49 protein-coding genes and 1 other RNA gene (2 of these 50 running past the window's edge) are annotated in these 57,671 nt (G+C 65.3%); 20 read left to right on the top strand and 30 right to left on the bottom strand.

All coding sequences use genetic code 11. The annotated features are described in order from the left end of the window. The 8 genes from ACD584_RS06265 to trpB form a co-directional block, all read right to left on the bottom strand. Positions 1–1,284: the 5' portion of a bifunctional diguanylate cyclase/phosphodiesterase gene (locus ACD584_RS06265; RefSeq protein ID WP_076036747.1), read on the bottom strand. It extends 1,080 nt beyond the left edge of the window; 1,284 of the gene's 2,364 nt are visible here — the first part of the coding sequence; it begins with the start codon at positions 1,282–1,284; its stop codon lies off the left edge, out of view. After that, a complete protein-coding gene (locus ACD584_RS06260) occupies positions 1,281–1,910 on the bottom strand; it encodes a methylamine utilization protein (RefSeq protein WP_175611840.1) in 630 nt (209 codons plus the stop codon). The genes ACD584_RS06265 and ACD584_RS06260 overlap by 4 nt, the downstream gene beginning before the upstream one ends. 264 nt (positions 1,911–2,174) lie before the next feature. Continuing rightward, positions 2,175–3,113, bottom strand: a complete 939-nt coding sequence (locus ACD584_RS06255; RefSeq protein WP_076036745.1) for an isopenicillin N synthase family oxygenase — start codon at positions 3,111–3,113, stop codon at positions 2,175–2,177. Positions 3,114–3,227: 114 nt separating this feature from the next. Further along, positions 3,228–4,577, bottom strand: coding sequence for a phosphoglucosamine mutase (gene glmM, locus ACD584_RS06250; RefSeq protein ID WP_070690682.1), 1,350 nt, complete (start codon positions 4,575–4,577; stop codon positions 3,228–3,230). After that, the gene (gene accD, locus ACD584_RS06245) at positions 4,574–5,461 is read right to left on the bottom strand and encodes an acetyl-CoA carboxylase, carboxyltransferase subunit beta (RefSeq protein WP_042598394.1); all 888 of its coding nucleotides are present in this window, start codon (positions 5,459–5,461) and stop codon (positions 4,574–4,576) included. The genes glmM and accD overlap by 4 nt, the downstream gene beginning before the upstream one ends. Before the next feature lie 214 nt (positions 5,462–5,675). Beyond that, positions 5,676–6,494 carry a tryptophan synthase subunit alpha gene (gene trpA, locus ACD584_RS06240; protein WP_012437953.1) on the bottom strand — a complete coding sequence of 273 codons (819 nt, stop codon included), beginning with the start codon at positions 6,492–6,494 and terminating at the stop codon, positions 5,676–5,678. Beyond that, the gene (locus ACD584_RS06235) at positions 6,491–7,009 is read right to left on the bottom strand and encodes a hypothetical protein (protein ID WP_175611623.1); all 519 of its coding nucleotides are present in this window, start codon (positions 7,007–7,009) and stop codon (positions 6,491–6,493) included. The genes trpA and ACD584_RS06235 overlap by 4 nt, the downstream gene beginning before the upstream one ends. Continuing rightward, on the bottom strand, positions 7,006–8,223 hold the full coding sequence (gene trpB, locus ACD584_RS06230; RefSeq protein ID WP_076036743.1) for a tryptophan synthase subunit beta: 1,218 nt from the start codon (positions 8,221–8,223) through the stop codon (positions 7,006–7,008). Before trpB ends, ACD584_RS06235 begins: the two co-directional genes overlap by 4 nt. Before the next feature lie 111 nt (positions 8,224–8,334). Between trpB and ACD584_RS06225 the strand changes: the two genes are divergently transcribed. Continuing rightward, positions 8,335–9,231, top strand: a complete 897-nt coding sequence (locus ACD584_RS06225) for a LysR family transcriptional regulator (RefSeq protein ID WP_076036742.1) — start codon at positions 8,335–8,337, stop codon at positions 9,229–9,231. A gap of 250 nt (positions 9,232–9,481) precedes the next feature. Here the strand turns inward: ACD584_RS06225 and ACD584_RS06220 are convergent, their stop codons facing one another. The 9 genes from ACD584_RS06220 to prmB all read right to left on the bottom strand — a co-directional run bounded on the left by ACD584_RS06220 (position 9,482) and on the right by prmB (position 18,601). Beyond that, positions 9,482–10,150 carry a phosphoribosylanthranilate isomerase gene (locus ACD584_RS06220; RefSeq protein ID WP_011037675.1) on the bottom strand — a complete coding sequence of 223 codons (669 nt, stop codon included), beginning with the start codon at positions 10,148–10,150 and terminating at the stop codon, positions 9,482–9,484. Next, positions 10,147–10,920, bottom strand: a complete 774-nt coding sequence (truA, locus tag ACD584_RS06215; RefSeq protein WP_070690664.1) for a tRNA pseudouridine(38-40) synthase TruA — start codon at positions 10,918–10,920, stop codon at positions 10,147–10,149. Before truA ends, ACD584_RS06220 begins: the two co-directional genes overlap by 4 nt. A 39-nt stretch (positions 10,921–10,959) precedes the next feature. After that, positions 10,960–11,340: a VOC family protein gene (locus tag ACD584_RS06210; protein WP_076036741.1), complete on the bottom strand. Its 381-nt coding sequence runs from the start codon at positions 11,338–11,340 to the stop codon at positions 10,960–10,962. Then, positions 11,337–13,289: a FimV/HubP family polar landmark protein gene (locus tag ACD584_RS06205; protein WP_258872031.1), complete on the bottom strand. Its 1,953-nt coding sequence runs from the start codon at positions 13,287–13,289 to the stop codon at positions 11,337–11,339. Before ACD584_RS06205 ends, ACD584_RS06210 begins: the two co-directional genes overlap by 4 nt. 653 nt (positions 13,290–13,942) lie before the next feature. Further along, the gene (locus ACD584_RS06200; protein WP_011037679.1) at positions 13,943–14,968 is read right to left on the bottom strand and encodes an aspartate-semialdehyde dehydrogenase; all 1,026 of its coding nucleotides are present in this window, start codon (positions 14,966–14,968) and stop codon (positions 13,943–13,945) included. A gap of 84 nt (positions 14,969–15,052) precedes the next feature. Continuing rightward, on the bottom strand, positions 15,053–16,111 hold the full coding sequence (locus ACD584_RS06195) for a D-glycerate dehydrogenase (RefSeq protein WP_076036739.1): 1,059 nt from the start codon (positions 16,109–16,111) through the stop codon (positions 15,053–15,055). Further along, the gene (aroC, locus tag ACD584_RS06190; protein ID WP_012437947.1) at positions 16,104–17,207 is read right to left on the bottom strand and encodes a chorismate synthase; all 1,104 of its coding nucleotides are present in this window, start codon (positions 17,205–17,207) and stop codon (positions 16,104–16,106) included. The genes ACD584_RS06195 and aroC overlap by 8 nt, the downstream gene beginning before the upstream one ends. After that, positions 17,197–17,685: a hypothetical protein gene (locus ACD584_RS06185; RefSeq protein ID WP_175611621.1), complete on the bottom strand. Its 489-nt coding sequence runs from the start codon at positions 17,683–17,685 to the stop codon at positions 17,197–17,199. The genes aroC and ACD584_RS06185 overlap by 11 nt, the downstream gene beginning before the upstream one ends. Further along, a complete protein-coding gene (prmB, locus tag ACD584_RS06180; protein WP_076036738.1) occupies positions 17,675–18,601 on the bottom strand; it encodes a 50S ribosomal protein L3 N(5)-glutamine methyltransferase in 927 nt (308 codons plus the stop codon). The genes ACD584_RS06185 and prmB overlap by 11 nt, the downstream gene beginning before the upstream one ends. 80 nt (positions 18,602–18,681) lie before the next feature. Here prmB and ACD584_RS06175 point away from each other — a divergent pair, with 80 nt between their 5' ends. From ACD584_RS06175 to ACD584_RS06165, 3 genes are all read left to right on the top strand, one after another. Next, positions 18,682–19,332, top strand: a complete 651-nt coding sequence (locus tag ACD584_RS06175) for an SCO family protein (protein ID WP_011037684.1) — start codon at positions 18,682–18,684, stop codon at positions 19,330–19,332. Next, on the top strand, positions 19,329–20,177 hold the full coding sequence (asd, locus tag ACD584_RS06170; protein WP_076036737.1) for an archaetidylserine decarboxylase: 849 nt from the start codon (positions 19,329–19,331) through the stop codon (positions 20,175–20,177). Before ACD584_RS06175 ends, asd begins: the two co-directional genes overlap by 4 nt. Before the next feature lie 308 nt (positions 20,178–20,485). Next, positions 20,486–21,475, top strand: a complete 990-nt coding sequence (locus ACD584_RS06165; protein WP_076036736.1) for a hypothetical protein — start codon at positions 20,486–20,488, stop codon at positions 21,473–21,475. A 90-nt stretch (positions 21,476–21,565) separates the two neighbouring features. Here the strand turns inward: ACD584_RS06165 and ACD584_RS06160 are convergent, their stop codons facing one another. After that, a complete protein-coding gene (locus ACD584_RS06160) occupies positions 21,566–23,146 on the bottom strand; it encodes a transglycosylase SLT domain-containing protein (protein ID WP_175611620.1) in 1,581 nt (526 codons plus the stop codon). A gap of 235 nt (positions 23,147–23,381) precedes the next feature. Here ACD584_RS06160 and ACD584_RS06155 point away from each other — a divergent pair, with 235 nt between their 5' ends. Together ACD584_RS06155 and ACD584_RS06150 are read left to right on the top strand one after the other, a co-directional pair. After that, positions 23,382–24,887: a helicase HerA-like domain-containing protein gene (locus ACD584_RS06155; RefSeq protein WP_076036735.1), complete on the top strand. Its 1,506-nt coding sequence runs from the start codon at positions 23,382–23,384 to the stop codon at positions 24,885–24,887. Between the two features lie 25 nt (positions 24,888–24,912). Continuing rightward, positions 24,913–25,443, top strand: a complete 531-nt coding sequence (locus ACD584_RS06150) for a hypothetical protein (protein WP_076036734.1) — start codon at positions 24,913–24,915, stop codon at positions 25,441–25,443. A 197-nt stretch (positions 25,444–25,640) separates the two neighbouring features. Here ACD584_RS06150 and nudK read toward each other — a convergent pair whose 3' ends face one another. Next, the gene (gene nudK / locus ACD584_RS06145) at positions 25,641–26,240 is read right to left on the bottom strand and encodes a GDP-mannose pyrophosphatase NudK (protein WP_070690637.1); all 600 of its coding nucleotides are present in this window, start codon (positions 26,238–26,240) and stop codon (positions 25,641–25,643) included. Positions 26,241–26,798: 558 nt separating this feature from the next. On the opposite strand from nudK, the gene ACD584_RS06140 reads away from it, so the two are divergent. Continuing rightward, on the top strand, positions 26,799–28,073 hold the full coding sequence (locus tag ACD584_RS06140; protein WP_175611619.1) for a DUF4013 domain-containing protein: 1,275 nt from the start codon (positions 26,799–26,801) through the stop codon (positions 28,071–28,073). A gap of 33 nt (positions 28,074–28,106) precedes the next feature. Here ACD584_RS06140 and ACD584_RS06135 read toward each other — a convergent pair whose 3' ends face one another. After that, complete coding sequence (locus ACD584_RS06135) at positions 28,107–29,573, bottom strand: rhomboid family intramembrane serine protease (protein ID WP_175611618.1); 1,467 nt, start codon at positions 29,571–29,573, stop codon at positions 28,107–28,109. Between the two features lie 107 nt (positions 29,574–29,680). On the opposite strand from ACD584_RS06135, the gene greB reads away from it, so the two are divergent. After that, positions 29,681–30,187: a transcription elongation factor GreB gene (gene greB, locus ACD584_RS06130; protein WP_076036732.1), complete on the top strand. Its 507-nt coding sequence runs from the start codon at positions 29,681–29,683 to the stop codon at positions 30,185–30,187. Between the two features lie 323 nt (positions 30,188–30,510). On the opposite strand, the gene rimO is transcribed toward greB, so the two are convergent. After that, positions 30,511–31,884 (bottom strand): 30S ribosomal protein S12 methylthiotransferase RimO, encoded by a 1,374-nt coding sequence (rimO, locus tag ACD584_RS06125; protein WP_076036731.1) that lies wholly within the window; start codon positions 31,882–31,884, stop codon positions 30,511–30,513. A gap of 183 nt (positions 31,885–32,067) precedes the next feature. On the opposite strand from rimO, the gene ACD584_RS06120 reads away from it, so the two are divergent. From ACD584_RS06120 to ACD584_RS06105, 4 genes are all read left to right on the top strand, one after another. Next, complete coding sequence (locus tag ACD584_RS06120; protein ID WP_042598368.1) at positions 32,068–32,730, top strand: dienelactone hydrolase family protein; 663 nt, start codon at positions 32,068–32,070, stop codon at positions 32,728–32,730. Beyond that, the gene (locus ACD584_RS06115; protein WP_070690623.1) at positions 32,727–33,164 is read left to right on the top strand and encodes an HIT family protein; all 438 of its coding nucleotides are present in this window, start codon (positions 32,727–32,729) and stop codon (positions 33,162–33,164) included. The genes ACD584_RS06120 and ACD584_RS06115 overlap by 4 nt, the downstream gene beginning before the upstream one ends. A gap of 28 nt (positions 33,165–33,192) precedes the next feature. After that, positions 33,193–33,360 (top strand): LiaI-LiaF-like domain-containing protein, encoded by a 168-nt coding sequence (locus ACD584_RS06110; protein ID WP_011037698.1) that lies wholly within the window; start codon positions 33,193–33,195, stop codon positions 33,358–33,360. Between the two features lie 342 nt (positions 33,361–33,702). Further along, on the top strand, positions 33,703–33,888 hold the full coding sequence (locus ACD584_RS06105; protein ID WP_040941025.1) for a LiaI-LiaF-like domain-containing protein: 186 nt from the start codon (positions 33,703–33,705) through the stop codon (positions 33,886–33,888). Between the two features lie 26 nt (positions 33,889–33,914). Here ACD584_RS06105 and dcd read toward each other — a convergent pair whose 3' ends face one another. After that, a complete protein-coding gene (dcd, locus tag ACD584_RS06100) occupies positions 33,915–34,484 on the bottom strand; it encodes a dCTP deaminase (RefSeq protein WP_010366727.1) in 570 nt (189 codons plus the stop codon). 92 nt (positions 34,485–34,576) lie between these two features. Then, on the bottom strand, positions 34,577–35,428 hold the full coding sequence (gene apbC, locus ACD584_RS06095; RefSeq protein ID WP_014508267.1) for an iron-sulfur cluster carrier protein ApbC: 852 nt from the start codon (positions 35,426–35,428) through the stop codon (positions 34,577–34,579). A gap of 320 nt (positions 35,429–35,748) precedes the next feature. On the opposite strand from apbC, the gene ACD584_RS06090 reads away from it, so the two are divergent. Next, positions 35,749–38,739, top strand: a complete 2,991-nt coding sequence (locus ACD584_RS06090) for a TonB-dependent siderophore receptor (protein WP_076036730.1) — start codon at positions 35,749–35,751, stop codon at positions 38,737–38,739. A 363-nt stretch (positions 38,740–39,102) separates the two neighbouring features. Next, on the top strand, positions 39,103–42,150 hold the full coding sequence (locus ACD584_RS06085) for a TonB-dependent receptor (protein ID WP_040941022.1): 3,048 nt from the start codon (positions 39,103–39,105) through the stop codon (positions 42,148–42,150). Positions 42,151–42,154: 4 nt separating this feature from the next. Here ACD584_RS06085 and ACD584_RS06080 read toward each other — a convergent pair. Further along, a non-coding RNA gene (locus ACD584_RS06080) (sX9 sRNA) lies at positions 42,155–42,229 on the bottom strand. A 305-nt stretch (positions 42,230–42,534) separates the two neighbouring features. On the opposite strand from ACD584_RS06080, the gene ACD584_RS06075 reads away from it, so the two are divergent. The 3 genes from ACD584_RS06075 (at position 42,535) to ACD584_RS06065 (ending at position 49,299) form a co-directional block, all read left to right on the top strand. Further along, positions 42,535–44,634, top strand: coding sequence for a M13 family metallopeptidase (locus tag ACD584_RS06075; protein ID WP_175611839.1), 2,100 nt, complete (start codon positions 42,535–42,537; stop codon positions 44,632–44,634). A 362-nt stretch (positions 44,635–44,996) separates the two neighbouring features. Continuing rightward, positions 44,997–47,102: a M13 family metallopeptidase gene (locus tag ACD584_RS06070; protein WP_076037835.1), complete on the top strand. Its 2,106-nt coding sequence runs from the start codon at positions 44,997–44,999 to the stop codon at positions 47,100–47,102. Between the two features lie 184 nt (positions 47,103–47,286). Then, entirely contained in the window at positions 47,287–49,299 is a 2,013-nt protein-coding gene (locus tag ACD584_RS06065; protein WP_076036728.1) for a M13 family metallopeptidase, read from the top strand. 211 nt (positions 49,300–49,510) lie between these two features. Here ACD584_RS06065 and ACD584_RS06060 read toward each other — a convergent pair whose 3' ends face one another. The 6 genes from ACD584_RS06060 to ACD584_RS06035 form a co-directional block, all read right to left on the bottom strand. Then, positions 49,511–50,194, bottom strand: a complete 684-nt coding sequence (locus ACD584_RS06060) for a rhomboid family intramembrane serine protease (RefSeq protein ID WP_029216918.1) — start codon at positions 50,192–50,194, stop codon at positions 49,511–49,513. A 44-nt stretch (positions 50,195–50,238) separates the two neighbouring features. Further along, positions 50,239–50,637 (bottom strand): MGMT family protein, encoded by a 399-nt coding sequence (locus ACD584_RS06055; protein ID WP_076037834.1) that lies wholly within the window; start codon positions 50,635–50,637, stop codon positions 50,239–50,241. 202 nt (positions 50,638–50,839) lie between these two features. Beyond that, a complete protein-coding gene (gene gorA / locus ACD584_RS06050; protein ID WP_076036727.1) occupies positions 50,840–52,210 on the bottom strand; it encodes a glutathione-disulfide reductase in 1,371 nt (456 codons plus the stop codon). Further along, positions 52,207–53,457 (bottom strand): FAD-binding oxidoreductase, encoded by a 1,251-nt coding sequence (locus tag ACD584_RS06045; protein ID WP_076036726.1) that lies wholly within the window; start codon positions 53,455–53,457, stop codon positions 52,207–52,209. Before ACD584_RS06045 ends, gorA begins: the two co-directional genes overlap by 4 nt. Before the next feature lie 3 nt (positions 53,458–53,460). Next, entirely contained in the window at positions 53,461–54,705 is a 1,245-nt protein-coding gene (locus ACD584_RS06040; protein WP_076036725.1) for a DUF418 domain-containing protein, read from the bottom strand. Positions 54,706–54,795: 90 nt separating this feature from the next. Beyond that, on the bottom strand, positions 54,796–55,275 hold the full coding sequence (locus ACD584_RS06035; RefSeq protein WP_011037712.1) for a peptidylprolyl isomerase: 480 nt from the start codon (positions 55,273–55,275) through the stop codon (positions 54,796–54,798). A 74-nt stretch (positions 55,276–55,349) separates the two neighbouring features. On the opposite strand from ACD584_RS06035, the gene ACD584_RS06030 reads away from it, so the two are divergent. The 3 genes from ACD584_RS06030 to ACD584_RS06020 all read left to right on the top strand — a co-directional run. Next, complete coding sequence (locus ACD584_RS06030) at positions 55,350–55,925, top strand: C40 family peptidase (protein WP_011037713.1); 576 nt, start codon at positions 55,350–55,352, stop codon at positions 55,923–55,925. Positions 55,926–56,034: 109 nt separating this feature from the next. Beyond that, positions 56,035–56,784 carry a C40 family peptidase gene (locus ACD584_RS06025; RefSeq protein ID WP_070690606.1) on the top strand — a complete coding sequence of 250 codons (750 nt, stop codon included), beginning with the start codon at positions 56,035–56,037 and terminating at the stop codon, positions 56,782–56,784. A 780-nt stretch (positions 56,785–57,564) separates the two neighbouring features. Then, on the top strand, positions 57,565–57,671 hold the start of the coding sequence (locus tag ACD584_RS06020) for a DUF4956 domain-containing protein (protein WP_012437921.1). Its footprint extends 478 nt past the window's final position; only the first 107 of its 585 coding nucleotides appear in the window; the start codon lies at positions 57,565–57,567; the stop codon falls past the right edge of the window.

Here is a 57,671-nt window from a genome sequence, read left to right as displayed (position 1 = left end):
CCCGACGATGTTGGGCGCCTGCACCACGTCGGCAAGCCTGCGCCCGGCTTCGACCAACACCTGATCGGCGAAGTCGTGGCCCAGGCTGTCGTTGAGCTCCTTGAAGCGCTCCAGGTCCAGGATCAACACCGCTGCGGTGCCGCCCGAGGCCACGGTCTGATCCACCACCTGCTGCAGCTGCTCCAGCAGCCAGATGCGGTTGGGCAAGCCAGTGAGTGCGTCGTGGCGTGCCTGGTGCAGGATGTGCTGCTCGCGCGTGGCGATCTGTTGCTGCATGCGCCCGAAGCTGTCGGCCAGCTCCGCCAATTCGCGCCCGGGCGGCAGTTGCACGGTGGTGTGGTAATCACCGCGCTGGATGCGGCGTGCTGCCTGCACCAGCAGCGCCACCGGTTTGCTGACGCTGCGCGCGAGAAAAATCGAGACGCCCAGTGCGGCGGCGGTGGCCAGGCCAGCCAGCAGCAAAATCCGTAATTTGAGTGTGCGGTACGGCGCCACCGCCCGGTCCAACGACGCCTGCAAGGCAACCCGCACGCGGGTATCGCCCTGGATGGACTGCAACTTCACCAGGTAACGCGAGTCCCCCAGGGTCAGCGGGATTGCAGCGCCCTGCGCGTGTTCGGCCGTGCGCAATTGCTGGGCGAATTCCGTGCGTTCGGCTGGTTCCAGCGTGGATGCCAGTACGCGCGGCGGCGCACCGTCGATGAAGAAGGTGGCATCCAGACCCGTGGTGCTGCGGAAATCCTGCGCAAGGCTGTCGCCGGATTCATTACCGATCGCAATCCAGCCCACCCGGCTCGGCGCCAGTACCTGCACGACTGCCAGGCGCACGATGTGTTGATCCAAGGCCACCACACCGACCGCACGCCCGTCGTGCTGGGCCTGTTGCAGCAAGGCCTGCACGGCACGCAGCTGCTCGGCCTGCGGCAGATCCGCTAGCCCGGTCAGAAAATCGCCTTCAGGCGACAGCAGCACTGCCGTCTGCGCATCCATGCGCGCGGCGTGGTTGCGCAACGCCGACTGCATCGTGGGCACATCGCCGCTGGCAACGGCTGCGCGGAAGCCGAAATCGTCCGCCAGCACCGAGGCCGATTGCAGCAGTTGTTCATCGCGGCGCTGGTTGATGCGTTGCCATACTCGCTCGCCAATCAGCAGCTCTTCGCCGAGTTGCGCCTTGACGCTGCGCTCGGTGGCCACCTGCACGGCAATGAAGGTCAACGCCTGGGTGCCGAGCACCACCAGCACCAGCAGCGCGGCGATGCGCGTATGCAGTCGCATCGCCTTCATGGAGACGGCTTTTTCGGGTCGGCGGCGCGACGGAACTTGTCCTGCAGCGCGCGCACGCGATCATCCGGCGGTGCCACCGCTGGCGCTGTGCCGGTGGTCTGCACGGTGACACGGCGCTGCAGCGCATCGCGGCTCAGCACCAGTGGTTCGGACAGCGCAGCGCCCTTGATGCGTGGATGCCAGACGCGCAGGGTGTAGCTGCCCGCGGGCGCATCGATCTGGACACGGCCATCGCTGCCGCTCTTGCCGAAATACGGGGTGTCCAGCACCACGATGTATCCCAGCATCCAGTCATGGATGTTGCAGCCCACCGTCACCAGCCCGGCCTGATCGAAGCGTACCGGCGCAGCCGTGGTGCCCTGAAACAGCGGCAACTCGAACTTCTTGGCAGGCGAAAACGAATACACCTGATGCCGGATTTGATCATTGTTTGGGAAGCGCACCAGGCTACCCGTGCGTACCGCGAGCACCGCGGGAACGAACTGCGAATTCACCTGATCCATCGACACCGTTTTCGAGGTGCCGGTCGCCGGCACCGGACGTGCGGTTTCCAGGCTCACCACTGCATCAACCAGCACGCCGCCGGCGTCCTGGACAGTCACCGTCACCGGTGTTGCCACGGCCACACCCGCAAGGCACCCGGTCAGCACCAGTGCCGATGTTCCAACGACGTTGATTACTTTTCGCGTCCACATGCGCCCGCACCTCATCGCAGTCCTGCAGCGGGCGCCAGGCAAATCCGACGTCGCGCTAGCGGCCAGACTGGGATATCGGCAGAGGTGAACGCAAGCTTTAACCGGACGCGAGCGAACGTTCATCAAGCAAACTGTGGCGAGCGTCATCCGCCATGTTGCGAGCGCGGCCATAGGCCGCGCTTGGGTCCGTTCGGCTTACTTGAGCTTGATCTCGCGCAGGCGCTCTTCCAGAAACCCGTGTGCGGTGATCGGTTCGGGATAGCGGCTGGGGTTGTCGGCGCTGATGCAGGACGGCAACACGTCGATCAGGAAATCCGGGTTCGGGTGCAGGAAGAACGGCACCGAATAGCGCGGTTTGCGCGCTTCCTCTCCCGGCGGATTGACCACGCGGTGGATGGTGGACGGGTACACATGGTTGGTCAGGCGCTGCAGCATGTCGCCGATATTGACCACGATGGTGTCGGCTTCCGCGGTGAACGGCACCCACTCGCCTTCGTTGGAACGCACTTCCAGGCCAGCGGCACTTGCGCCCACCAGCAAGGTGATGAAATTGATGTCGCCGTGCGCGCCGGCGCGCACATTCGGGATGTCGTCGCTGGTGATCGGCGGATAATGGATCGGGCGCAGGATCGAATTGCCGTGATCGGTCTTGTCGGCGAAGTAGTCCTGCGGCAGGCCGATGTGCAGCGCCAGCGCCGACAACACGCGCGAGCCCAGCTGATCCAACTGCTGATACAGGTGGTAGCCACGTTCGCGGAAGCCCGGCACTTCGGTCGGCCACAGATTGGGCGCCATCACTGCGCGGTACGGCGAATCGTCCGGGATCTCGCGGCCGATGTGCCAGAACTCCTTCAGATCGAAATGCTTGGAGTCCTTGGCGGTTTCCACACCGAACGCCGTATAGCCGCGCGCGCCGCCACTGCCGGGCACGTGGTAGCTGCGCTTGACCTCGTCGGGCAGCGCGAAAAATGCCTTGAACACCTCATAGGCGGCGTCGATGTCGGACTGCGCAATGCCGTGATTGCGGATGCCGGCAAAGCCCCATTGCCGATAGGCGGCGCCGAGCTCGGCGACAAACGCCTCGCGGTCGCTGTCGAAACGGGTGATGTCCAGGGTGGGGATGCGCGCGCTCATACGGATGTCTTGCTCAAGAATGAAAGAAGGCCGGCCGCTCAGGACAGCAGGCGATACAGCACATAAAACGTCGCGGCCTTGGCGAAGACCACGCAGATGCCAATGATGAGCGACTCACGCCGCGTCACGCACCGCTCCGGCGAGGCGATCGAGCGTGTCCTGCATCAACCCCGCTTCGTCGGCCTCCACAGTCACGCGCACCACCGGCTCGGTGCCGGACGGGCGCAGGAAGGCGCGGCCACGCCCCTGCACCGCCGCCTGCGCTTGCTGCAGCGCCTGCTGCACGCTGGCGGCTTCCACAATAGCCTTGGCTGCACCGCCGCCCAGACGCACGTTGACGGTCTGCTGCGGCACCTTGCTCAGGCTGCTCAGCGCCTCACGCAGGCTCTGCCCGTCGCGCCCCAGCGCTTCGAGCACCTGCAATGCGCTGACGATGCCATCGCCGGTGGTGGCCCGGTCCAGACACAGCAGGTGGCCGGAGGTCTCACCGCCCAGCGTGCCACTGCCCTCGACCAGGGCCTGGTGCACGTAGCGGTCGCCGACCTTGGCGCGCTGGAACGGGATCTGCAACGCGGCCAGGGCTTTCTCCAGCCCGTAATTGGTCATCAAGGTGCCGACCACCGTGCCGGTGAGCCGGCCGCTGGCCTGCCACGAGCGCGCGAGCACGTACAGCAGATCGTCGCCATCGACCGGGTTGCCCTGGTCGTCGGCCATCAGCACGCGGTCGCCGTCACCATCGAAGGCGATGCCCAGCTGCGCGCCGGTCTCGCGCACCTTGGCGGCGAGATTGTCGATATGCGTGGAGCCGACACCGTCGTTGATATTGAGCCCGTCCGGCGCCGCACCGATCACCACCACCTCGGCGCCGAGCTCGCGAAACAGCATCGGCGCGATGTGGTACGTGGCGCCATGCGCGCAGTCGAGCACCATCTTCAACCCATGCAGGGTGAAGCCACGCGGGACGCTGGCCTTGCAGAATTCGATGTAGCGGCCGATCGCATCGCGGGTGCGGATCGCCTTGCCCAGGCGCTCGGATTCCACGGTGTGGAATGGCGCATCCAGGGCCGCTTCGATGGCCGCTTCGGTGGCGTCATCGAGCTTTTCGCCCTCGGCGGAAAAGAACTTGATGCCGTTGTCGTAATGCGGGTTGTGCGATGCGCTGATCACCACACCGGCATCCGCGCGCAAGGTGCTGGTCAAAAACGCAATGGCCGGGGTCGGCATCGGCCCGATCAGCTGCACGTCGGCACCGGCGGCCACCAAGCCGGCTTCCAGTGCTGCTTCGAACATGTATCCCGAAATGCGGGTGTCCTTGCCAATCAGCACCAACGGGCGCTTGCTGCGCCCAGCGGTGAGCACACGCCCAAGCGCATTGCCCAGGCGCAACACGAAATCGGCTGAGATCACGCCCTGCCCGACCCGACCGCGGATGCCGTCGGTGCCGAAATACTTACGACTGCTCATGCGGCGTCTGCGTCCTGCGGATGCGGCTGACGCATCATCATGGTGGTCAGCTCGGCGATGCGGTCGCGCATGTCGCGGCGGTCGCAGATCTGGTCGATGGCGCCATGATCGAGCAGGAACTCCGAGCGCTGGAAACCTTCGGGCAGCGTCTCGCGCACGGTCTGCTCGATCACGCGCGGGCCGGCAAAACCGATCAGCGCATGCGGTTCGGCGATGTTGATATCGCCCAGCATCGCGAACGAGGCCGACACGCCACCGGTGGTGGGATGGGTCAGCACCGAGATATACGGCAGGCCGGCTTCGCGCAGGCGGCCCAGCGCCGCGGAGGTCTTGGCCATCTGCATCAGCGAAAACAGGCCTTCCTGCATGCGCGCGCCGCCACTTGCAGAGAAACACACAAACGGGCAGCCCACTTCCAGCGCCACTTCGGCCGCACGCGCAAAGCGCTCGCCGACCACCGAGCCCATCGAGCCGCCCATGAAGGCGAAATCGAACGCGGCAGCCACCAGCGGGTTGCCCTTGAGCATGCCGCGCATGGCGATCAGGGCGTCGTATTCGCCGCTGCTCTTCTGGCTGGCCTTGATGCGCTCGCCGTACTTCTTCTGATCCTTGAACTTGAGCACGTCCACCGGGCCCAGCTGGGCCGCGATTTCGGTGGTCGGGCTGTCCACGTCGAACAGCGCGGCCAGACGGGCGCGGGCGCGGATCGCCATGTGGTGGTCACACTTCGGACACACCTCCAGGTTCTCCTCAAGCTCCGGGCCGTACAGCGCGCTGCCGCAGTTGCTGCACTTCTCCCACAGGCCCTCGGGGACGCTGCGCTTCTTGGCGGGGGTGTTCTCGGTGCGGATGCCGGAAGGCATCAATTTGCTGAGCCAGCTCATGCGTGTATGACAATCCATGCAAGGCGGCCGTGCAGGCCGCAGAGGGGCGACAGTCTATCCCAGCGCCCCATGGCGGTGCAGTGGGCGGCCGCGCGGGGTGGCGCCGAGCGCCCTGGGCCAAAACGCCAGGCGATCATGCGGGAACGTATTGCCGGCATGATCGCCGCCGTTGGGCACCTACATATTCCACCGGCAGGCGCGCGGCAGCGGCGCCTCAGCCAGCGTCCAGCGCCTGCCGCAGCGGCTGCAGGAAGTCTTCTGCCCGCTCACGCGCACTGCGTACGTCCGATGCGTCGGCCAGGGCCGCCACCAGCGCGCTGCCGACGACCACGCCGTCCGCATCCACCGCCATCGCGGCAGCACTGGCGGCGTCCTTGATGCCGAAGCCGGCCACCACCGGTGCGCCGGCACGGGCGCGCAGCTGGCGCAGGCGGTCGCTGGCGGCATGCGTGTCCAGCCGGTCGGCCGCGCCAGTCACGCCAGAGAAGCTCACGTAATACAAATAGCCCTGCGCAGTGCTGCACAGCATGTCCAGCCGGGCCTCGCCGGTGGTGGGCGACGCCAAGGCGATCAGCGCCAGGCCGACCTCGGTGAAGATGGCGCGGGTCTCGTCGGCCTCCTCGGGCGGCAGGTCGACCAGCAGCACGCCATCGATGCCGGCGGCCACCGCGGTTTCGGCAAAGCGCCTGGTGCCGTGGATTTCGATCGGGTTGAGGTAGCCCATCAGCACCACCGGGGTGGTGGCGTCCTCGCGCCGGAATTCCTGCACGGCTTCGATCACATAGGCCAGCCCGGCACCGCGGCCCAGCGCGCGCTCGGAGCTGCGCTGGATGGTGGGGCCGTCGGCCATCGGGTCGGAGAACGGCACGCCGAGCTCGATGATGTTCGCACCGGCGCGCACCAGCGCATGCATCACCGGCACGGTGGCTTCCAGTGAGGGGTCGCCGGCGGTAATGAAGGGAATCAGCGCCTTGCGGCCAGAGTGGCGCAGCGCGTCGAAGCACGCAGCGATACGGTCGGGCGCGCGGCTCATGCGCATCCCTCCACCAGTTGCACGGCGTCCCAGCTTCCCCAGTACATCGATGTCACGCTGCCTTCTCCAGTTTCGTAGCGAACGGCGAGCCCACGCGCGGGGTCATGCCATGTCAGATAAAGATCCTTGCCGTCGTCACTGCCATAGTGATGCGGCTCGACGCTGTAGCCCGCGGGCAAGCGTGTACGCACAATGGCATCGCTGTCGCCGATGCGAATGCCGAAGGGGCCCGCGACCCCGGCATCGGTGACGTCGAAGCGGACGATGCGCCCGTCCTCGACCATCATTGCCACGCCCGCGGGCAGCAGCCCTGCTTCCACGTAGTCGCACTGCCCGATCGGGCCGGCATTCATCGGCTTCCAGGCGGCGCGCGGCGCCAGCTCGGCGAAGCGCTGGCCAACGCGCACCGCGCCACTGCGATCCAGCGCGGGCGCCGATGCCGCGGCGGCTGCCAATGCAGACAGGCACAGCAGCGCCATGCCACCGCCGAGGTTGCGCGCGTGCGCTGCGATCACAGCACCATGCCTTCGCGCGCGGCGATGGTGTGCACGTCCTTGTCGCCACGGCCGGACAGGTTGCACAGCACCAGCGCGTCCTTGGGCATTTCGCGCGCAAGCTTGATCGACTGCGCGACCGCATGGCTGGATTCCAGCGCGGCCAGGATGCCTTCGGTATGCGCCAGCAAGTGGAACGCGGCCAGCGCTTCGTCGTCGGTGATGCCCTGGTACACGGCACGGCCGCTGTCGGAGAGGAAGGCATGCTCCGGCCCCACGCCGGGGTAATCCAGGCCCGCCGAGACCGAATGGGTCTCGATGATCTGGCCGTCGTCATCGCAGATCACGTACGTGCGATTGCCGTGCAGCACGCCGGGGCGCCCGGCGGCGATCGATGCCGCGTGGCGGCCGCTGGCAATGCCATCACCCGCCGCTTCGGCGCCGTAGATCTTGACGGCAGGGTCGTTCAAGAACGCATGGAACAGGCCGATGGCATTGCTGCCGCCACCCACGCAGGCGCTGATCGCATCCGGCAGGCGGCCGTAGTCTTCCAGCATCTGCGCGCGCGCTTCGCGGCCGACGATGGCGTTGAAATCGCGCACCATGCGCGGATACGGATCCGGGCCGGCGACGGTGCCGATGATGTAGAAGGTGTCCTGCACGTTGCTGACCCAGTCGCGCATCGCTTCATTCAGCGCGTCCTTGAGCGTGGCCGAGCCCGAGGTGACCGGGATGACCTTCGCACCGAGCAACTGCATGCGGTAGACGTTGATCTTCTGCCGTTCGATGTCGGTCGCGCCCATGTAGACCACGCATTCCAGGCCCAGCCGCGCCGCGACGGTGGCACTGGCCACGCCATGCTGGCCGGCGCCGGTCTCGGCAATGATGCGGGTCTTGCCCATGCGGCTGGCCAGCAGCGCCTGGCCGATGGTGTTGTTGATCTTGTGCGCGCCGGTGTGGTTCAGGTCTTCGCGCTTGAGCAGGATCTGCGCCCCGCCCACTTCGCGGCTCAGCCGCTCGGCGTGGTAGATCGGGCTGGGGCGGCCGACGTAATGCTTGAGATCCTTGTCGTACTCGGCAATGAAGGCCGGATCCTGGCGCGCCAGATCGTAGGCGGCAGACAGTTCCTGCAGGGGCGCGATCAAGGTTTCCGCGACGAAGCGCCCGCCAAACTTGCCGAAATGGCCGGCGGCATCCGGGTACGCATGAAAGTCACTGATGGGCTGGGCCGACATGGGAGCTATTCCTCCGCAACACTGCGGAAATACGGGAAAGGCGCACTCTAACGCAGGCGACGTAGCGGATAAATCGATAAGATCGCCGCAACCTGTGACCTGTACTCACATATGCCCACCTCCCTGCCCCCGCTTGCCGCCTTGCGCGCCTTTGAGGCCGCGGCGCGCCTGCAAAGTGTCAGCCGCGCTGCCGACGCCCTGCACGTGACCCACGGCGCCATCAGCCGGCATGTGCGCGCGCTGGAACAGCTGTTGGGCACCGCCCTGTTCACCCGCCAGGGCCGCGGACTGGTGCTGACCGCCGCCGGCACGCGCCTGCGCGATGCCACCAGCGAGGGCTTTGCGCTGATCGCCGACACCTGGGCGGACCTGGCCAGCCCGCGCAACGAGGCGCCGTTGGTGCTGGGCTGCTCCGGGAGCCTGCTGGCGCGCTGGGTGATCCCTCGACTGGGCCGGCTGCAACGCGATCTGCCCGATCTGCGCGTGCATCTGTCGGCGAACGAGCAACCGCCCGGGCCGGACCTGGACGGCCTGGACGCCGCGCTGCTGCTCGACACCCCGCCCTGGCCGGGCGACTGGCAGGTGCACGAGCTGGGCGAGGAGTGGATCGGGCCGGTGCTCAGCCCGCAAAGCCCGCTGGCGACCCAGCTGGCCGGGCAGCCGCCGCACGCACTGCTGGCGCACCCGCTGCTGCATACGCGTTCACGCCCGCAAGCCTGGCCGGACTGGGCGCAGGCGCATGGCATCCCGGCCGACAGCTTGCGCTTCGGCACTGAGTTCGAGCATCTGATGTATCTGCTGGAAGCCGCTGCGGCCGGACTGGGCGTGGCGATCGCGCCGCAATCGCTGGTCGCCGCCGACCTGGCGGCCGGGCGGCTGGTGGCGCCGTGGGGCTTTACCCCGACCCGGGGCCGCTGGGGCCTGTGCGCGGCGCGGCGCAATCCCGATCCGCGGATCGCACAGCTTGCCGGCTGGTTGCGCGGCGAGCTTGCGGCGGATCAGCCCTGATCAGAGGCGAGGCGCTACATCGAGCAGCGGCGTCTTCGCGCTACCACGCATGAAAAAAGCCCCGGAAACCGGAGCCTTGAAGAGTTCTCAGCTGCCCGAAGCGTCTGATGACGCTCCGGGTTTATTGCGCGACGCGCCTGTGCAGGTCACTTCGCCAACGCCTGCATCTGATCTGGCGAACGTCGGCATCAGCGCGGCACAACCATGGGCTCATACCGCAGCACACTGCAGCGCGCTCAAGAGACCACCGTTACGACATCTCGTGACAGTCGGCGCGGCGCACTTCTTCGACGAACTTGCGCATCTTGTGGCCGTCCTTGATGCCCGGCGCAAGCTCCACGCCGCTGGACACGTCCACGCCCCACGGCAGGGTCGCCACGATCGCGTCGAAGACGTTGTCGGCGGTGATGCCGCCAGCCAGCAGGAACGGGCGATGCAGGCCGGTGGGCAGGCGCGACCAGTCGAAGGTCTTGCCGGTCCCGCCACCCTCGCCCGGCGCATGGCTGTCGAACAGGAAGCCGGCCGTATTGGGATAGGCCAACTGCAGCGTCCGCGCGTTGGCATCTTCGCCATTTACGCCGGAAGCGCCCATCGGCACCGCCTTGAGATACGGCAGATTGAAGCTGCGGCAGAAGGCGTCGTCCTCCTCGCCATGGAACTGCAGCAAGGTGGGACGCACGGTGCGCACCACTTCGCGCACTTCTTCCTTGGAGTTGTTGCGGAACAACGCCACCACATCGACCATCGGCGCGGTGGCCTGGCGCATGGCGCGCGCCTCGGCCGGGGCCACGCGGCGCGGGCTGCCATGGGCGAAGATGAAACCCACCGCGTCCACACCCAGCTCGCCGGCGAGCCGGATGTCGCCGGCGCGGGTCATGCCACAGAACTTGATGCGGGTGCGGTACAGCGATCGATTCATTGGGTCACCTCGGCGGGCAGATGCCACTCTGCGGGATACAGCGGCCCGATGAACACCAGGCCTTGCGGCGGTGCCGTCGGGCCGGCCACAGTGCGGTCGCGTCCGGCGAGCAATGTCGCGATCCAGTCGATCGGCTGTTCACCGGTCCCGACCAAAATCAGCGAGCCAACAATATTCCGCACCATGTGATGAAGGAATGCATTGGCCTGCACCTGCACCTCCACCACCCCGCCCAGCCGCTGCACGGTGATGGCCTGCAGATTGCGCCGCGCATGCAGGGCCTGGCATTGCACGCTGCGAAATGCGCCGAAGTCGTTCTCGCCCAGCAATGCCTGCGCGGCGGTGTGCATGGCCTGCGCATCCAGCGGCCGGCGCTCCCAGCTCAGGGTCTGCCGGTACAGCGCCGGGCGGATCTGCCGGTTGAGCAGGCGATAGCGATAACGCCGCGCCCGCGCGGAAAACCGCGCATGGAAATCCTCGGCTGCCGGCACGCACCAGCGCACCGCCACTGACGGCGGCAGCCGCGCGGTGGTGCCCAGCATCCAGCCGCGCGGTTCGCGGTGGGCATCGCTGTCGAAATGCACCACCTGGCATTCCCCATGCACGCCGGCATCGGTGCGGCCCGCACAGACCACCTGGATCGGCGCATCGGCCACCGAGGACAACGCGGCCTGCAAGGTTGCCTGCACGCTCGGCCCGCCGTGCTTGCCCAGTTGCTGCCAGCCCTGGAACTCGCTGCCGTCATATTCCACGCCCAGCGCGTAACGCATCAGTGTCTGCCTCTTGGGATACCGGTCATGCGCAGCCGACTAGACGGTGCGCTCGGACCACACGGCCAGCGTGGTGCCGCCGGGCTCGCGAAAATGAAACCGGCTGCCACCGGGAAAGCCGAAGACCGGCTTGACGATCTGCCCACCGGCGGCGACCACCTGCTCCAGCACCGGGGCCAGGTCATCGGCATACAGCACCACCAACGGGCCGGTGTCGGCGGGTGCCGCCGCGGCTGCGCGATAGAAGCCGCCATCCAGCCGGCCATCGTTGAAGGCCAGATAGTCCGGGCCATAGGCCTGGAACTGCCAGCCGAACACCTGCGCAAAGAACGCGCGGCTGGCCTCCAGGTCGGCGGAGGCGAACTCGATGTAATCGATGCGGCGTTCGCGTGCACCAAGCGTGTCCATGGCCGGGCTCATGCCAGACGGTCGAGCAGGTCGGCCGCTTCGGCACGGGTGGCCGCATCGCCGGTGGCGGCGACTTCCAGCAACAGCCCGCGTGCGGTGTCCTTGTCGCCCAGGTCCATGTAGGCCACCGCCAGCTCGAGACGGTCGCGGCCGGCCGAGGCGAATTTGCGCGGCGGAGCAGCACTGAACGTCTCGGGATGCGGCGCGTCGGCAACCGGCGCCGGCGGGGCTGGGTCGAAGTCCAGGCTGTCCTGCTGCGTGGCTGGTGAATGCGGTGCGTGTGCGGCAGTCATTGGCGCTGGTGCGGGTTCGTCGCGTGCAGGCTCCGCTGCCGGGGCAGGTCTGGCGTCGGCCAGATCATTTGACGGCGCGGCAGGCGTCGCGCGCAAGGCGCGCCAATCGTCACTGGACACCACCGGGGCAGCTGCGTGCGGCACCGGCTCGGCCAGCTGCGGTTCGCGCCGCAGCACGTCCGACAGCGGCGGCTGCGTGCCACCGGCGCGTTCGTTTTCGTGGAGATCAATTTGCTCGAACTCGGTCTCCTGCACCACGTCGCGCTCGCTGGGCGCGGTGGCGGCGGCATCCGCATCCGGCTCGGCGGCAGCAGCTGCAGCGCCAGGCGGAATGAAATCGAAATTGCGGCGCGGCAACGGCGGCAGCGGCGATGGCTTGCGGCGGCGTGCGGCCAGCCAGGCCACCACCGCGGCCACGATCAACACCAGCCCGCCGATCAACCACAGCGGGAATCCGCCGCCCTGCGCGGATGCCGCCGGGGTTTCGGCCAGGCGCCGCTGGGCGGCGGCCAGGTCGGTGTCCTTCATGGTGATCAACGCCTGTTGCTGCTGCTTGAGCTTTTCCAGGTCGGCCACGCGGGTGCGCAGCTCCTGCAGCTCGGCATCGCGGGTGGCGATGTCTTCCTTGGCCTGTTGCAACTGTTCGTTGGCCGCCATCTCGCCCTCGCCTTCGCCACTGGTGCCGGACGTGGTGCCGGCCTTGTTGGTATCCGTCGCCACTGCGGGGGCGATCTCAAGCCGCGCGCCACCTGCGGCGCCTGCAGCGGCGGCCGCCGCCGGCGCGGGGCTGGCTGCCGGAGTGGTGCCCGCCTCGGCCGGTTGCGGCATGGGCGCACGCGCCTGCCGCCACTGCGTGGCCTGTTCGCGCACCAGCGCCGCGGCCTCGGCGGCGCCCACTTCGGCCAGCGCGTCCTGCTGCGGCGTGCGCAACACCGCGCCCTGCTTGAGCCGGTTGATGTTGCCGTTGATGAAGGCATCGGGATTGGTGCGCAACAACGCCAGCATGGTCTGGTCCAGCGAATGCCCGCTGGAACGCGCCACCCCGGCAGCGATCTCCGACAAGGTCTGGCCCGGGCGCACGGCCGGCAGCTGGTCGCCCGCTGCGCTGGCCGATGGCGCCGGCGCAGCGGCAGCAGGCCGTGCGGCCGGCCTTTCCACTGCACTGTCCTGGCGACTTGGTCGCGCGCCGGATGCCGCAGCCGGTTCGCGCGCAATGGTGTTGCTGGCGCCGGCTCGCGGCGCCTCGATGCCCGGCTCGGCAATCGCCGCTGCGGTATTGGGCGCATCGACCAGCGCCGAATACTCGCGCACCAGGCGGCCCTGGCCCCACTCCACTTCGATCAGGAAGTTGATGGCCGGCTGATCGACCGCCTGCGTGCTGGTCACGCGAATCACCGCGCGGCCGCGGGCGTCCTGCGCAAACTGGAACTGCAGGTTGCTGACCAGGCCTTGCGGCCGCTCCAGGCCGACCCGCGCAAAAATGGTTGGCGATGCCAGCGCCACACGCGCGTTGTCGAGCTCGCCGGGCTCGTTGGAGATGACCGGGATCTCGGCCACCAACGGCTGCCCGGGCTTGGACAACACCCGGATATCGCCCAACCCCAACGCCATGGCCGCACCACTGCATAACGCCAGCAGCAGCGCGCCCACCCCTTGTATCGGGCGCATCGCGCCCCGGCCCCTATGTTTCATGCGCATCAATATAGCCGCTGAATGAGCGAAAGAGTCGGCTTCATCATGCAGAGTGCGTGCACTGGCGTAATGCCGCAAGGCGCCATGCGTGCAGGCGCACCGGTGTGGCCATGAACGCGCTGGCAGGAGCAGATGCAAATTTGCACGCGGATGGCAACGGCGGTGCGTTGCAAGCCCGCTGCGCTGGCGCGTTGTCCAAGGATCGTCGCGACCAAGGCGTTGGTCGACGAGGCAAGGGACAAAGGTAGGAGCGCACTTGTGCGCGATGGGGCGTTACCGGTCAAGCCGCATCGCGCGCGAGCGCGCTCCTACGACGCTGAGCGCTCACGCCTTGCCGCGCACTGCGCCGGCGCAGGCGTCACGGCGAGGCCCGCACCCGGCATCAACACGAATGAACGTAGGAGCGCACTTGTGCGCGATGGGCGTTACCGGGCAAGCCTCATCGCGCGCGAGCGCGCTCCTACGACGCTGAGCGCTCACGCCTTGCCGCGCACTGCGCCGGCGTAGGCGTCACGGCGAGGCCCACACCCGGCATCGACACGAATGAACGTAGGAGCGCACTTGTGCGCGATGGGGCGTTACCGGGAAAGCCTCATCGCGCGCGAGCGCGCTCCTACGCCGCTGCAGGCTCAGCCTTCCTGTGCGACCAATTCGGCCAGCTGCACGGCATTGAGTGCGGCGCCCTTGCGAATATTGTCGGAGACGATCCACAGATTCAGGCCGCGCGGGTGCGAGAGATCCTCGCGGATGCGGCCAACGAATACCGCGTCCTGGCCGGAGGCATGCGTCACCGGGGTCGGGTAGCCGCCGGCCTTGTGCTCGTCCACCACTTCCACGCCCGGCGAGGCTGCCAGCAAGGCGCGCGCTTCGGCCACGGTGATCTTTTCGCGGGTCTCGATGGCCACCGCTTCCGAATGCCCGTAGAACACCGGTACGCGCACCGCAGTGGGATTCACCTGGATGTTTTCGTCGCCGAGGATCTTGCGGGTCTCCCAGACCAGCTTCATCTCTTCCTTGGTGTAACCGTTGTCCTGGAAATCGTCGATGTGCGGGATCAGGTTGAAGGCGATCTGCACCGGGAAGCGCTGCGGGTCGATCTGCTGGAAGCTCAGCAATTCGCTGGTCTGCTTGCCCAGTTCCTCCATCGCCGAACGGCCGCCGCCGGACACCGACTGATAGGTCGCCACATTGATGCGCTCGATGCCGTACTTGCGGTGGATCGGGCCCAGCGCCACCAGCATCTGCATCGTCGAGCAATTGGGGTTGGCAATGATCCCGCGCGGGCGCTGCTTCAGCGCTTCGGGGTTGACCTCGGACACCACCAGCGGCACATCGTCGTCGTAGCGGAACGCCGAGGAATTATCGATCACCACCGCACCGGCCGCAGCGAACTTGGGGCCATATTCCTTGGAGACACTGCCGCCTGCGGAAAACAGCGCAATATCCACGCCGGTGGGGTCGAAGTCAGCCAGGTCCAGCACGTCGACCTTGCCGCCGTTGAACTCGACCTGCCCGCCCGCCGAGCGCGCCGATGCCAGTGCGTACAAGGTGGCGACCGGAAACTGACGTTCGGCCAGGATGCTCAACATGGTTTCACCGACAGCGCCGGTGGCGCCCACGACGGCGACGTTGAAACGACGGGTTTCGTTGCTCATGAGAATGTCTTTATCGAAAGGGGAAAGAAAGGGAGCACTGCGGGCTGGGTTCGGGGAACCTCCAAAGCTGGCCGCGGAGGTCCCCTATCGTTTGGTCGTAGCGGTTTTGGTTGCGCCCACGATCGCGCCACCGCGTTTGGCAGCCGCCACCGCATCGGCGTTGAGTGCGCTCGGCGGATGCCCGGCGTTGGCGCCCACGCCCAGCGCGGCGATCAGGTTGTCCACCGCCAGCTGCACCATGGCGCGGCGCGTGGCCAGGCTGGCACTGCCGATATGCGGGGTGAGCACCACGTTGTGCAGCGCCAGCAGCTCCGGGCGCACCCGCGGCTCGCCCTCGTAGACATCGAGACCGGCACCGGCGAGGCGGCCATTGGCCAACGCATCGGCCAGCGCGATCTCATCAACGATCCCGCCGCGCGCGATGTTCACCAGCGTGGCGGTGGGCCGCATCTTCGCCAGCGCCGCGGCATCGATGATGTGGTGCGAGGCCTGGGTGTAGGGCAGCACCAGTACCAGGTGATCGGACTGCGCCAGCAAGGTGTCGAGGTCGACATACTGCGCACCCACCGCCTGTTCGGTCTCGGCCGGCAGCTGGCTGCGGTTGTGGTACAGCACGCGCATGCCGAAGCCATGCGCGCCACGCCGGGCGATGCCCTGCCCGATCCGGCCCATGCCCAGGATGCCCAGCGTGCTGCCATGGATATCGGCGCCGAGCATGGTCTTGAACGACCACTGCCCCCACTGCCCGTCGCGCAGCCAGCGTTCGGCCTCGGTGACGCGGCGTGCGGTGGCCAGCAGCAGGGCAAACCCCAGGTCGGCGGTGGTTTCGCTCAACACATCCGGCGTGTTGCTGGCCAGGATGCCCGCCGCGCTCAGCGCATCGATGTCGAGGTTGTTGTAGCCCACCCCGACATTGGCGATGGCACGCAACTGCGGTGCTGCGGCGATTTCCGCTGCACCGATACGCTCGTTGAGCGTGACCAGCGCGCCATCCAGCGGCGCGAGCCGGGCGGCGAGGTCGGCGGACGAATACGCCGTGACCTGCGCGGTGGTGACAAGTTCGAAATGCGCGCCCAGCTGTTCGACCACATCGTCGAACAACGGCTGGCTGACCCAGACCTTGGGGCGCGCGGTGTCAGACATCGGCCTGACCGGGAATCAGCGGCGACACCTCGCCCACATCGCCGCATTGGGCGCGGTGGCGCAAGGCCTGGTCCATCAACACCAGCGCCATCATGGCCTCGGCGATCGGCGTGGCACGGATGCCCACGCACGGGTCGTGGCGCCCGGTGGTGATGACATCCACCACGGCGCCGTCGGCATCTACGGTGGCACCGGGCAGCCGCAGGCTGGAGGTCGGCTTGAGCACCATCGAGGCGGTGACCGCCTGCCCGGTGGAGATGCCGCCAAGAATGCCGCCGGCGTGATTGCTGAGGAAGCCTTCGGGGGTGATCAGGTCGCGGTGTTCGGTGCCCTTCTGCGCGGCACTGGCGAAGCCATCGCCAATCTCCACGCCCTTGACCGCATTGATGCTCATCAGCGCGGCGGCCAGTTCGGAATCCAGCTTGCCGTAGATCGGCTCGCCCCAGCCCGGCGGCACGCCACCGGCCACCACGTCCACGCGCGCACCGACCGAGTCACCGGACTTGCGCAGCGCATCCATATAGGTTTCCAGCTCCGGCACCTGCGCCGCATGCGGCCAGAAGAACGGGTTGTCTTCCACCGCATCCCAATCGAACCCGGTCGGGCGGATCTCGCCCAGCTGCGACAGGAAACCGCGCACCAGCACGCCGTAGCGCTGCTTGAGCCACTTCTTGGCGATCACGCCGGCGGCCACGCGCATGGTGGTTTCGCGTGCAGATGAGCGCCCGCCACCGCGCGGGTCGCGGATGCCGTATTTCTGCCAATAGGTGTAATCGGCATGCCCGGGGCGGAACTGCTGGGCGATGTTGGTGTAGTCCTTGCTGCGCTGATCGGTGTTGCGGATCAGCAGCCCGATCGGCGTGCCGGTGGTGCGGCCCTCGTAGACGCCGGAGAGGATCTCGATCTCGTCGGCCTCGCGGCGCGCGGAGGTATGCCGGCTCTTGCCGGTGGCACGCCGCTGCAGGTCGTGGGTGAACTCTTCCGGCGCGATCTCCAGGCCGGGAGGGCAACCGTCGATGATGCAGCCGATCGCCGGCCCATGTGATTCGCCGAAAGTGGTGACCGTGAACAAGCGGCCAAAACTGTTACTGCCCATGACGGCATCCTTTCAACATCTCTGCAGGCTGCAGCGCGTGCAGCATGCGCGGCAGGTGACGTGCGGCGACCAGCAGTGGCGCCACTGCCAGCACACCACTTGCCACGAGCAGGAACACGCCCAGCCGGGCGTGGCCGCTGAGCAACCAGTTGGCCAGCAAATGCACCGCCACACCGATTCCGACCAGCAGGCCAAAGGCCACGATCCCGCTGCGGCGCCGATGCGCACGTAATGTGGCATCCGAGCTGGTGGTCACGACCCAGGCACAGACAAGCCCGAAAAACGCCATGGACCCGAAGGTGATTTCTGCAGCGGCACTGGCCCAGCGCTGAAGTGCCGGGCCGCCGTACATCGGGTCGAACAACCGAAACACCACATCAAGCAATCCGAACGGAATGCACATGCCAAGCACGGACACCGGCACCAGCAGCACGACATCGCTCAGATATGGCCGGTGCGTGCGTGCCTCAGCGCGCACTGGCCAGCTCGGTGATGCGTGCGCTGTGTGCGATCAACTCGCGGCATTCGACGGCGAAGATGCCCATCTGGCCGACCTTGAACTCGACCCAGGCAAAATCCACTTCCGGCAGCAGCTTGATCAGGTGCTGCTCGGACTCGCCCACTTCACAGATCAGCAGGCCGTCTTCGCTGAGGTGCTGCGGCGCATCGCGCAGGATCTTCAGCACCAGGTCCAGGCCATCGTCGCCCGCACGCAGGCCGAGTTCCGGCTCATAGGAATATTCCTGCGGCAGCGCGTCGGTTTCGTCGTTGGTGACATACGGCGGGTTGGTCACGATCAGGTCGTACTGCCGCCCAGCCAGGCCGGTGAACAGATCGGATTTGAGCAGGTTGACGTTGTCGGCATGCAGGCGCGCCTTGTTCTCGGCTGCCAGCGCCAGCGCGTCATCGCTGATGTCCACGCCGTCCACGTCCCAATGCGGGTTGTAGTGGCCCATCGCGATGGCGATGCAGCCGGAGCCGGTGCACAGGTCCAGCGCGCGGGTCACTTCGCGGCCGCCCAGCCAGGGCTCGAAGCCGGCTTCGATCAGTTCGGCGATCGGCGAACGCGGCACCAGTGCGCGCGCATCGCTCTTGAAACTCAGCCCGGCAAACCAGGCCTCGCCGGTGAGATATGCCGCCGGCACGCGCTCGTCGACGCGGCGCTGGAACAGTGCCAGCACGCGCTCTTTTTCTGCGCGCAGCAGGCGTGCCTGGCCGTAGGCCGGGCCCAGATCGTGCGGCAGGTGCAGGCTGTGCAGGACCAGCTGCGTGGCTTCGTCCAGCGCGTTGTCGTAGCTGTGGCCGAAGGTGAGACCGGCCTCGTTGAAACGGCTGGTGCCGTAGCGGATCAGGTCGATGATGGTGTGCAGTTCGTCGGCCGCGGCGGCAGTCATGGCAACAACTAAGAAGTGTTCGGCCCCCGATTATAGAGGTCGGATCGGTATCATGAGCGTCCGTTGCACTGGAAACCGCCATGTTCAATCGCAATACCGGCATCGTGCTGCTGGTGGCGCTGGCCGCCGGGCTGGGCCTGTTGCTGGGCCAGAAGTTCCTTGGCGGCACCCCGCGCTCGCCCTGGCCGCCCACCCAGACCATCACCTTCTACCCACAGCCGCGCCCGCTGCCGCAGTTCAGCCTGCGCCAGTCCGATGGCACCCAGCTGGTACCCGGCGAATTGAACGGCCATTGGACGCTGGTGTTCCTGGGCTTCACCTTCTGCCCGGATGTCTGCCCCACCACGCTGACCGATCTGGCGGTGGCCCAGCGGCAGTGGGAGAGCGTTCCCGAGAGCCTGCGCCCACGCGTGCTGTTCGTGTCGGTGGACCCGCAGCGCGACCCGCCCGCACGCCTGGGCGAATACGCGCACGCCTTCCACAAGGACACGCTGGCGGCCACGGCCGATGAACCGTCGCTGGAGCGCTTCGCCACCGCGCTGGGGTTCGTGTTCCAGAAAGTGCCGGGCAAGAATTTCGCGCAGAACCCCAACGACTACAGCATGGATCACTCGGCCGGCATCGCCGTGCTCGATCCGCAGGGCCGGTTGGCTGGCCTGATCCGTCCCCCGCTCGACCCGAAGGCGATTGCCGCCGACCTCCAACAGCTGACCAAGGTAACCGCTCCGTGAGTCTTGTCACTTCCCTGACCTACGTGCTGCCGCATCGGCTGCTGTCCTCGCTGGCGCGCGCCCTGGCGTATTCCAAGACGCCGGCGACCAAGCAGTGGTTGATCGACACGGTCACGCGCAAGTTTGGCGTGGATCTGAGCGAAGCCCAGGAGCCGGATCCGCACGCCTACCCCACCTTCAATGCGTTTTTCACCCGCGCGCTGAAGCCCGGCGCGCGTGTGCCCGACGCCGACCCGCAGGCACTGTTGATACCGGCGGACGGGCGCATCAGCCAGCTCGGGCCAATCGAGAACGGGCGCATCTTTCAGGCCAAGGGCCAATCGTTCACGGCTGCGGAACTGCTCGGCGACGAGTCCGCCGCCGTGCCATTCCACAATGGCCTGTTCGCCACGGTGTATCTGTCGCCGAAGGACTATCACCGCGTGCACATGCCGTGGAGCGGCACCTTGCGCGAAACCGTGCATGTGCCTGGCCGGCTTTTCAGTGTTGGCCCCGATGCAGTGCGCAACGTGCCGCGGCTGTTCGCCCGCAACGAACGCCTGGTGTGCCACTTCGATACCGACTTCGGCCCGATGGCCTCGGTGATGGTGGGTGCGCTGCTGGTGTCCGGCGTGGAAACCGTCTGGAGCGGTGTGGAGATCCCGCGCTACGGTGACCGCATCACGCGCAAGGATTACCGCGGCAAGGGGATCACGCTGGAGCGCTTTGCGGAGATGGCGCGCTTCAATTATGGATCGACGGTCATCGTCTTGCTGCCGCCGGGCGTTGCCGCGCTTGAAGGCGGGCTGGCTGCGGAAAGCGCGGTGCGGCTGGGACAGGCGCTGGCACGGCGCCAGGCGGGCTGACGCGCAGCGGCGCGACAGGCGTTTAAACACTTCACTCGCGCGGCGCGGCGCTACGGTCATCGTGCTGCTGTCGTCAGACATCGCCGCTCTCTGACACGCGCACGTGCCGCAGACTGCTACGCGACTGGGCCAGACGTAACGCGCCAGGCGTTTCAGCGCTTCGTTTGGCGACGCTGTTGCTCCAACGCGATGTCTTGGAACCTGGCCAAACGCGCACACGCCGCTCCACTGACAGACAATCGCGGCACCGCTACGCCAACGCAGTACGCTGCCATGGCGCACTGGACACTTCCCACCTAGGACCCTGCATGACCACACGGATGTTGCGATGGCCACTGGCCGTCGCCCTCGCCACGGTGCTGGCCGGTTGTGGCCAGCAGAGCGAGCAACAGCAACTGGATGCGCTGCGTTCCGGCCTGCAATACCGGGGCTACCGGCAGTTCAGTGAGCATGGGTTGCCGGTCGCCTTTGCCGCCTACCAGCGCGGCGGCAGCCTGCTGGACACGCCGCCGGAACCACTCACTGCCGACGACATCTGCATGCTCCACGCAATGCTGTCCTACACCGCGCTGGCCGCCAACAAACTGCTGCCCGCGATCGCCGAAGCCGACCTGCTGGAGCGCGATTGCGGGTCGCAGGGCGCGCTGATCGCCACGGCTCTGCGCTCGGTGGCGTTCGAACGCAAGCACTGGCCGCAGCTTGCGCAGCGCTCCAGCGACAGCCTGTGGAAACACGACGCCAATCCCGACGACACCCTCACCACCTTGCTCATGCTGCACGTGGTGATGGCTTATGCAGCCATCCAGGACAAGCGCTGGGACGCGGCGGTGCTGCATGCGGATGCGATCGGCCTGGCGGTGCGTGCACCCTGGCTGGGCGAGCTGGCGCGCGTGGGGCAGGACTTTGCCGAGCACCGGTTGCTGGAAGGCCTGCGCCGGCTCAAACGCCTGAGCGAAAACCCGAAGGTGCCGCCGGACGTGCGCGCCGAACTGCAGGCGTTGATCACCCGCATCGAAGCGGAGAGTGGCGACCTGGACTCGAGCTGGGTGATCGCCCGCATCCTCACCCGCTTCATGTGGCAGGCGATCGAACAGAACGCAGCGCCGGCCACCAGGGATCTGATGCGTTTTGCCGAGCAGCAGACCAGCAAACTGGGGCCAGACGCGTTACGTCAGGGCTGGCGCGCACGCTGGACACGCTGGTGGGCGAAGGCACAGACCTTCTGGCAGGACGCCGCGCCCGCGTCTGACAAGAATGCGGATGCGGCTCCGGCAGCGCCCGCACCCGCCACGCAGTGATTGCGCCCCCGCTGGTATCCGCGGCAGCGCGCGGCCGACCGCGTGCTGGCCGATGCCTACGCCATCAGCCGCGTCAGAGAACCGCGGCTCTCAGCGATCGCAACCAGCCAGCTTGATCGGTTGCCCCGGCTTGAGCGCGTACGACGGCGCCTTCAGGCCGTTGGCCTTGGCCAGCTCCTTGATCTCGCACTGGTATTTCTGCGCGACCCGGCCCAGGGTGTCGCCCTTGGCAATGGTGTAGCTGCGCACCTGCTTGGCCTTGGGCTTGGCGACCGCAGGCTGGCCGGTGGCCACCGTGGTCGGCACGCCGGCCATCGGGCTGACATCGCCCACCGCCACGCTGGGCACGTACTCCGGCGCGCTGGTGCGCACGATCGCGCTATTGAGGTCGGCGGTGATCAACGCGCGGGCCAGGTCGGCACGCGGGCCGCTCACGCAATAACGCGTGTACAGGCTGGCGATGCGGTTGGTGGCGTTGATGGTGGTCCCGGCCGGGATCCAGCCATCGGGCTCGTAGCGCGGGTTGAGATTGCGCAGCGCGCGCATGTAGCCGTCGCGCGTGCCCATGCTGCCCAGGCAGATGGTGAGTTCGTAAATGGTGGTCGACTTGGCCAACTTGATGGTGGCCGACTGTGCATTGAGCTTGGGAAAGTCCACGCCGTACTGGCGCGGGTGCAGGAAGATCCAGGCCGCGGCGATCACCATCGGCACGTAGTCCTTGGTTTCAGCCGGGAACTGGTTGTAGACGTCCTGCTCCCAGAACCCGCGGCCACCGGACTGGGCGAAGACGCGCGCCGCGCGCCCTTCGCCACCGTTGTAGGCCGCAAGCGCCAGTTCGATGCTACGGTTGAGCCCCACCATGCGCTCGTTGAGATAGGCGGCGCTGGCCTCGGCGGCACTGCGCGCATCGAAGCGCGTATCGAAACCGGTACCGTCCGGGCCCAGCCCGAAGCGGCGCCCGGTGGCCGGCATGAATTGCATCAGCCCTGCGGCGCCCGCACGCGAACTGGCGTGCACCTTGCCGTTGGATTCCTTGGCCATGATGCCGAACAGCAGCGCCTCCGGCAGCGCGCGTTTCTGCCATTCCGGCCACATCACCGCCCGCAGGTTGGCGTAGTTCTCATAGCTGGTCAGCAGCGATGGACGCATGTCGGTCAGCCAGCGACGGATGCCGGCCTGAACCGCCGGGTTGTACTGCACCATCTTGTCGAAGTCGTGCTGCTGGTCGTTGAGCAGACTGGCCGTGCGGGCCGCAGCGGGGACGTCGGCCGCCAGCGGGCCGATGTGGTCCGGGTCGGCCTGCAGCAGGGTGTCGTCGTCTTCCGGCTCGTCGGACGCCGGCGCTTCCGCATCCGCGCGCGCCTTGAGCAGGCGCTTGTAGGTCGACAGCTGATTGGCCACCAAGCAGCCACGCTGCTTGATGCAGGCATCGATGACGTCTTCCATGTCCTCCAGTGCGGCGTCGCCTTCGGCGGTGCCCTTGGGGTCGGAGTTGTTCACCAGCACCAGGGCGTCGCGGTAGCGCTTCTCGGCGGCGGCCATGCGTGCATCCAGCGCGGCGACCTTTTCGGTATCGCGCTTGGACAAGGCATGGGCGGTAGGAGCGAGGGACAACAACGCCAGCACGGCCAACACGGGCCATGGGCGCAAACCAAAATGAGCGAGCGGCATCGTCGGCAGTACAGCGGAAAGGCAGGCAGGGTAGCCGCCGGGGTGACACCGGGGCAAGGCGGCCGGCCCGGCAGGGTCAGTGCACCGTTAGGTTGGCTACCGCATCCAGCGCAAAGCGGCAGCCCGGCGCCCGCACCGGGCCTGCCGCCGGCAGATGCCATTGGCGAATGGGCAAATACCCCATGCCGGCCAGGTTTGACGGCTAGAATCCGGCCTTTCCTACCGGATCTGCGCAATGGCCTCGTTCCTGCTCGGCAAAGGCATTACCGACGGTATTCCGGTGGTTCTGGAGGGCCGCTTCGGCAACCGGCACGGTCTGGTGGCCGGGGCTACCGGCACCGGCAAGACCGTCACCTTGATGACCCTGGCCGAAGGCTTCTCGCGCCTGGGCGTGCCGGTGTTCCTTGCCGATGTCAAAGGCGACGTGGGCGGCCTGGCGGTGGCCGGCGATGGCGCGCCTGGCGTGCTGCAGCGCGCAACGGAGATCGGCATCGGCGATTACGCGCCGGCCGCCAACCCGGTGGTGTTCTGGGACCTGTACGGGCAGCTCGGCCACCCGGTGCGCACGACCGTGAGCGAAATGGGCCCTACCCTGCTGGCGCGCATCCTGGAGCTCAATGACACCCAGTCCGGCGTGCTGGACATCGTGTTCAAGCTGGCCGACGACCGCGGCCTGCTATTGCTGGACCTGGACGACCTGCGCGCCCTGCTGGCGTTGGTGGTGGAAGAACGCAAGGAGCTCTCCACCAGTTATGGCCTGGTGTCCGCGCAGTCGGTGGCGGCGATCCAGCGCGCCTTGCTGCGGCTCTCGCAGGATGGCGGCGAACAGTTCTTCGGCGAGCCGGCGCTGGAATTTGCCGACCTGATGCGGGTGGCACCGGACGGCCGCGGGGTGATCGGCATCCTGGCCGCCAACCAGCTGGTGCTCAAGCCGCGGCTATATTCCACCTTCCTGCTCTGGCTGCTGTCGGAACTGTTCGAGCGCCTGCCGGAAGTGGGCGACCTGGAGCAGCCCAAGCTGGTGTTCGTGTTCGACGAGGCGCACCTGTTGTTCGACGATGCGCCGCCTGCGCTGGTGCAGCGCATCGAACAGGTGGTGCGCCTGATCCGCTCCAAGGGCGTGGGCGTGTATTTCTGCTCGCAGTTCCCCGACGATATCCCCGACAACATCCTCGGCCAGCTCGGCAACCGCGTGCAGCATGCGTTGCGTGCATACACGCCGCGCGACCAGAAGGCGGTCAAGACCGCCGCACAGACGTTTGTCGCCAACCCGAAGCTCGACGTGGCCACCGCCATTTCCAGCCTTGGCACCGGCGAGGCACTGGTGTCTCCACTGCAAGGCAAGGGCGTGCCGGCACCGGTGCAGCAGACCCTGATTGCGCCGCCGCGCTGCCGCATGGGCGCTTTAGCCGACAACGAGCGCGCGCAGGTGCGTGCCGCCAGCCCGGTGGGCACGCGCTACGACACCGCGATCAATCGCGAATCGGCGGCCGAGCTGCTGGCGCGGCGAGTCGAACAGGTGACCGAGCAGACCAACGCCCCACCGGCGCGCACCCGCGAAGAGGACGACGCGCAGGACAGCGGCTTCGGCCAGGCGATCAAGGACGCGGTGTTCGGCACCAAGCGCCGCCAGGGCATGCTCGAGGCCATGGCCAAGCAGACCTCGCGCACCGTGGGCAACAAGATCGGGCAACAGATCGTGCGCGGTATTTTCGGCAGTATTTTTGGTGGGAAGCGTTGAGTACGAACGACGAAAGGACTCATCCATGTTCAAGAACGCCTTAAAAAGCTTGTTGGTCTTTTCTTTTGTCAGTGCAACTGTGACGGCCTTTCCAGGCATGGCCGCTGCTCAGCAGGCGCATCCAAGTGACCTCTGGCCCCTACAGCGGCAGTATCTGCTGATCGGCACCTACGTCGGAAAGCTGAACTCGTACAAGGAAGACTGCCAGGTTGTCCATGCCGAGCTTTCTCTCTCGATGGCAACACCGAGTAGCACCATCCAGCGATACACGTTGAAGACAACATGCATGGCCGGCGGCAAACCCAATGCTGCACCAGCAACCATTACCGGCTCGTGGGACATGGACCAGAAGATCGGTAGCTGCCTAATACTCAACTTCGTGGATTCGAATGATCCGATGATTGGACCTACCATCTATGGGTTCAGCGTAGAACCAGACGCCGCCTCTGATGGCACCATGCGCACCAACTATATCCTTGCTCAGGACGGCGATAGCTGCCACAGCGGCAGACCACCGGAAGACGGCGACAAGGTACTTAGAAAGCTGAGCTTGTAGCGGCATGCGCTAAGGGCCGGACAGCATTTCCGCTTCGGCCTCTAGAGGGACGCACCGCTTTGTCTTGCGGCTCGCCGCGCATCATCAGGAACCGGCAAGAAGGGACAAGGCCCGTAATGTCAAAGCTTTCAGGGGCTCAGACCTGACGCACATCTAGGCTTAGCTTAAGACGGCACTCCCGAATAAGACCGATCGGATCAGGCTAACAGGCCATGCAACTTGGCGTACTGCAGCAACATGATGGTCTTGGCATCGGCAATTCCGCCGGTAGCAATCATCGCCAGCGCAGCGTCGAGCGACAGTTCCAGCACCTCGATCTCTTCGCCGTCTTCTTCGACACCGCCGCCGGCGCTTACCTTGTCGCCGTCGACATATTCACCGACGAAGAAATACAGACGTTCGGTCACCGAGCCCGGGCTCATGAAGGCCTCGAAGACCTTACGCACGTTCTCGATGCGATAGCCGGTTTCCTCTTCGGTTTCCTTGCGGATACAGGCCTCGGGATCGTCCTGATCCAGCAGGCCGGCGCAGGCTTCGATCAGCATGCCATCGGGGTTGCCGTTGAGCAGGGTCGGCAGCCGGAACTGGCGGGTGAGCATCACCGTTTGCCTGGCGCGGCTGTACAGCAGAATGGTGGCGCCATTGCCGCGATCGTAGGCCTCCCGCGACAAGGTCTGCCAGCGGCCATCCTTGCGCTGGAAATCGAAGGTGACCTTGCGCAGGACATACCAGTTGTCCGAGAGCACATCGATGGACCGAACACGAACCTGCGGGTTGCCGGTGGCGGTTGGAAGCAAGACGACACTCCTTGTGACATGACCGATCAACAGCGCAACACCGTGCCCCGCCGTCTGGCCGGGGATTGCGCGGACTGCGCAGTTTACCCGGCGCAAGGCACGGGATGCGCCTTGCTGCATGAGGGCTGCCCTGTTTCGCGACGTGATGCCGATGAGTGTGTTGACGCGTGACGTAGGTGCGCCTGACGCAGTCGCACGCCAGCGGCCCGGTACTCACGCTGATCGCCGCGCTGCATCCCGCAACAATCGGTGCACGCCTCCACTGGACGAAACATCGCACTCCCATGCGTCACCGTCATGCGCATTCGACGCCCATGCTCATGCAGATATCGCGCGCCCCCAACAGTGACAGCAACTCGGCACGGAGCGGACGCACGCCAGATTAGCCAATCAACAAGGGAACGCCCTCCCCGCTCTCTACCGCGCACTCCCCACACTCCCCTGTCCCTCTCCAACTCAGCTACCGAGCTCTTCCACTACCGAACAACCGGGACATCCAATTGCGCGCCGGCACGCGCCGCCGCACAATCGCGCCAGACCACACGCTTGGGGAGCGTCATGGAAGACCGTTTTCGCGCACGCAAGGTGGCGGCGCAGGCTGCGCCCGCACCGTTCTGGACCCGTATTCCGGCCATCGCCACCTATCCGCTGCGTGGCTCTGCGCTATACGCGCTGATCGCGCTGACCTTGTGCAGCGCGCTGCTGGTCTTGCCGGGCATCCTGAAGCTTGTTGTCCTGGGCGTGCTCGGCATGGCCACCTATACCTACGCCTTCGACATCCTGCGGCACAGCGCCAACGGCGAGCACGATGCGCCGCGGCTGGGCTACAACAGCTTCGACAGCGCCGTACTGCGGCTGATCCTGCTGGCCTTTGCACTGGGTATCGTGATCGTCGCCGCCGGCGTGATCGCCGGCAAACCTGGCTTGACCGTTGCGTACCTGGCCGTCCAGCTGTTGCTGCCCGGCATGATGATCGCCCTGGCCATCGACGGCAGCCTGCGCCGCGCACTCAATCCGGCGGTCTCCATCGACATGGCGCTACGCATCGGCTGGCCGTACCTGGCCGCCTATGGCTTGCTCTACGTCATCCAGGGTAGCGGCATGGCGGCGATCTTCGTGGCATTGAAGTACCTGCCGCCGGTGGTGCGCGAGCTGACCATCGTGGTGGCCTCGATCTGGAGCCTGTTCGCCAGCTTCCATCTGATGGGCTATCTGGTCTACCAGTACCACGAGGAACTCGGCTACGAGCCCAGCGGCGGCATTGCCCTGCAGCGCGAAGACCCCGACCAACGCCTGCTCGACGAAGCAGAGCAGTTCGTGCGCGATGGGCATTCGGACGAAGCATTTCAGGCCTTGCGCGGCGCGGTGCGCTCGCGTGCGGTGAGCCTGGCGGTGCATGAGCTGTATCAGCGCCTGCTGCGCCAGCACCACCGCAACGACGAACTGCGCGACCACACCCGCCAGTACATCAATCGCCTGCTGCAGGAAAAACAGGAGCGACGCGCACTGGCCCTGCAACGCGAAGCATTGGACACCGACCCCGCCTTTGCACCGCTATTACCCGAGCAGGCAACACTGCTGGCCGAGCGCGCGAAGATGGCCGGGCAATACCAATTGGCGACTGATGGCCTGCTGGCCGCGATCGGCGCGTGGCCGCGCGAGCGCATGCTGCCGGCCTGGTCGCTGGACGCCGGCTTGCTGTTGGCCGAGCGTTTCGGGCGCGACGATGACGCACGCATGGTGCTGCAGAACGCACTGGACCACTGCGACGATGACGCGCAGCGCGCCAAGCTGGCAGCGGCATTGAAGGCGGTGGCGATTCAACCGGCGTAAGTGGCGGCTGCGTGGTCTTTTCCGCAGCCGCTCTCACCCATTGTCCAGCAGGAACCGCGCCTTGTTGGCCTGGCCCTGCTCGGGGAATTGCTCCAGTAACTGACGCAGCACGCGCGTGCGCTGCTCGCCCGCCTGCAACTCGCCATGCCGCAACGCCAGCACGAACCACTGCTGGGCAAGCTCCGCGCGCGGCGTGCTCAGCGCACTGTCCTTCAACAGCCGTTCCGCGTCGGCCAGCAGGCCGGTGCGCAGGCAATTGCCGATCAACGCCATCCGTGCCGATGGATCGCAGTCGATGTGGTCCTTGGCCAATTCGGCCGCCACCGCCAGCTGCAGGCGCGTCTGTTCGGCGCCGTGCGCGTGCAGCCACAGCAGCGTGTCCGCGTGCTGCTGAAGTTCCTTGCGACGTCCCGCGTTACGGGCCACCCGATAGCGCGCCAGGGCAATCTCCGCGCTGCGTGGCTGCTCGCTTGCCAGCTCTGCCAGCAGGCGCTCGGCCTCGGCATTTTCCATGCGCCCCAGATGCCGCTGTGCACGCTCCCAGCGGTCGTCCGCCTGCGCCGCCGCGTCGTCCTCCATGAAAGCCGGGCGGGTCTGCCGCACCAGCACCAGCAGCGCACCGAGCAGCGCGCCACTGACCAGCCCACCGGCATGCGCATCGAAGCCAATCCCTTGATTATCGCGCCAGAGCAGGTTGTAGAGCTCCCAGCCCAACCACAGCGGCAGCAGCAGAATCGCCGGACCCCGCACATAGTTGAATACCACGAAAAACCAGTAGAAAAAGCGCACCCGCCGGCGGCCCCAGACCACGCAGAACGCGCCCATCAGCGCCGCGATTGCGCCAGAGGCGCCCAGCCCGCCACCGGGCTGACCCCACCGCCACCACAGGCTCACCGCGCTCGCCCCAAACCCGCCGAGCAGGTATAGCAGCAGGAACCAGCCACTGCCGATCGCCCCTTCCAGCAACGTGCCCAGCGCCAGCAGGAACACCATGTTGCCCAGCAGATGGTCCAGGTCGCCATGCAGGAAGGTGGCCGACAGCATGCGCTGCGGCGACCATTCCGAACTGCGCTGGATGTGGCGCAAGGTGAACACCTTGGACAGCCGCGCATCGTAGGGCGCACGCAACGCGTACCAGTCGCGTCGTTGCGCATCGTCGTCGAACAGGCGTCCGCTGCGCAGGGCATCGGTAAACGCCACATCGTTCATGGTCAGCTGCGCCAGGTAGGCCACCCGTTGCCGCGCCGGCACCTTGTCCAATTGCGCCTGGCGCGCCGCACGCACCTTCGCATCGTCGCTCTGTGCCAGGTAGCGCGCATGCGCCTTGCCCTCCAGCGCGCCCAGGCCGGACTCCACGTAATAGCGCACCGCATTGGCGATGAGGCCGTCGTCCTTGCGCTGGTACCCCACATGGATCACGACATTGAGCAGCACCAGCAGCAGCGTGACCCAGGGAATGTTCTGGCGCGACCAGGGTTTATGCAGCGGCATGATCAGCATGGCAGGCGTCCGTGTCCCAAGGCGCAAAGCTTCGCCGGGTGGCTGCGGATGCGCAAGCGCGCCATGCGCGCTAGCATCGCGCCCCCATCCTGCCCTGTTGGTCGCCCATGAGCCGCTGGCGTCCCCCTGCCGAAAAAAGCACTGCGTTGATCACGCCGGAAGGCCATGCGCGGCTCAAGGCCGAGCTGGACGAGCTGTGGCGCCTGCGGCGGCCCGAGGTGGTGCGCGCGCTCGCGGCGGCCGCAGCCGAGGGCGACCGCTCGGAAAACGCCGAGTACACCTATCGCAAGAAACAGCTGGGCGAGATCGATCGCCGTGTGCGTTACCTCAGCAAGCGGCTGGAAGCGCTGCGCATAGTGGATACCGCACCGACGGATCCGCAGGCGGTGTTCTTTGGCGCGCAGGTTGAGCTGGAAGATGCCGACAGCGGCGAGCTGCTGCGTTACCGCATCGTGGGGCCAGACGAGACCGACGCCGGGCGCGGCTGGATCAGCATCGATTCGCCATTGGCGCGCGCGCTGCTGAAAAAGCGCGTGGACGATGAGTTCGAGGCACAACTCCCGTCGGGCAAGCACACCTTTGTGGTGGTGGCGGTGGAGTACACGGCAGCTTAGGTGGCGTGGGCGTGCGTGAGGCAATCCGGGTGGTTTGGATCCTTGCCTGCTGGTGCCGATGCGCGCGGTTGGAGGCGTGTGGTTCTGGGTAACGCCTCGTCGCGCGCTGGCGCGCTCCTACGCGGCTGGCCGTGTGCGGTGGCAATGCAGCGCACCTTGAACAGTCCAGCTGCGCTGCGGAAGCCTCGCCGCGCGCGAACCCGCTCCTATGAGGCGGGTGCGTCGATTGCGTGCTGGCGTGCTGGATATTTCGGCGCACACCAGTTTCATTGCACACACCAAACGGCCAGCGACGCTTGCCACTCGCTGGCCCGCCGCTGCGGCTAGACCATCTGCAGGTTCAATGCGCGGGGCGACTGCACCGCAAGATCAGACGGCAGCGCATCACCGAACAGGTCGTGCTCATCGCTGTCGGTGATTTCCACATCGACCAGGTCGCCCACCTTCAACTTGAGCTCGCCGCCGTTCTGGATGTGCACCAGGCCGTCGATCTCCGGCGCGTCCGCGCGCGAACGGGCCACCGCGATATCGTCTTCGATCAGGTCGACCAGGCACTGCTGCACCGTGCCGATCTTGGCTTCCAGCCGCGCCGCGGAGATCTCCGCCTGCCTGGCCATGAAACGCGCCAGACGCTCCTGCTTCAGCTCTTCCGGCACCGGGTCCGGCAACGCGTTGGCGCTGGCGCCCTCCACCGGCGAATACGCAAACGCCCCCACGCGGTCCAGCTGGGCCTGGTCCAGAAACTCCAGCAGCGCTTCGAACTCAGCATCGGTCTCGCCGGGGAAGCCGACGATAAAGGTCGAGCGCACCGTGATCTCCGGGCACATCGCCTTCCAGCGCTGCACGCGCTCCAGGGTCTTTTCCACTGCGCCCGGCCGCTTCATCAGCTTGAGGATGCGCGGGCTGGCGTGCTGGAACGGGATGTCCAGGTACGGCAGCAGCTTGCCTTCGGCCATCAGCGGAATCACGTCGTCCACGTGCGGGTATGGGTACACGTAATGCAGGCGCGTCCACACACCCAGTTCCGACAGCCCTTCGCACAGCGCCTTCATGCGGGTCTGGTACATGCGATCGCGCCACGGGCGCTCGGCATACTTCAGGTCCACGCCGTAGGCCGAGGTGTCCTGCGAGACCACCAGCAGCTCCTTGACGCCGCCGCGCACCAGCCGCTCGGCTTCACGCAGCACCTCGTCGACCGGGCGCGAGGCCAGGTCGCCGCGCATGGAAGGAATGATGCAGCAACTGCAGCGGTGATTGCAGCCTTCGGAAATCTTCAGGTACGCGTAGTGGCGCGGCGTCAGCTTGATGCCGTAGTCCGGCACCAGATCCACGAACGGATCGTGGCGCGGCGGCAGCGCAGCGTGCACCGCCTCCATCACGCTCTGGTAGTCCTGCGGGCCGGAGACCGCCAGCACCTGCGGGTAGGCCTCGCGGATCTGCTCCGGGCGCTTGCCCAGGCAGCCGGTGACGATCACCTTGCCGTTGGCGTTCATCGCCTCGCCGATCGCATCCAGCGACTCGGTCACCGCCGAATCGATGAAGCCACAGGTGTTGACCACCACCACGTCGGCCGCGTCGTAGCTGGGCACGATGTCGTAGCCCTCCACGCGTAGCTGGGTGAGGATGCGTTCGGAATCGACGAGCGCCTTCGGGCAGCCAAGGCTGACGAAGCCGACTTTGGGGTTCAGCTGGGACATGGAAGCAGGAGCCTGGGAAACGGAGCGGCCTGGGGCCTGGGCAAGGCCAATTATAGCGGCGTGCGGGCAGCGCTCTGAACCGCCGGGCCTCGCCTGCCGGGCCAGCTTTGCGAAACCCTCACTTTTCACGATGCCGGTCCGGTCGATAATGCGCGCCTCCCTCGCTGCACATCAGGAATTCCCATGGGTCACTGGACCACGCTCGACACCTCCGACGGCCAGGTTGCCGCCTGGCACGCCACCCCCGCCTCCAGCCCGCGCGGCGGCCTGGTGGTGATCCAGGAGATCTTCGGCGTCAACGAACATATCCGCGCGGTGGCCGATGACTACGCCGCACGCGGCTACGAGGTGCTGGCGCCGGCCTTTTTCGACCTGGAAGAAAAAGACGTGCAGTTGCCCTATGACCAGGAAAGCCTCAAGCGCGGCCTGGCGCTGGCCAACGCGGTCGGCCTGGAACGCGCGGTGGAGGTGGTGAAATCTGCCGCCACCCTGCTGACCCGTGCCGGCAAGGTGGGCACGGTGGGCTATTGCTGGGGCGGCTCGGTGGCGCTGCTGTCGGCCATCCGTCTGGGCCTGCCCTCGGTGAGTTACTACGGCGGCCGCAATACCCAGCTGCTGGACGAAACGCCCAAGGCGCCGGTGATGTTCCACTTCGGAGAGCAGGACAGCAGCATTCCGCCCGAAGCGATCCAGGCGCACCGCGAAAAGCTGCCGCAGATGGAGACCTTCGTCTACCCGACCGGGCACGCCTTCAACCGCAGCATCGACCCGAACCACTACGACGCCGACAGCGCCGAGCGGGCGCTGGAGCGCACCCTGGGCTTCTTCGACGCCCACCTGGGATGAGCGGACCCGTCTCGAATGCGCCCGCCACGGGCGCCTTTGAACTGGATGCGCGGCTGGCCGCCGACAGCGTCTTCGTCGCCGACGGCCCGCTGTCGCAGGTGCGGCTGATGGACGACACCCGCTTCCCGTGGCTGGTGCTGGTGCCGCGGGTGGCCGAGGTCAGCGAGTGGATCGACCTGGATGGCGGCCAGCAGCGTCTGTTGCTGGCCGAGATCAACCAGCTCTCGCAGCTGCTGCGGGTCGAGCCGCAGGTGAGCAAGCTCAATATCGGCGCGCTGGGCAACATCGTGCGCCAGCTGCATGTGCACCTGGTCGGCCGCCATCCCGGCGATGCGGCCTGGCCCGGGCCGGTGTGGGGCAGCGGCAGCGCGCAACGGTTTGCGCCCGATGCACTGCAGGAGCGTGTCGCGGCATGGGCGCAACGGCTACGATAGGCGCCCGTTCGCCAACCTGCCCTCTCGCATGAAATCCAATGTCGTCGCCGCACTGATCCTGATCCTTGTGGGCCTGTTGTTTCTGGCCAACAACCTGGGCTGGACCAATCTCAGCCTGGGCAAGCTGATCGCCACCTGGTGGCCGGCAGCGCTGGTCGCTTGCGGCGTGGGGATGTTGTTTGGGCGGGGCAAGTAGCCGGGGATTGCGAATGGGGTGAGCAGTCGATCAGCCCCGCGCGTAATCAGAGCGCCAAGATCCCTTCTCCCATCGGGAGAAGGTGCCCCGAAGGGGCGGATGAGGGTACGCGCGAAGCCTCATGCGCTTTTCGACTGCACCGTAGAAAACCAGAGGTTCCGCACCCTGAAGACGTCGACGACCTGATGGCCAGCGATCAACCGCAGGCGACATGGTTACCAATGCAGTCATGACCTTGCGGCCTTCGACATGACCTTTGTCATCCGCAATTGTTGACTTCCGGCACCTGATCGGCGCGCGCATCGCGCGCAGCATGGCCTCACACCTACCGAGGACATCGCCATGCGCTACCGCCTGATTCCTGCACTGTTTTTGATCACGCTGGGCAGCTTATTCCTGCTGGATAACCTCGGGCTGGCCCGTTTCGATCTTGGCCAACTGGTTTCAACCTGGTGGCCAGCGTTGCTGATCGCCGCTGGCGTGCGCCAACTGCTGCGCTACCGGCAGCGCACGGCCGTGACCTGCTGAGGCAGGGTCACGGCCGCACCAGTGCATCACGTGCGCGGCAGGGTCACGCCGGTCTGGCCCTGGTACTTGCCGCCACGGTCCTTGTACGAGGTTTCGCACACCTCATCGGACTGGAAAAACAGCATTTGCGCCACGCCTTCGTTGGCGTAAATGCGTGCCGGCAGCGGCGTGGTGTTGCTGAATTCCAACGTGACGTGGCCTTCCCATTCCGGCTCCAGCGGCGTCACGTTGACGATGATGCCGCAGCGCGCGTAGGTGCTCTTGCCCAGGCACACCACCAGCGTGTCGCGCGGAATGCGGAAGTATTCGACCGTGCGTGCCAGCGCAAAACTGTTCGGCGGGATGATGCAGACATCGGATTCGATATCGACGAAGCTGCCCGGGTCGAAATGCTTCGGGTCGACGATCGTCGAGTTGATGTTGGTGAAGATCTTGAACTCGCGCGAGCAGCGCACGTCATAGCCGTAGCTGGAGGTGCCGAAGCTGACGATGCGCTGGCCGGCGGCGTCGTGCTTGATCTGGCCGGGCTCGAACGGCTCGATCATGGCGTGCTGCTCGGCCATGCGCTTGATCCAGCGGTCGCTCTTGATGCTCATGCGGTGTTCCTTGAAGACGGAAGGCGGCGGGCCGAGCGGCCCGCGCGAAGGGCGGCAAAGTCTAGCGTGCGCGGTCACCGCTCGCTTGGCGGTTACAGCAGCGAGGCAGAAATCGGGATGCTGGCGCGCGGGCGCTTGCCCAGCTCCTCCGACAGCCGCGCAGCCGCCGCCAGATAGGCCTGCGCGGCTGCCGATTCCGGCGCGGCGATTACGATCGGCTGGCCCGCATCGCCCTGCTCGCGGATACCGATATCCAGCGGCAGCGACCCCAGCAGTGGCACGCCGTACTGCGCGGCCATGCGCTCGCCGCCGCCTTCGCCAAACAGATGTTCGCGATGGCCGCAGTTGGAACAGGTGTGCACCGCCATGTTCTCGACGATGCCCAGCACCGGCACTTCGACCTTCTCGAACATCTTCAAGGCCTTGCGCGCATCCAGCGTGGCGATGTCCTGCGGCGTGGTAACGATCACCGCACCGGCCACCGGGATCTTCTGCGACAAGGTGAGCTGGATGTCGCCGGTGCCTGGCGGTAGATCGATCAGCAGGTAATCCAGGTCGTCCCACAGCGTGTCGTTGAACAGCTGGGTCAACGCCGAGGTGGCCATCGGGCCGCGCCAGATCATCGGTGTGTCCTGATCGACGAGCAGCCCGATCGACATCGCCTCGATGCCGAACGCGCGCAATGGCTCGATCGACTTGTTGTCCGGGCTGTCGGGCTTGCCGCTCAACCCCAGCATCGCCGGCACGCTCGGCCCGTAGATGTCCGCGTCGAGCACACCAACCCGCGCGCCCTGCTGGTGGAGCGCCAGCGCCAGATTGACCGCAGTCGTGGACTTGCCCACCCCGCCCTTACCCGAGCCCACCGCAATCACGTTGCGGATGCGCGCGTGCGGCGCAAGGGCGCCCTGCACCGCGTGCGCGGCGATCCTGCGCTCGGTACTCATGCGCGGCGCCTCGGCTGCGCAGTTGGCGCTGCGCGTGTGATTTTTCTGCTCATTGCCTTACCCAACTGAAGTCGACGACGCCCAGCGGCAACAGCGGCCGGCGCGATCCGCCATGGACCGCCAAGTGTACCGGCGCAGCCGCTGTTGCTTGAGCGATTGTGGTGCCTTGCCCTGCTGAGCCGGCTGCCTCAACCGTGTCAACGCGCGACATATTTCACAAAGGTGGACACACGATTAAGGAATTGTTACGTTCGAAAATCAGTTCAGCCGGCGCTCAGCGAGCACGGCCGCCGCATCAACCCAGCGAGGATCCGCAAGGCATGTCGAGTCGTTCTCTGCACCGTACCCGTCGTCACCGTTTGAGCGCGGCGTTGCTCGCCGTGCTGGTCGCCCCCGCAGGCCAGGCGCTTGCGCAGTCCGAAAATGGCGTTGCCCCGGACACCACCGATCTGGACAAGGTGACCGTCACCGGCTCGCGCATCGCGCGTACCGGCTTTGTCACCCCCTCGCCGGTCACCGCGATCACCGCCGAAGAAATCCGCGCCACCGGTGCCACCACCATCAGCGACCTGATGGCACGCATGCCGGCGTTGGCGCCGAGCTACACGCTGGGCAACTCCACCCGCTTCATCGGCACCGCGGGCCTGGGCCTGCTCGACCTGCGCGGCATGGGCGTGGATCGCACGCTGGTGCTGGTCAACGGTCGTCGCCATGTGGGTTCCAGCCCGGGCTCCACCGCGGTCGACGTCAACACCATTCCGGTGGAATGGGTCGAGCGCGTGGAAGTCATTACCGGCGGCGCCTCGGCGGTGTACGGCGCTGACGCGGTGGCGGGCGTGGTGAATTTCATCCTCAAGAAATCGTTCACCGGCTTTGAAACCCGCGCGCAGACCGGCCTGGCCGACGAAGGCAACTACAACCGCTCCTTCGCCAGTTTCTCGGCAGGCACCGACTTTGCCGGTGGGCGCGGCAACATCGCCGTTTCCGGCGAATACAGCAAGCAGGATCGCTTTGGTCGCGGCAACCGCGCCATCGGCCGCGAATACCTGGTGACGGTGCCCAACCCCGCCTACGACCCGAACCGTCCGCCCAGCGAACGCAACCCGCAGAACGTGCTCAGCGGCCCCGGTGGCAACCATTCCACCAGCTATGGCGGCACCTTCAACCTGGGCACCTTCGATTTCCGCAACCCGGCCAGCTACGGCAACCGCTACCTGTTCAATGAAGACGGCACGTTCCGCCGTAATCGTTATGACGGCACCGTGGTGAGCAACACCTCGTGCGTGGATTGCGACTTTGCCGACCTCAACGCCGTGGCCGATTTGCAGCCCGGCTTCGATCGCAAGAGCGTCAACACGATGGTCAACTTCGAGCTCAGCGAGAATCATCGCCTGTTCTTCGAAGGCAAGTACAGCGAGACCGATTCGGAATTCTTCGGCCAGCCCGCCTTCGACAGCTCGCTGCGCGTGCGTCGGCAGAACCCGTATGTCAGTCCCGAACTGGGTGCGCTGATGGATTCACGCGGTGCCACGCAGATCCTGATGAATCGCTTCAACGTCGATGCCGGTCGGCGCGGCGAAAACATCGAACGCAAGACCTATCGTGCAGTGCTCGGCGCCGAAGGTAACTTCACCGACAACTGGACTTACGACGTTTCCGCCAACTACGGCAAGACCACGGTTGACCGCCAGAACCTCAACAACCGCATCAACGAGCGCTGGCAGGCCGGTATCGATGCGGCACGTGACGCCAGCGGCAATATCGTGTGCCGTACCACGCTCGATCCCACCGCCATTAACCCCAACACCAATCGCGTGTATTCGGCGCTGGCCCGCGAAGGCTGCGTGCCCTTCAGCGTGTTCGGCAACGGCGCGGTAAGCCCGGAAGCAGCAGCATGGTTCAACACCATCGCCCGCTCGCAAGCCAAGATCCAGCAGACGGTCTTCAGCGCCTCGGTGGCCAACAGCAACCTGCTGTCGCTGCCGGCCGGTGACATCGGCATCGCCGGTGGCGTGGAATACCGCAAGGAACAGAGCGAAGAAATCACCGATCCGCTGGCCGCATCGGGCGTGACCTTCCTCAACGCCATCCCGAACAGCGGCGGCGAGTACACCGTGCGGGAAGTGTTCGTGGAGAGCACCATTCCGCTGCTGGCGGGTTTGCCCGGCGTGGATCGGCTCGCACTGGATCTGGCCGGCCGCTATTCGGACTACAGCAGCATCGGCTCGACCAAGACCTGGAACATTGGTCTGGACTGGACCATCATCCCGTCGCTGCGTCTGCGCGGCACGCTGGCCCAGGCGGTGCGCGCGCCCAGCATCGGTGAGCTGTACGACTCGCAGAGCGAAAACTTCGCCACCATCAATGACCCCTGCAATTACCTCTCCAGCAACAGCAATCGTCCCGGCACCGCCGGCGATGTGGCGCTACGCCAGGCTAATTGCAGCGCCTTGGGCGTTCCGGTGGGCTGGATCGATACCTACACCGCCAACCGCCCCGGCGTGAGCGGCGGCAATCCGGAGTTGAAGCCGGAACGCGCGCGCAGCCTGTCGTACGGCTTGGTGTGGCAGCCGGAGTTCTTCGAAGGTTTCGGCATGTCGGTTGACTACTGGCGCATCGACCTGCAGGACGCGATTGGCTCGGTGACGGCCGAAACCAATGCCACGCGTTGCGTGGACAACCCGGGCGGCATCAACAACAGCTTCTGCGGCTTCGTGCAGCGCGCACCGCTGGGTGGCTTCACCGACCCGCAAGGCCGGATCTATCCCGAACACAGCATCATCGGGTGGCAGGCGCTCAACGAAAACCTGGCGCGCTCGCGTCGTGTCGGCGTGGATCTGGAAATGGACTACCGCTTCCAGCTGGGCGAAGGCAACACCGTGTTGCGCCTGGTCGGCACGCGGCTGATCCAGTCGCGCGAATGGGTGTTCCAGGATTTCCCGGAAGAGTACGACGAGTACGTGACCTACGTAACCGACCCGCGCTGGCGTGCGCAGTTCCAGACCAAATACAACTGGAACGAATGGCGCGCCTCGTGGGACATGAACTATGTGGACGGCAACCTGCGCGTGACCCCGGAGAGCTACAACAGCAACCCGGGCTCGGCCAGCCCGATCCGCAACGGCTCGTACACCTACCACAACTTCCAGTTCGGCTATCAGTTCCCCGGCTCGAAGATCGACGTCTACCTCGGCATCGACAACGCCTTCGACAAGGACCCGCCGCGTAACTACTTCGGTTCGGACTTTACTTCCGCGCTGTACGACAACGTGGGCCGGTTCTTCTACCTGGGAACGACTGTGAAGTTCTGAGTGCTGGCATCAACCGCAGCACCGGAGGGCCCCGCTTGTCGGGGCCTTTTTAGTTTCTTTCGAAACCTATTGCAGTACTTATTCGTTTTTTACTGAAACCAATAGCTGATGGATCTCACATTAATCGGCTGTTATCTGAAGAGATTACGAAGATGAATTCACAGACGCCGATCGTCATGCATTGTGCGAACTGGCAACAAATTGTGCTGACTTCCGCACTTTCAGCGCGGATGTCCGTCATTTCATTAATGAACCGTTGATAGCTATTGCAACGGCGGGCACAGATTCATTACGTTCGGGTTAAGGCCATCTGACTCTTCGGTGACCGCCACTTCTCCCGATTCCCCAGTTCAAAGGTCAGGAATGAGCAATCAATTTCGTCGCCAGGTCCTCAAGCGCACCGCTCTCGCTGTCGTGCTCGGTGCGTGCCTAGCCAACGGCGCGGTGTATGCGCAGAGCACCACCGGCAGCATCTACGGCAGCGCGCCCAGCGAAGCCGGCAGCACCATCGTTGTGCAAAGCGATACCGGCCTCAGCCGCACCATCACCATCGATGCGAATGGCCGTTACAACCTCGGCTCGCTGCCTGTCGGTGCCTATACCGTTACCCTGAAGCGCGGTGATCAGGTCGTCGATACCCGCAAGAACGTGCAGTTGCGCGTCGGTTCCGGCACCGAAGTGTCGTTTGCGGATGCCGGCAGCTCAAGTACTGCCGACGCCACGACGCTCGGCGCAATCACGGTGACCGCCGCCAATGCGCCGAAGATCGATGTCAGCTCCACCAGCTCGCGCTCGGTCATTACCTCACAACAGCTTGCAATTCTCCCCCTGGGGCGCAGCGCTGAGGCAATCGCATTGCTGGCACCGGGTGCCGTGGCAGGCAGCGGTGCATTTGACAACGGCTCGCGTTCGGTTGTGTCGTTTGGCGGCGCAGGCGTCACCGAAAATGCCTACTACATCAACGGATTCAATGTCAGTAATCCGCTCAGCAATCTTGGCGGCGTGAGCCTGCCATACGGTGCGATTGATCAGCAGGAGACCTACACCGGCGGCTACAGCGCCCGTTATGGTCGTTCCACCGGTGGCGTCATTAACCAAGTCGGCAAGCGCGGCACCAACGAATGGCACTTCGGTGCCCAGGCAGTTTGGGAGCCAAAGTCGTTGGCGAGTTCGCCTGAAAATGTACGCTTTCCCAACAACACCTTGCCAGACCGGTTTGAATACACCAATCCCGATCAGCCGGGCACGCTGTATCGCAGCCGCAAGGACGATGGCGCAACGCGTACCGTCTACAGCGCATACGCTGGTGGCCCGTTGATCGAAGACAAATTGTTTGTGTTCGTTGCCGGTGAATCCGACAAAACCGAAGGTGTGTCGACGAACTCCAGTGCGGCCAGCGTTCTGGGACGTAACAACTACGCGTACAGCGCGCCGAAGTTCTACGGCAAGATTGACTGGAATATCAACGACAGCAATATCCTTGAATACACCCGTATCGAGAGTACGGACCGCCGCGCCGGTTATTACACGGACTTCGATTACGACACCCTGTCAGGCGGCGGGCGTAGTGGCACATTTGCCGATACGTACAAGATCAAAGATCGCTACGACATCTTCAAGTACACCGGCTATCTGACGGACGACCTGACGTTGAATGCCACCTGGGGGCGTAGCCGTCAGGACAACTTGCAGAGCAATCCGTACGTTTCCGCGCTTCCCTATCTTCAGAACGTAACCAACCAGAACCCCGCACTGACGGGTGGCACACCGATCACGAATGATCAGGCGAGCAATCGGACCAAGGCCAATCTCCCACAGAACAAGACCCGCAGCTTGCGACTTGAACTGGAGTATCGGATCGGTGATCACGATTTGACTGCAGGCGTGGACAACATGTACTTCAACGCCTCCAACGAAGGCGTCCGCACGACCGGCCCGGGCTACCAGTGGCTGTTTGCACGTCAGTCCGATCCGACCGTCGACATTCGTCCAAGTCTCGGGGTTGGTCCATCGGGTGGCGACGGCTACTATGCGCAGCGCCGCATCTTCACCACAACCACCAGCATGGCTGTCGAGCAAAAGGCTTATTACCTGGAAGACCGCTGGCAAGTCAGCGATAACTGGCTGGTGCTGCTCGGTATCCGCAACGACAAGTTCACCAACTTCAACAGCGCAGGTCAGCCGTATGTAGATAGCGGAGACCAATGGGCCCCACGTCTGGGCGTCAGCTGGGACGTCTTTGGCGACTCGTCGCTGAAGCTGTACGCAAATGCGGGCCGCTACTATCTGGCGCTGCCTAACAGTGTCGCGGTTCGCGGCGCATCGGCCTCCACCTATACCGATGAATACTTCGCATATTCGGGACTGGACGCAAACGGCGAGCCGACCGGCCTGACGGCCCTCGGACCGGGCCCGGTGTCGTCAAACGGCGAGTACGGTCAGACACCAGATCCCAACTCCTTCGCGCCGAGCGATCTGAAGTCGCAGTACCAGGACGAGTTCCTAGTAGGCTTCGAAAAGACTTTGGGCCAAAGCTGGAATTCCGGTGCCAAGGTGACGTACCGCAAGTTGCAAACTGCAATCGATGACGTCTGTGATACCGGCCGGATGGCCGACAAGCTGGAGGCCAGCGGCGTCAGTGCGTCGAGCGTTGCGATTCCGGGTTGTGTCATGTTCAACCCGGGCGAGACCAACACCTACAATCTGGCAAATGTTGATGGATCTGGCCGCACGCAGGTACGCATGTCCCAGGAAGACTGGGGCTTTACGAGTGGTGCAAAGCGCAACTACGTGTCAGTCGACCTATTCCTGGAGCATCCGTTTGACGAAAAGTGGTTTGCTCGGGTTGACTACACGTGGTCGCATCTTTACGGCAATACCGAAGGCCAGGTGAAATCCGATCTCGGCCAGGCAGACGTGTCCAAGACGCAGGATTGGGATTCGGCAGAACTGATGTATTACGCAGGTGGCAACCTGGCCAATGATCGCCGTCACCAGTTCAAGGCGTTTGGCGCTTATCAGTTCACTCCCGAGTGGATGGCATCGGCAACCCTTCGTGTCCTGTCGGGAACCCCAAAGTCATGCCTGGGCTATTTCGGCCAGGGCGAGCAGGATCCGATCGGCTACGAGTCGGCATATCACTATTGCGCTGGTACTCCCTCACGGCCGGGTGACGCTGGCCGGACGCCTTGGCTGACCAATCTCGACCTGGGCGTTACCTACCGTCCTGCGTTTGCCGATCATAAGCTGGCCATCGGCCTGCAGGTGTTCAACGTCATCAACGACCGCGATGCAACGCGTGCCGAGGCAGTGTATGGAGACGACCGTTTCACCGTGTCCAACACCTATGGCATGGGGACCTACTTCAACCCGCCGCGCTTTGTTCGCCTGTCTGCTTCGTATGACTTCTAAGAGCGGCTGACAAAACAGAGCGAGCAGTCGTCAGGTGGGTGTGGACGGCGCGGAGGAACCGGAATGTACGGGGGTACACGAGATTCCGAGCACCGGCCGCGCCCGCCTGGCGGCTGCGCAGTCGTTTTGATAGCTGCTCCAAGCCCCGGAAGCTGGCGTAAGAAGTAACGGCTGTAATGCTCTCCACGGCCCCGCGAGGGGCCGTTTTTTTGTCCGAAGCCTGCTAGAACGAGAGGCCACGTTGACCTGCGTGCCCCACCCATGACCTTCGACACCATGCGTGCTGTCATACAGAAAGGTAGAGTGCCGCCACGGCTCCGCTGTGACGGGGCTTCCCAATTGACTGTTGCTCCTGGAGCCCTTGTGATTCGTACCCCTCATCTATTGACGCTGTCCCTGGCCGTCGCCGCCGCGCTGAGCGGCTGCAAAAAGCCCGAAGACGCCGCACCGGCCACCGCGCCTGATGCCGCTGCCAGCGCGGCCGCCGCACCCAAGACGCTGACCCTGGACCAGAGCAAGCTGCCGGTGGTGAATCAGTTCACTGCGGCCGATCTGGACCCCAACGGCAATGCCTGTACCGATCTGAACGCCTACGCCAATGCCAAGTTCCTGGCCGCCAACCCGGTGCCGGGCGACCGCACCAGCTGGGGCGCGTTCGAAATGCTCGACGAGCGCTCCAACGCGATCCAGCAGCAACTGGTCGAACAGGCTGCGGCCGACACCAGCGCCAGCGGCGTGGAAAAAATCGTCGGCGACCTGTGGTCGACCGGCATGGACGAAGCCAAGATCAACGCCCAGGGTATCGAGCCGCTGAAGCCGGAGCTGGCCGCGATCGATGCCATCAGCGACCAGGCCAAGCTGGTCGACTATCTGCGCAGCAGCGCGGCCAAGGGCAACAACGAACTCTTCAGCTTCGGCGCCGAGGCGGACTTCAAGAAGTCCAGCCAGAATATCGCCTATGCGATGCAGGGTGGCCTGGGTCTGCCGGACCCGGAGTACTACACCAGCGCCGGCAACAAGGCCAAGCTGGACGCCTACCAGGCGCACGTCGCCAAGGTGCTGGAACTGTCTGGCGTTGCCGCCGCCGATGCCACCGCGCAGGCCAAGCAGGTCGTCGCATTCGAAACCCGTCTGGCCAAGGTCTCCAAGACCAGCACCCAGATGTCGCGCGATGCCTCGCTGGCCTACAACCCGATCTCGCCGGGCGAGGCCGACAAGCTGACTCCGAACTGGTCGTGGACCGAGTTCTTCAAGTCGCAGGGCGTGACCACGCCGGAGATGTTCTCGCTGGCGATCCCGGCCTTCCATCAGGAAGTGAGCAAGATGATCGCCGACACCGACCCGGCCATCTGGCGCGCCTACCTGCGCTTCCACACCGTCGATGGCGCCTCGCCGTTCCTGAGCCAGCCGTTCGTCGATGAGAACTTCGCGTTCTACAACAAGACCCTGCGCGGCCAGAAGGAAATCAAGCCGCGCTGGAAGCGCGTGCTGGCCACCATCAACAGCCAGGCCGGCGAAACGCTGGGCCAGATGTACGTCAAGGTCGCCTTCCCGGGCGATTCCAAGGCCAAGATGGAAACCCTGGTGACCAACCTGCGCACCGCACTGAAGGCGCGCATCGAAAAGCTCGACTGGATGAGCCCGGAGACCAAGACCAAGGCGATCGCCAAGTGGGAAAGCTTCACGCCCAAGATCGGCTACCCGGAAAAGTGGCGTGAATGGAACGGCCTGAGCACCAGCCGTGACAGCTACCTGGGCAACGTGATGGCGGCATCCGAGTTCAACTACAAGTGGAACCTGTCCAAGATCGGCAAGCCGGTGGACAAGACCGAATGGGGCATGAGCCCGCAGACCGTCAACGCCTACTACAACCCGCTGCAGAACGAGATCGTGTTCCCGGCCGCCATCCTGCAGCCGCCGTTCTTCGACCCGAATGCGCCGGAGGAAATGAACTACGGCGGCATCGGTGCGGTGATCGGGCATGAGATGACCCACGGCTACGACGACCAGGGCAGCCGCTTCGGTGCCGATGGCAACTTCATCGCCGATCCGGGTTGGTGGACGCAGAAGGATCTGGACGCGTTCAAGGCACGCACCGGCAAGCTGGTGGCACAGTTCGACAGCTACCGCACGCCGGCAGGCGACAAGGTCAAGGGCGACCTGACCCTGGGCGAGAACATCGCCGACCTGGGCGGCCTCAACACCGCCTATGACGCGATGAAGACCGCCACCGCCGGCAAGGACGACCCCAAGAGCGACGGCATCACCCGCGACCAGCGCTTCTTCCTCAACTGGGCCACGGTGTGGCGTCGCAACTTCACCCCGGAAGAATTGGTGGTGCGCCTGAAGACCGACCCGCACGCGCCGGCCAACTTCCGCGCCATCGGCGCGCCGTCGAACATGCCGGCATTTGCCGCCGCATTCTCGTGCAAGGCGGGCGATGCGATGGTGCGTCAAGGCGATCAGCAGGTGGTGATCTGGTAATCGCGCAACCGTGGTAAGAGAAAGCGGCGATCTTCGGGTCGCCGCTTTTTTTGTGCGTGCTGTGGCGCCGTTGGCGGGCGTGCAACCTCGTTATTCCGCGCTGGCAGTGCAAATGCCTCAATTGAAAGTCGGCACGTCACTTCGGCAACCAATCTCGCTGCAACACTCTCGGGAGCGCTTTACCAGACACGCTCAAGACAAGCGCTTGTACAGCACTGACATTGATTGCCATTGCAGCATCCAGTCACTGGATGCGCTTCGTGAACCGCTATCGCCAGACCAAGCTCAACAAACCTCAATCCCGGCGTTCGCAAGGCTGCGTCCGCTTATGCTCGGCATTCATCTCCTCGCTGATGCCAGACATGCCCTTGCTCAAGACCTCCACCCTTGCCCTGGCCCTGCTGGTGGCCCTGCCCGGCTGCAAGCGCACCTCCGATGCAGAGAGCGCCCCTGCATCAGCCGCCATTGCGGCGCCTGCCGCGCCGCCCACCACGGCAGCAAACACACCCGCATTCGATATCAGCGAGCTGGGCCCTGCAGCCAGCGCGTGCCAAAACCTGGACGAGTTCGTCAATGGCGCCTGGGCCAAGGCCAATCCGATTCCGGCCGACCACACCAGCTGGGGCATCGACGAACTCCTGACTGAAAAAAGCCTGCTGATCCAACGCGAGCTGCTTGAAGCCGCGGCGAAACAGGCCGGTACACAGGCCCCATCGCTGGAACAAAAGATCGGCGCGCTGTATGCGTCCGGCATGGACGAGGCCGCAATCGAAGCCGCCGGTGCCAAGCCGATCCAGCCGCAGGTGGATAAGATCGCCGCATTGCACTCCGGCAAAGATGTCGCTGCCTACATCATCAGCCGGCATGGCGAAGGCGACGCACAGGTCTTTGCGTTCGGTGCCGGTGCAGATTTCCACAATGCCGACCAGCAGATTGCGTTTACACAGGAAGGTGGCCTTGGCCTGCCAACCAAGGACTACTACACCGGTGCGGAGCACGCGCCGATCCGCGCAGCCTACCTTGCCTACATCGCCAAATCGTTCGAACTCACCGGCACCCCTGCCGCGCTGGCCAAGACACAGGCAAACGACGTGCTTGCGCTCGAAACGCGCCTGGCTGCCGCATCGCTGGCCCCCGTGGACGCGCGTGAACCAAAGAACCAATACCGCCTGGTCACCCTCGCCGAGGCGGACAAGCTCACTCCGCACTTTCCGTGGGAGGATTTTTTCGCCACCCAAGGCGTACCGGTCGGCAGCGGCTTCTCGCTCGCGCAGCCACGGTTTTTTGCCGCGTTCGATCAGGCATTGGCTAGCGCGCCCATTGCGCAGTGGCAGGCCTACCTACGCTTCCATGCGATCGATGACGCATCCACGCGCTTGAGCAAGGCATTTGCCGATAATCGCTTCGCGTTCTATGGCAAGACGCTGTCCGGGCAGCCAGAGCAGCTGCCGCGCTGGAAGCGCGTGCTGCGTTCGGTCAACGGCGCAATGGGCGAAGGCGTTGGGAAGCTCTATGTGGCCAAGGTGTTCACGCCAGATGCCAAGCAACGCGCCAGCGAACTGGTCGACAACGTTCGCGCGGCGCTCAAGACACGTATCGAACAGGTCGACTGGATGAGTGCCGAGACCAAGGCCAAAGCCTTGGCCAAGTGGCAGACCTTCCTGCCCAAGATCGGCTATCCGGACACCTGGCGTGACTGGTCGGGGTTGCAGATCACACCCGGCGACTATTACGGCAACCTGCAGGCGGCGGACACGTTCAATTATCGCTACGACATTGCGCAGATCGGCAAACCCACCGATCGCGGCCGTTGGTCGATGACGCCGCAGACGGTCAACGCGTATTACGACCCGATGACCAATTCGATCAACTTTCCTGCGGCGATCCTGCAGCCTCCGTATTTCGATGCCACTGCCGACGATGCGTTGAACTACGGCGGTATCGGCGCGGTGATCGGTCACGAAGCCACCCATGGGTTCGACGATCAGGGCAGCCAGTTCGATGGTGCAGGCAACAACGTCAACTGGTGGACGGCAGAGGATCGGCGCAAGTTCGACCAACGTAGCAACCAGTTGGTCAAACAGTTCGATGCGTATGCGCCCCTGCCCAGCCATCCGACCCTGCACGTCAACGGCAAACTCACGCTGGGCGAGAACATCGCCGACCTGGGCGGCACCAACGTTGCCTATGACGCGTTGCAGACCGCCTTGCAGCAGCATCCGGAACGGGCCAAGGCCATCGACGGCTACAGCCCCGACCAGCGCTTTTTCCTTGCCTTCGCCCGCAGCTGGCGTCAACGCGTCCGTGATCAACAACAGATGGTCTACCTGGCGTCGGACCCGCACGCGCCAGCCAAGCTACGCGCCATCGCATCACCGTCGAACATGCCGCAGTTCGCCACCGCCTTCGCCTGCAAGCCGGGCGATGCAATGGTGCGCCCGGAGAAAGACCGCGTGGTGATCTGGTAATTCGTTGCAGGCGCCGCCTGCAATCGCTTCCAGTGCCAACGCACCACGCACAGGCCCGCACCCGCGGGCCTGTCGCGTTCATGCCAGCGAGCGCTCGCACGGACGAACGGCCGCTGCGGCCTGCCTGCGCGAGGCGCAGCCTTGCTAAACTCCGCCGACTTCAATCTGGCCACCCTTCGTCTCGATGCCCACCATTCGTCCGCTTGCCCTCGCTCTTGGCTTCAGCCTGATCACGCTGTTGTCCGCCCCTGACGCCGACGCCGCTCGCAAGAAGAAGGCAGCCCCCAAGGCCCCGGCTGTGCCGGCCGCCTGCACCGATTTCTACGATTACGCCAATGCCGGTTGGCTCAAGAGCAACCCGGTGCCGCAGGCTGGCGCGGTCACCGCGCTGGGCCAGCTGTCCGACCGCGCCCTGCAGCAGCAGCGCGAGCTGCTGGATGCGGCGATGAACAGCCCGCAAGGAAACGTGCAGAAGTTGCTCGGCGACTTCTGGGCCAGCGGCCTGGATGAGGCCGCCGTGGAAAAGGATGGCTCCAATCCCATCGCCCCGTTGCTGGCGCGCATCGATGCGATCAAGAAGGCCAAGGATGTGCCCGCTTCGATCGCCGCGCTGCACCAGGTCGGTATCCCGGTCGGCTTCAACTTCGGCCCGGACGTGGACCTGAAGGCGCTTGACCGCCACATCGGTTACTTCATGCAGGGCGGCATGGGCATGCCGGATCCGGCGTTCTACACCCGCACCGATGCCGACACCCAGGCGCTGATGGGCCGCTACCGCGCCTACGTCAAGCAGATCCTGGCGCTGACCGGCACCCCGGCCGACAAGCTCGATGCCGATGCGGCCTCGGTGTTGCAGATCGAAACCGCACTGGCGCGCAGCGCGCAGTCCGTGCAGGGCATCAACAACCCGTTCAACAACTACGCGCCGATCGCCACCAAGGAGCTGACCAAGCAGTACAAGAACCTGCGCCTGGGCGACTTCCTCGAGGCCCAGGGCGTCAAGGACGACCTGGTGTCGATGGCCGACCCGGCGATGTTCAAGCAGCTCGACAGCATGATCGTCAGCATCAAGCCCGAGCAGTGGAAGGCCTACCTGCGCTGGCGCGTGGGCGATGCCATGGCGCCGTACCTGTCCAAGAGCTTTCATGACGCCGAATACCAGTTCCGCGGCCGCTTGCTGCGTGGCGACGCGTTGCCGCCGCAGCGCTGGCAGCAGGTGCTCGATGCCATCAACGTGGCCGCCGGCCCGATGCTCGGCCGCGAGTACGTGAGCCGTTACCTCAGCAGCGACACCCGCCGCCAGGCCGAAGCCATCGCCGACCAGATCCGCGATGCGCAGCTGGCCGCGCTGGAGCGCACCGGCTGGGGCAATGGCGAGGTCATCGCCGAAGCCAAGGCCAAGCTGAGCGCCATGAAGATCGAAGTGGGTGCACCGCGCCGCGACCTCGACTACACCGTGCAACCGATGGGCCGTGGCAGCTTCGGCGGCAACATGCTGATCGCCTCCACCTGGCGTCACCGCGAGGAAATGAAGCGCATCGGCAAGGGCAACGCCGACCGCCGTTGGGACGTGCTGCCGCAGCAGCCGGCACTGGCCTACGACATCGCACAGAACCGCCTGATCATCACCGCTGCGGTGCTGCAGCCGCCGGTGTTGAGCACCGGCGCCACGCCGGCTGCGCAATACGGCGCCTACGGCGCACTGGTGGCGCATGAAATGACGCGTGCCATCGATGCCAAGGGCGCACTGGTCGATGCCAAGGGCGAACTGCGCAGCTGGTGGACGCCCGCCGAAAAGAGCAGCTGGACGCTGCTGACCGGCAAGGTGGCCAACCAGTACGGCGCTTACGCCTACCCGGGCGTGCCCAATACCAAGGTCAATGGCGCGCAGACCGCCGAAGAAAACCTGGCCGATCTGGCCGGCGTGGAGCTGGCATGGCAGGCCTTCAGCAAGGCGCAGCCGGCGGCAACGCAGGCCGACAAGCAGGGCTTCTTCACCGCCTGGGCTGGCCTGTGGGCGCAGCAGCTGTCACCGAACGAAGCGGTGCAGCGTGCCAGTGCGGACATCCGTGCACCTGGCCAGTGGCGCACCAACGGCCCGCTGTCCAACTTGCCGGAGTTCGGTGCCACCTTCAGCTGCAAGCCGGGCCAGCCGATGCAGCGTGTGGATGCAGACCAGTTGAAGATCTGGCGCTGAGTTAGCGCCCTGCATCATCGGCAGTAATAAAAAAGAGCGCGGAATCCGCGCTCTTTTTTGTCTGGATTTTGAACCGTCGCGTTGCTCACCACCGCCAAGCACGCTTTGTAGGAGCGGCCTTGGCCGCGATGGAGCGTTACCGACAAACCCCGTCGCGGCCAAGGCCGCTCCTACAGGTGCAAAAAGCGCACCTGCCATAGCGTCGCTTGATTCAGCGCACCACACGCAGCGGCGGCTTGCGCCCCTTGCCGCGCTTGCCACCGAACGGCGGCTGGCCGCGCCAGTGGCGGATCAACAACCACCCGAACAGCATGCCGCCCAGGTGTGCGAAGTGGGCAACGCCCGGCTGCCAACCGGTGGCACCAAGCAGCAGCTCGATCGCGCCGAACACGATCACGAAGGTCCGTGCCTTCATCGGGATCGGTGGAAACAGCAGCATCACCCGCTGGTTCGGGAACAGCATGCCGTAGGCGAGCAACAAGCCGAATACACCACCCGACGCGCCCAGCACCGGTGCCCCGCTCTGGGTGAACCAGGCCATCAGCAGCTGGCACACGCCGGCGCCGGCCACGCACACCAGGTAATACGTCAGGAATCGCTTCTGGCCCCAGGTCTGTTCCAGCGGCGCGCCGAACATGAAAAGCGCCAGCATGTTGAAGAACAGATGGTTGAACCCGCCATGCAGAAACGCATAGGTCAGCAGCTGCCACGGCATGAAGCTGGCACCCGGCGAGAACGCATCGAAGCCATTGGAGAGCGGCCACAACATCAGCGGCGACAGCGCTGCATCGGACGGCAGCAGGCCGGCACCCAGGTCACCCAGCGCCCATTGCAGGATGAACATGCCGAGATTGGCGATCAGCAGGGCTTTGGTGACGGGCGGCAGTTGGGGCAGCATGGCGGCATCCTTCGGGACTGCCTCTCATCATAACGGCAGGCTTATGAAGGACCCCACACGGCCGCATCCAGCCGTTGCGCTGCAGTGGCACGCCGTACCCTTCCCCGCTCCACTGGCACGCCTTCGGCACGCAGTCGCTGGCATTGCGCTTGGTAGCCGGCAGAGCCCTCCGGCAGCGCGATGCGCCCGTCGCTGCGCAGCACCCGATGCCAGGGCAACGCTGCATCCTGGTTGCTGCTCAACAGCTTAGCCACCAGGCGCGCACGCCCTGGCAGGCCCGCACGCATCGCCACTTCCCCGTAGCCTGCAACCTCGCCCGCGGGAATGGCGCGGATCACGTCCAGAATCCGCAGCCGAACCTGCTCGGCAGTGCGCGTGGTGGAGACGTCACCGGCGTGCGAGCCGGCTAAACGAGTCTTGGAAGGGCGAGGTGACGGCATGCGCGGATGATGCCATCCGGAGGCAATGCGCGTCATGCCAGCTGCGCGCTCGTGTGATAAGGCACCACACACCATCGGACAACAACGCCTTGCTGGCTGCTGAGAGACGTGCAGCTTTGCCCAGAGCAACAACGTGCCGGGCCTGACCTCTGCGCTGATTGCCACGCGGCCACCGCAAACGCATGCGGCCAACATGCAGCGCTCAATGCATCAACACAATTTCTTCCGATGAGGTGGGATGGATCGCCACGGTCTCGTCGAAGTCGCGCTTGGTGGCGCCCATTTTGACCGCCACCGCAAAGCCCTGCAGCATCTCGTCGGCGCTTTCGCCGAGCAGGTGCACGCCGACCACGCGCTCTTCCTCGCCCACGCACACCAGCTTGAACACACTGCGCTGCGGCGCATCGGCCAATGCATGCAGCATCGGGCGGAAGTTGCTGCGGTACACGCGCACCGCACCGTCGTAGCGCTCACGCGCCTGCTCTTCGGTGAGGCCCACCGCACCCAGCGGCGGGTGCGAAAACACCACGCTGGGCACGTTGTCGTAATCCATGCGCGCATCCGGCTGGCCACCGAACAGGCGATCCATCAACTTGCGCCCGGCCGCGATCGCCACCGGCGTCAGCCCGACCTTGCCGCCCACATCGCCCACTGCATGGATGTTGGGCACGTTGGTGGTCTGGCCGTCGTCCACGACGATTTCGCCCTTCTTGCCGAGTTCCACGCCGAGCGCTTCCAGGCCCAGCCCGGCGGTGTTGGCACGGCGGCCAATCGCAAAGAAAACCTGGTCAAAGACATCGTTACCCAGCTCGCCCGGATGTGCGCTGTGGCCACGCATGCGCAGCTTGCCCGCCTCGTCGCGCTGCACACCGGTGGTGCGGAAACCGAAGTGCAGGCGCACGCCGAGATGGCGCAGGTTATCGGCCAGCTGCAACGTGAGTTCGGAGTCGAAGCGTTCCAGCAACCGCTCGCCCTGCACGAACAGATGCACGCGGCTACCAAGCGCCTGCAACAGCCCCGCAATCTCCACCGCGATGTAGCCGCCGCCCACGATGGCCACGTGGTCCGGCGCATGGCAGAGGTTGAAGAAGTCGTCGGACACATGACCATGCTCGGCGCCCTCCACGTGCGGGCGCAATGGATGCGCGCCCGTGGCGATGACGATGTGCTCGCCAGTGACGGGGACGCCGTCGGCGCCCATCAAGGTATGCCGGTCCTGCAGCACGCCACGCTGCGGGATCAACACCACACCATCATCGTCGAGGCGACGCCGGTAACTGGCGTGGATATTGCCGATGTAGCCCTGCCGGTGAGTGACCAATTCCTGCCAGGTCAAGGTTGGGCGCACCACATCAAAACCGAGTGCACCAGCCAGTTCGATCTTGCTCGCCAGATCGGCCGCCAACCACATCGCCTTCTTCGGCACGCAGCCGAGATTGACGCAGGTTCCGCCGAGCTCGCCCGGCTCCATGATCGCCACGCGCGCGCCATGCTTGGCTGCGCGGAACGCTGCGGCAAGACCACCGGAGCCACCGCCCAGCACCACCACGTCGTAGTCGTAACGTGCGCTCATGCGAAACGCTCTGCGCGGTAGGGATGCGGGTCCAGCGCGGGTGCGCGCCCGGTGATCAGGTCGGCCATCAGTTGTCCACTTGCAGTACTCATGCTGATGCCGAGCATGCCATGGCCGGCCGCGAGCCAGACGTGAGGACTGCGCGGCACCGCGCCCAACACCGGCACATCGTCCCAGGTCATCGGGCGCCATCCATACCAGCGTTCGATTTCGACAGGGCCTTTCGGCGCGTGCAGGAATTGCGCTGCCGCGCGCTCTAGCGCGGCCAGGCGTGTCGCGTTGAGCTGGCTGTTGTGGCCGGAAAATTCCATGGTGCTGCCGATCCGCAGGCGGTCGCGCCATGGCACCACGAACACCCAACGGTCCTTCAGCACCACCGGGCGTTTTGGCATCTGCGCCGGCGCGCTATAGGTGATCGAATAGCCCTTGCCGGCCTGCACCGGCAGCCGTAGCCCCAGTTGTGCAGCAAGTTGCGGCGACCACGGCCCGGTGGCGATCACCACCTCGCGCGCATGCAGTTGTCCGTGCGCGGTGTGCAGGCACACGCCCTGCGCATCCGGACGCACGGCGTGCACACGGCAGTGTTCCTGGATCACGCCGCCACGTGCGCGCAGCACGCGTGCCAGCTCGGCGGTGTAGCGTTCGGGGCGCAGATGCGCATCGCCGGGGAAGTGGATCGCGCCGGCAATCCCCTGACGAAAGGCGGGGTCGTCCCGCACATAGTCTTCGCCGTCGATGGCCTGTGCCTGGATACCCCACTGCGCCAACGCTGCGCATTCGGCACGGTAATGTTCGAACCTGCGCGCATCGCCGAATACATAGTCCAAGCCATCGCTGCGGAATTCGCAGTCCAGCCCGTCGCGTTCGATCCAGTGAGCAAGCCGCAAGCGTGCGTCATGTAGCAGCGCAGCGCGCGCCTGCACGCTGGCCCGCCAATCACGCTGGTTGCAGCGCCGTGCAAAGCGCCATAACCAATGCCACAGCGTGGGATCCAGCCGCGGCGGGATGTAGAGCGGCGCATCCGGCGTGAACATCCATTTCAGCGCCTGGCCAAGCATGCCCGGCGCTGCCAGCGGCGGCGCATGGCTGGGCGTGATGGTGCCGCAGTTGCCATACGACGTTGCCCCGCCGATCGCGCCGGCATCAAGCACCTGCACCTGGCGGCCGGCATCGACCAACGCACGCGCGGTGGCCAGCCCGATCGCACCGGCGCCGATGACCACCACATCCACGCGTGCGTTGCTCATGCGTCAGCCCGCAGCGCCAGCATGACGCCGCAGTGGCGGCACCTGCAGGTAGGTCACGCAGCGCCACAGCCACTCCACCGGACCGAAGCGGAACCAGCGTAACCACAGGTGGCTCAGGGCCACCTGCACTGCAAAGAGCAGCAGCGCAAATGGCGGTTGCCACGCACGTGGCAACTGTTCGAAATAGCCCAGGCCATAGCCGTAGAAGATGCTCGTACACAGCAGCGACTGCAGCAGATAGTTGCTCAAGGCCATGCGCCCGGCCGGTGCCAGCCAGCGCAGCTGCGCTGCAAAACGCATCACCCAGGCCGCATAGCCCAGGCACATCATCGCCCCGCCCAGCAGTGCCAGCGCGAACGCCAACGACAGCCGCGGATCCAGCCGGGCCGGGTCCATCCACGGCTCCAGCCGGTAGCTCACCAGCATCAACGCCAGACCCAGTGGCAACACGCCGTAACGCAGCCAACCGAACAGACGCACAAAGCGCTCGGGCGCGGCAATCGCCCCGCTGCGCACAAACCAGCCACCCAGCAGGAACATCCCGAGCATGGCCGGGCCGTTGATGGTCAGCGCGATCAAGGCCTCGCGCAGATCGTGCCAACGCTGCACGGTGGCCTGCACATAGGTGCCGCTGCCCAGCGCACTGCGCTGCGCCTGCACATTGGCCACCGCCTGCTGCGCCACCTCGCGCATCGCCGCGTTCCACTCGGCCGCGGCGGCGGGATCCGCCTGGGCCAGCGCACCCACCGCGCCATAGAGCAGGATCAACCCCGGCGCACACAGGTACACGAACACCGCAAACCACGGCAGCGTGGCCGTGGGCACGGAGCGGGTGGCCAGCAACAGCAGCGCCAGCAGCGCATAGGTCACCAGCACATCGCCCGACCACAGCAGCACCGCATGGGCAAGACCGATCACCAGCAGGCCGGCACTGCGGCGCAGATACATGCCCAGGAACGGGCGCCGCGCCTGCTGGGCGCGTTGCGCCATCACCGCGAACCCCATGCCGAACAACAGCGAGAACAAGGTGTAGAACTTGCCCTGCACGAATACATAGGTCAGCGCATCGACCACGCGGCCCAGGCCATGCCAGTGCGGATTGACGCCAGTCACCGCCAGGTCCAGCGGGCCGACGAAGCCTTCGATGTTCATCAGCAAGATGCCCAGCAGCGCGAAACCGCGCAGCACATCCAGCACCGCAATCCGCTCGGTCGCGGCAATTGGCAACAATACAGAACGCTCGGTCATCGAAACCCGGGTAACGGCAGGCGACACAGCAGGTCGCACAATGCAAACGGCCCGCCGAAGAGGCGGGCCGTCAGGATGCACAGCGGTGACTCAGTGGTGGTGACCACCGTCGCCGTGCACATGGCCGTGGTCACGCTCTTCCTGGGTGGCTTCGCGCACTTCGATGATTTCCACGTCGAAGTGCAGGTCCTTGCCGGCCATCGGGTGGTTGAGATCCACATCGACCACGCTCATGCCGACCTTCTGCACCGTCACCGCACGCGGGCCGAAGTTGGTCTGCAGCACCACCTGCGTGCCCGGCACCAGCTTGGTGGCGCCGAAGTGCTTCTTGGGCACGCGCTGGCTCAGGCCTTCGCGGTATTCGCCGTAAGCCTCGGTCGCCTTGACGTCGACGCCGAAGCTCTCGCCGGCTTCCTTGTCCATCATGGCCGCTTCCAGGCCCGGGATGATGTTGCCGTGGCCGATCAGGATCGCCAACGGGTCGCGCTCCTTGGAGCTTTCGATCGGCTCCTGGCCGAGCTCGGAAACGGTGTAATGGAAGCGGACGACGCTGTCTTTTTCGATCTTCATGCCTGGCTCTGAATGGGGCTGCCCGGTGGCAGACGGTTGAGGACGGCTTGTAGGCCGTCGAGTGCGCCGCCATCATGGCGACCTTCGTAACCGCCCATTATCCCGGCTCGATGCCTATCACGCCAGTTGCTGCCGTTCGTCCCCGCACCGCCGCGGCCTGCCTGATGCTGGGTCTGTCGCTGCTGGCCGCCTGCTCGCAGGCACCCGTACGCCGCCCGGCGCCAGCACCTGCCACCGCACGCGTCTGGCCTCAGGTACCGCCGGCCAACCCCGCTGCCGCCAACAACATCCTCATGCGCGCCCTGGGCCTGGTCGGCACGCCGTACCGGTATGGCGGCAACACGCCGGAGAGCGGCTTCGACTGCAGCGGGCTTGTCACCTATGTCTACAAAGACGTGCTGGCGCTCTCATTGCCCAGGACCTCGCGTGACCTGGCCGCCGTGCAGGGGCCAAAAATTCCAGCGGAAAAATTGTCAACTGGCGATCTGGTCTTTTTTGGCTCCAGTGGAAGCGTGAGCCACGTCGGCATTTACGTCGGTGAAGGCCGCTTTGTGCACGCCCCAAGCAGCGGCGGTACCGTCCGCTTGGATTTCCTCGACGGGGCTTACTGGCGTGACCATTATTCAGGTTCAAAGCGGGTTTTACATTGAAATGTGACGTGTGTCACAAGTCATAAAACGGAAAGTTAACGTTTTTTGAACGTAACGAACCTTTCACCAAGGCATCATCCCGCATCGACAGCAGAATTGTGATTCCCGCGTGACGAACGACGAACAGCTCAACCCTGGCGCCGCACCGCATCCGCCCCGGAAACCGCTCCGCCTGTTGTGCGCCACCGCGCTCTGGCTCGCAGCACTTCCCGCCCTGGCACAGACCGCCCCCAACCCCTCTTCCGTTCCGCCGACGACCGCGTCTGAAAACGCCGTCGCTGCTGAGAAAGCCGCCACCCGCAGCCGCGCCGATGCCGCTGCCACTGCAACGCTGGCCGCCCTGCTTCCGCACCTGGCTGCCAACGACGCCATTCCCCTGATGGACCGCTCGGCGATGTTCGCTGGCGACCTCAGCCGCCTGCTCGCCAACTACGACGTCTCGCAGAGCGCCGCCAACGCGGCACAGAACGCCGTGGCCGACAGCAAGGTCCAGGTGATCCTGCAGCGCGCAATGGCCCTGCTGGGCACGCCGTACGTCTGGGGTGGTGAATCCACCGAAGGTTTCGATTGCAGCGGCCTGGTCGGTTACGTGTTCAAGACTGCGCTGGGCATCGAACTGCCGCGCGTCTCCCGTGATATCGCCCGCGATGAAACCGCCGAGCTGATCAAGGACCCGCACGCGCTCAAGGCCGGCGACCTGGTGTTCTTCGGCCGCCGCGGCCGCATCGATCATGTCGGCCTGGTGGTCGGCGACGGCAAGTTCCTGCACGCGCCGAGCCGCGGCAAGGACGTGCGCGTGGATTCGCTGGCCAGCGGCTACTGGAGCGAGAAGTTCATCCAGGCGCGTCGCGTGCTCTGATTGCCCGACCGGCTGCATAAACACGGAAAGCCGCGGCCTTGCCGCGGTTTTTTTTCGCCCCGCTGACGTTTGCGCACGACCCAGGGTTCGACTTGGAAGGCCCAGGGAAGTTGGTCAGCGACGTAACGCTAGCTGGGCTGCGCTTGTGCGCGGGATGATTGGACACGGCCAAGTCATCCGCGCAGCGCATGCCTACAAAGCAACAGCCTGACCCATCGGCAAAGCCCTCGTTCACGCATCTGCGTTGTCTGAGCGCATACCGAAGGCCTTGGCGCGAGAAGCGCTGGCTTCTCGATACCTGCAAGGGACTTCGGCCAGGGTCGATACAGTGCACTCGTGATGCCCCGCACCGCCCTGGGCTGCAGGCTTGCTGCTTCCGAGAACGCAGCCGCGCGGGTGAGGCAGCCGCGCACCCGACCAAGCAATGCCGTGGCGATTACCCGCCAGGGTGCATAGGCCACGATGTTGGCCCAAGCGATGTACTGCGGCCGTGGTGTAAGACGCTCTGCATCCGTACCGGCTAGGCCTGCGCCCGCACCCGACAACGGACCCAGACAGCACTGAGGTGTCCACGCTGTATGGAATCCAGATCCTGGACCAGTCTCTGGAATTAGTCGCGACGAAAGTAGTCGGCGGCGCACATGAGAAGAGCGGCCACACCACCGCATCCCCCTGATTTTATTGTCTTTCAGGCCATCGCCTGACTTGTACAGCACGCTTGGCACGGGTTCTGCTTAGGTCACTCCGAACGCGGCATTTCGCCTCTATCGGAGCAGGGCCTTGCTATCCACTTTCATACACACACCACTGTTTGAATTGCTCGCGCGATTCTGTATCGACATCGCAGCCGTGCTCGTGCTGATCTTCGGCATGTATTACCGGCGCCA

Origin of the sequence: Xanthomonas sp. NCPPB 2922 (assembly GCF_041520885.1) — a bacterium.
GTDB classification, from domain to species: domain Bacteria; phylum Pseudomonadota; class Gammaproteobacteria; order Xanthomonadales; family Xanthomonadaceae; genus Xanthomonas; species Xanthomonas campestris.
The sequence above is the reverse complement of the archived record's forward strand: the minus strand, read 5'-3'. Positions and strand labels throughout refer to the sequence as shown.

Excerpts from the sequence above, each read along its gene's own strand:
- ACD584_RS06255 (WP_076036745.1), bottom strand. The coding sequence starts at position 3,113 with ATGAGCGCGCGCATCCCCACCCTGGACATCACCCGTTTCGACAGCGAC.
- glmM (WP_070690682.1), bottom strand. The coding sequence starts at position 4,577 with ATGAGCAGTCGTAAGTATTTCGGCACCGACGGCATCCGCGGTCGGGTC.
- accD (WP_042598394.1), bottom strand. The coding sequence starts at position 5,461 with ATGAGCTGGCTCAGCAAATTGATGCCTTCCGGCATCCGCACCGAGAAC.
- trpA (WP_012437953.1), bottom strand. The coding sequence starts at position 6,494 with ATGAGCCGCGCGCCCGACCGTATCGCTGCGTGCTTCGACGCGCTGCGC.
- trpB (WP_076036743.1), bottom strand. The coding sequence starts at position 8,223 with ATGTCGGCCCAGCCCATCAGTGACTTTCATGCGTACCCGGATGCCGCC.
- ACD584_RS06225 (WP_076036742.1), top strand. The coding sequence starts at position 8,335 with ATGCCCACCTCCCTGCCCCCGCTTGCCGCCTTGCGCGCCTTTGAGGCC.
- ACD584_RS06220 (WP_011037675.1), bottom strand. The coding sequence starts at position 10,150 with ATGAATCGATCGCTGTACCGCACCCGCATCAAGTTCTGTGGCATGACC.
- truA (WP_070690664.1), bottom strand. The coding sequence starts at position 10,920 with ATGCGTTACGCGCTGGGCGTGGAATATGACGGCAGCGAGTTCCAGGGC.
- ACD584_RS06210 (WP_076036741.1), bottom strand. The coding sequence starts at position 11,340 with ATGAGCCCGGCCATGGACACGCTTGGTGCACGCGAACGCCGCATCGAT.
- ACD584_RS06205 (WP_258872031.1), bottom strand. The coding sequence starts at position 13,289 with ATGCGCCCGATACAAGGGGTGGGCGCGCTGCTGCTGGCGTTATGCAGT.
- ACD584_RS06200 (WP_011037679.1), bottom strand. The coding sequence starts at position 14,968 with ATGAGCAACGAAACCCGTCGTTTCAACGTCGCCGTCGTGGGCGCCACC.
- ACD584_RS06195 (WP_076036739.1), bottom strand. The coding sequence starts at position 16,111 with ATGTCTGACACCGCGCGCCCCAAGGTCTGGGTCAGCCAGCCGTTGTTC.
- aroC (WP_012437947.1), bottom strand. The coding sequence starts at position 17,207 with ATGGGCAGTAACAGTTTTGGCCGCTTGTTCACGGTCACCACTTTCGGC.
- prmB (WP_076036738.1), bottom strand. The coding sequence starts at position 18,601 with ATGACTGCCGCCGCGGCCGACGAACTGCACACCATCATCGACCTGATC.
- ACD584_RS06175 (WP_011037684.1), top strand. The coding sequence starts at position 18,682 with ATGTTCAATCGCAATACCGGCATCGTGCTGCTGGTGGCGCTGGCCGCC.
- ACD584_RS06165 (WP_076036736.1), top strand. The coding sequence starts at position 20,486 with ATGACCACACGGATGTTGCGATGGCCACTGGCCGTCGCCCTCGCCACG.
- ACD584_RS06160 (WP_175611620.1), bottom strand. The coding sequence starts at position 23,146 with ATGCCGCTCGCTCATTTTGGTTTGCGCCCATGGCCCGTGTTGGCCGTG.
- ACD584_RS06155 (WP_076036735.1), top strand. The coding sequence starts at position 23,382 with ATGGCCTCGTTCCTGCTCGGCAAAGGCATTACCGACGGTATTCCGGTG.
- ACD584_RS06150 (WP_076036734.1), top strand. The coding sequence starts at position 24,913 with ATGTTCAAGAACGCCTTAAAAAGCTTGTTGGTCTTTTCTTTTGTCAGT.
- ACD584_RS06140 (WP_175611619.1), top strand. The coding sequence starts at position 26,799 with ATGGAAGACCGTTTTCGCGCACGCAAGGTGGCGGCGCAGGCTGCGCCC.
- ACD584_RS06135 (WP_175611618.1), bottom strand. The coding sequence starts at position 29,573 with ATGCTGATCATGCCGCTGCATAAACCCTGGTCGCGCCAGAACATTCCC.
- greB (WP_076036732.1), top strand. The coding sequence starts at position 29,681 with ATGAGCCGCTGGCGTCCCCCTGCCGAAAAAAGCACTGCGTTGATCACG.
- rimO (WP_076036731.1), bottom strand. The coding sequence starts at position 31,884 with ATGTCCCAGCTGAACCCCAAAGTCGGCTTCGTCAGCCTTGGCTGCCCG.
- ACD584_RS06120 (WP_042598368.1), top strand. The coding sequence starts at position 32,068 with ATGGGTCACTGGACCACGCTCGACACCTCCGACGGCCAGGTTGCCGCC.
- ACD584_RS06115 (WP_070690623.1), top strand. The coding sequence starts at position 32,727 with ATGAGCGGACCCGTCTCGAATGCGCCCGCCACGGGCGCCTTTGAACTG.
- ACD584_RS06110 (WP_011037698.1), top strand. The coding sequence starts at position 33,193 with ATGAAATCCAATGTCGTCGCCGCACTGATCCTGATCCTTGTGGGCCTG.
- ACD584_RS06105 (WP_040941025.1), top strand. The coding sequence starts at position 33,703 with ATGCGCTACCGCCTGATTCCTGCACTGTTTTTGATCACGCTGGGCAGC.
- dcd (WP_010366727.1), bottom strand. The coding sequence starts at position 34,484 with ATGAGCATCAAGAGCGACCGCTGGATCAAGCGCATGGCCGAGCAGCAC.
- apbC (WP_014508267.1), bottom strand. The coding sequence starts at position 35,428 with ATGAGTACCGAGCGCAGGATCGCCGCGCACGCGGTGCAGGGCGCCCTT.
- ACD584_RS06090 (WP_076036730.1), top strand. The coding sequence starts at position 35,749 with ATGTCGAGTCGTTCTCTGCACCGTACCCGTCGTCACCGTTTGAGCGCG.
- ACD584_RS06085 (WP_040941022.1), top strand. The coding sequence starts at position 39,103 with ATGAGCAATCAATTTCGTCGCCAGGTCCTCAAGCGCACCGCTCTCGCT.
- ACD584_RS06070 (WP_076037835.1), top strand. The coding sequence starts at position 44,997 with ATGCCCTTGCTCAAGACCTCCACCCTTGCCCTGGCCCTGCTGGTGGCC.
- ACD584_RS06065 (WP_076036728.1), top strand. The coding sequence starts at position 47,287 with ATGCCCACCATTCGTCCGCTTGCCCTCGCTCTTGGCTTCAGCCTGATC.
- ACD584_RS06055 (WP_076037834.1), bottom strand. The coding sequence starts at position 50,637 with ATGCCGTCACCTCGCCCTTCCAAGACTCGTTTAGCCGGCTCGCACGCC.
- gorA (WP_076036727.1), bottom strand. The coding sequence starts at position 52,210 with ATGAGCGCACGTTACGACTACGACGTGGTGGTGCTGGGCGGTGGCTCC.
- ACD584_RS06045 (WP_076036726.1), bottom strand. The coding sequence starts at position 53,457 with ATGAGCAACGCACGCGTGGATGTGGTGGTCATCGGCGCCGGTGCGATC.
- ACD584_RS06040 (WP_076036725.1), bottom strand. The coding sequence starts at position 54,705 with ATGACCGAGCGTTCTGTATTGTTGCCAATTGCCGCGACCGAGCGGATT.
- ACD584_RS06035 (WP_011037712.1), bottom strand. The coding sequence starts at position 55,275 with ATGAAGATCGAAAAAGACAGCGTCGTCCGCTTCCATTACACCGTTTCC.
- ACD584_RS06030 (WP_011037713.1), top strand. The coding sequence starts at position 55,350 with ATGGCGACCTTCGTAACCGCCCATTATCCCGGCTCGATGCCTATCACG.